A 56,203-nucleotide genomic window follows, 5' to 3' on the forward strand; every position below is an offset into this window, starting at 1 on the left:
AGGGCCGAAGGGGCGAAGATGCGTGACCGCACCGCCGTTCGGGGTGTTGGCGGGTCGTCACCCCCGTCCGTTCCGGAGGCCGCCCCCATGCGCACCGCACTCCCCGCCACCCTGGCCCCGACCCTCGCAGCTTCCCCGGCGGCGGCAGTACGGGCATCGGCGGTCCCGCGCACGGTGAACCAGGGCTACAGCATCCCGGTGGGCGGCGTCACCGACCTCGGCGCGCTCCCCGTCCTCGGCAGCCTCGGCCTGGACTTCGCCCGCCCGCTCGACCAGTAGGCCGGCCCGCAGGCCGACGGCCCCCCGATTCCGGAAGACCACGGACCGGTGCCACCCGCCCGGGTTACTCTCGACCCGCGCGGTGCTCCGTCCGCGCTGCCGACCGAGGGGGAACACGTGATCGGGGACCTGCTGCCGGACGTCGTGGTGACCGAGGTGGCCTACGACGACCCGCCCGAGGCGCGGCTGGAGCCCGCCGAGGAGGAGGCGATCGCCCGGGCCGTGGACAAGCGCCGCTGTGAGTTCACCACCGTCCGCCACTGCGCCCGCACCGCCCTGGACCGCCTCGGCGTCCCGTACCGCCCGCTGGTCCCGGGCCTGCGCGGCGCGCCGAGCTGGCCGGACGGCGTGATCGGCAGCCTCACCCACTGCGACGGGTTCCGCGCCGCAGCCGTCGCCCGGACCGGCACCCTGGCCTCGGTCGGCATCGACGCCGAACCCGCGCTGCCGCTCCCGGAGGGCGTCCAGGAGGCCATCGCCCTGCCCGTCGAGCAGCAGCGGCTGGCCGAGCTCACCGCCGAACGCCCGGGCACGCCGTGGGACCGCATCCTGTTCAGCGCCAAGGAGTCCGTCTACAAGGCCTGGTTCCCGCTGACCGAGCTCTGGCTGGACTTCCAGGAGGCCGAACTCGACCTCTGCCCTGACGGCACCTTCTCCGCCCGCCTGCTGGTCCCCGGCCCGGTGGTCGGCGGCCGCCGCCTCGACGGCTTCGACGGCCGCTGGGCGGTGCGCGACGGGCTGCTCGCCACCGCGATCGCCGTCGAGCCGTAGCCGCTGGTCGTCGAGCCGTAGCCGCTCACCGTGGCGCCGTGGCCGTCCATCGCCCCGCTCACCGTGGCGCCGTGGCCGTCCATCGCCCCGACCGTTCGCGGCCGGGGCATATCCTCGTCCGCGTGACGGAGACCTATGTGATCGACGGCAACGAGATCGGCACCCTGGAGGACTTCTGGGACGTGGTCGGACGGACGATCGGCGTCGACGGCTACTTCGGCCGCAACCTGGACGCCTTCGCCGACTGCCTGAGCGGCGGCTACGGCACGCCCGACGACGGCGACTACGTCATCGAGTGGCGCAACCACGAGGTGTCCCGCCGCGAGCTCGGCCACCCGGAGACGGTCCGGCAGCTGGAGCGGCGGCTCGCCAAGGTCCACCCCACCAACCGCGAGCAGGTCGCGGCCGAACTGACCGCCGCCCGGGCGGGCGAGGGGCCGACGGTCTTCGACTGGCTGGTCGACATCATCGAGGAGCGGCACCCGGGCGGCCTCCGGCTGGCGTGACACCACCGATGGCTCACATCACGTCAGACAACCGGACGAACCGCCGCCCCGCCGCCAGCAGCCCCGGCACCGCCGCCGCCATCCCGGGGGCGGTCCCGCCGCCCGGGTGGTTCATGTGCCCGATGACGACCGCCCCGGGCGGTGCCGACTCCACCTCCTGCCGCACCTCGGAGGCGGGCAGGGTCGCCCCGCCGTCCCCGTTCACGCTGAAGCCCACTACGCGTTCGCCCAGGTCGGCGACCACCCGGGCGGCGACGTCGTCGTAGTGGGCAGTGCCGGAACGGAAGAACCTCGGCGGGTGTCCGAGCAGCCCGGTCAGCTTGTGGGCGTTGCCCGTCACCTCGTCGTACACCTCGCCGACCCCGCCGGTGCCGGCGATCCCGTACGCCGAGCGGCCGGCCACCGAGAGCGGGCGGTGGACGGTCCCGTGGTTGGCGATCTCGAACAGCCGGTCGGCGGCGAGCTGCTCGAAGACGTCCGGGTTGGCGTCGATCCAACGGGTGTTCAGGAACAGTGTGGCCGGGACCTTCCGCTCGCGAAGGAAGTCGATCAGATCGGCGTCGTAGCCGTTCCCGCCGGGTCCGCCGCAGGCGTCGAAGGTCAGCGCCACCGCACGCTCGCCCTTCGGCAGCTCGGTGACCACGCCGGAGACCTGTAGCCCCCACTCGCTCGGCGCCAGGGCCCCGTAGCGCTGGACCGTCTCGGCCCGGGTCGGCGCCAGGGCCCCCGTGGGCACGGTGGCGGAGGCCCTGGCCGGCGGGGCGGCCGACGGGGTGGCCGACGCACTCCCGGCCCCACCCGCCGCAGGACGCGCGGACACACCGGCCGAAGGCACGGCTGACGGGCTGCCCGACGAGCCGGCCGCCCCCGCAGCGGACACTCCCAGCGGGGCCGCCCCGCCGCCCTCCGCTCCCCGCCCCGCCCGGCACCCCGCCAGCGCGCCCCCGGCCACCACCGCCGCCAGCAGCATCCGCCGACTCAATGTCACACCAGCCTCCCGATCGCCCCATCGCCACTTGCCATACGAACCGACAACATGACTATGAACCGACGATTCGTCACTTCCCGCAACTCGCGCCCGCCCTCACCCCCCACCCCGGCCCGGGGCCCCTTCACCGACCCGACCCGTCCCGGTGGGCCCCGCCTCACCCCCGGTTCACCCCCGGGGGTAGGCGAGCCGGCGGACCCGCCGACCCCCAGCCCGGAGGCCCCGATGCCCGCCGACCCCGCTCACCCCGCCCGCCGCGCCCTGCTCCGCACCGGCCTCGCCACGGGCGCCGCCACCGCCCTCGGCCTCGCCACCGACGCCGCCACCGCCGGCTCCGCGTCAGCGGCCCCGGCCCAGGCCCCGGCCCCGGCCCGCGGCGACCGCACCCTCACCCTCACCGGTCACCTCCCCACCGGCGCCCCCGACTTCGTCCACCTCCCGATCGAAGTCCCCGACGGAGTCCGCGAGATCGCCGTCTCCTACGGCTACGACAAACCGCAGGTCCCCGCCGGCACCCCCGGAAACGCCTGCGACATCGGCATCTTCGACGAGCGCGGCACCGACCTCGGCGGGGACGGCTTCCGCGGCTGGTCCGGCGGCTTCCGCACCGAGTTCGCCCTCTCCCGGGGCGCCGCCACCCCCGGCTATCTCCCCGGTCCGATCAACCCCGGCACCTGGCACATCGTCCTCGGCCCCTACCAGGTCGCGCCGCAGGGTCTGGACTACCGTGTCCAGGTCACCCTCCGGTTCGGCGAGCCGGGGCCGGCGTTCACCCCGCACTACCCGTCGGAGAGGGCCCGCGGTCGCGGCCGGGCCTGGTACCGGGGCGACTGCCACCTGCACACCGTGCACTCCGACGGGCATCGCCTGCCCGAGGAGGTGGCCGCCGGTGCCCGTGCGGCCGGCCTGGACTTCATCGTCTCGACCGATCACAACACCAGCTCCTCGCACGCCGTCTGGGGCCCGCTGGCCGGCCCCGACCTGCTGGTCATCACCGGCGAGGAGGTCACCACCCGCAACGGCCACTGGCTGGCCCTGGGTCTGGAACCCGGCCGGTCCGTCGACTGGCGCTACCGCTGCCGCGACGAGGAGTACCCGCGCTTCGTCCGCCAGGTCCACCGCTCCGGCGGCCTGGTGGTCCCCGCGCACCCGTACTGCCCTTACGTCGCCTGCCAGTGGAAGTTCGGCTACGAGCAGGCCGACGCCGTCGAGGTGTGGAACGGGCCCTGGACGTACGACGACGAGTCGGCCGTCGACACCTGGGACGCCCGCCTCGCCGTCGCCCTGCGAAGCGGCGGCCCCGGCGGCGGCCCCGGCGGTGGCCACGGCGGCCGCTCCTGGCTGCCCGCCATGGGCAACAGCGACGCCCACAGCGACCCGCAGGTCATCGGTCTGCCCCACAACGTCGTCCTGGCCGAGGACCTCACCCGGGACGCGGTCCTCGACGGGCTGCGCGCCGGGCGCAGCTGGCTGGCCGAGTCCGCCGCCGTCAAGCTCGACCTCACCGCCACCGGGAACGGCCGTCAGGCGGGCATCGGCGAGGAGCTGACCGTCCCGGCGGACGCCCCGGTGGACGTCCGGCTCACCGTCTCCGGCGTGCCCGGCGGCACCGCCCGCCTGATCACCGACGAGGGGCAGATGCACCAGGAGTCACTGCCCGCCGACGGCTCCGGCACCGTGGTGTGGCGCACCACCGCCTCGCTCGCCGCGTACGTCCGCGCCGAGGTGCGCCACCCGAGGGCCGACGGGACGCCGGGCAAGGGCAACTCGATGGGCGGGGACCTCCCCTGGGGGCCGATGGCGGCCCTCACCAACCCGATCGTGCTGCGCGCCGAGGACCGCTGAGAGCCGCCGCCGACCTGCCCGCGGACCGGCCGTTCCTCCGCCACGGACCGGGAGGGGGGACGACTCGGAGCACCCGTTTGGACTAGGTTGATCCCCGAAACGCATCAGTCGTAGGGACGAGGCGGTCGGCTGTCCGCATCCGGGCCGACCGGCTCCTTCGCACTCCCACCGCCTCGCCCCGGCTACCGACCGAACCCGACCGACCCGTCCGTCCCCGGCCCGCGAAGGGATCAGCAGCTGTGAACCGTACGACCGTAGGTGGGCCGGAGCTCGGGGGCGGCCGGGGCGCCGGGGGCGTCCTCGTCCTCGTCGACCCCTCCGGGGCCGGGAACAGCCCGGTCGCGGGGCTGCTCGCCCAGGAGCTGCACCCGAGCGTCCACCTGCGGACGGACGACTTCCTCCAGGTCATCCGCAGCGGCCGGCTGGCGCCGCACCTCCCCGAGGCCGCCCGTCAGAACGCCACCGCCCAGGCCGCCGCCGCCCAGGCCGCCTTCGCCTACGCCACCGGCGGTTACCAGGTCGTCGTCGAGTGCCCCGAGGCCCCGGCCTCCCTCGACACCTTCCGCCGCGAGAGCCGCACCACCGGCGCCGCCCTCCACTACGTCGTCCTCACCACCGGCGCCCCCACCACCCCGTACGAACTCGACACCACCCCCCTCACCCCCGACTCCACCGCCAAGTCCGTCCTCACCGCGCTCACCGCCCGCACCCACCTCCTCGGCTGGTGAACGGACGCGGGCCTACGCCCCCACCACCCCGTCGATGCCCTCGCGCAGGAAGTCGGCGTGTCCGTTGTGCCGGGCGTACTCGTGGAGCAGGTGGAGCATCACCAGACGCAGCGACACCTCTGCCTCCCAGCGGGGCTGGTAGCCGGTGACGTCGAGCGAGGGGGCGGCGAGTTCGATGCGGCGGGAGTGCTCGACCTCGGCCTGCCAGGCGGCGAACGCCTCGGCGCGGGTGGCCCCGGTCGTGTCGTAGGCCACCTGGTAGTCGCCGTCCTCGGACCACACCAGCGGGATGTCCTCCGCGTCGATCACCCGGCGGAACCAGGTGCGCTCGACCTCGGCCATGTGCCGCACCAGCCCGAGCAGGCTCAGCGTGGACGGCGGGCTGGAACGTTCCCGCAGCTGTTCGTCGGTGAGGCCCTCGCACTTCATGGCGAGGGTCGCCCGGTGGAAGTCCAGGAAGCCGCGCAGCATCTCGCGCTCGCCGCCGGTCAACGGCGGTACGGGTCGGTTGTCGGTGTTCATGGGGTCGTCACTCCTCGCGGTCGGCGGTTCCCCGCGGACTGTAGCGAACGGAGCGCCCGCCCGACAGCGCGTTTCGGGGCCCCGGGACCCGGCAGCCCCTGTCCCGTCAACCGTCCCGTCAACCCCGAACCCGCCCTGTCACGTACCGTGTTCGGACCGCCACCGGTTTGGGTACGTACCTCGGCGCGCCCGACCGCCGGGCGCCCACCGAGCAGGAGACCCGACGCCCCATGGACCACAACCACATCCCCCCGACGGTACGCCGGACGTACGGCGCCGAAGATCTCTCCAAGGCGGCCAGCTTCGGCGGCGGATTTATCAACTTCGGTGACTGGCAGGGCATCGACCTCACCTCCCTCACCCCCGAGGACCGGGTGCGCAGCCAGGAGCAGCTGTACCGGCGGGTGCTGCGCGCCTTCCCGGAGCCGCGCGAGCGGCTGCGGCTGGCGGAGGTCGGCTGCGGGCGCGGGCTGGGTGCGGCCCTGGCGCTGCGGGAGTTCCGCTTCGCCTCGGTGACGGGCGTGGACATCCACCCGGACCAGGTCGAGCGCGCCCGCGCCGTCAACGCCCGCGCCCAGGCCACCTATCCGGACCGGCTCGCCTACACCATCGGCTCGGCCGACGAACTCCCGTTCCACGACGCCTCCCTGGACGGCGTCTACTCGGTCGAGGCCGCCCAGCACTTCCGCCGACTCTCCGGCTTCGCCCGCGAGTCCGCCCGCGTCCTGCGCCCCGGCGGCCGCCTGGTCGTCACCACCTTCTTCGCCACCCCCGGGGACGAGATCACCGAACGCCTCAAGCTCCTGCTCGCCAGCTTCGCCGACGGCCTCGACGTCCCCCACACCCTCAACGGCTTCACCACCGACCTCACCGGAACCGGCTTCACCGACGTCACCACCGAAACCATCGGCCCCGACGTCTGGCCGGGCCTCGACCGCTACCTCGCCGACACCGTCCCCACCGACCACTGGACCCGCAACTTCCTCCCCGCCTGGCGCCACGGCCTCCTCGACTACCACCTCGTCACCGCCACCCGAGCCGCCTGACACCGGCCATATTCCGCCACGGGCCTGTCCGCAATCACCTGGGACAGGCCCACACCGAACCAGGCACTTCACTGACCCACGCCCCTTGACCCCCAGCGGTCGAAAGGGTGTCCGACCAGTGTTCACCAGTCCGAATCCCGCAGGTCAGGGCCTACTTCGTCCACTACGCATGACGCCTGATGACACCTCATGACGCCCAGTCCGTGAGAAGCGCGTGAGAGGCGGCGATCGAGGGGAAGTTCGAGAGTGATCTGCCTCACACCCCTATGGTGGTCGAGCAGCGCCCCCGAAGTGACTCTTCGTTCCCCGTCCTGGCGCGACCGGCAGTCGACTCCAAGCCACGATGCGGCAATCATTACTGGTCAGTCGAAGTATCGCCAGCCCAGACCTACGAAACAGCGCACCATCCCGGGATTCCGTGGCCACGCAGCTCAATTTCGTTGATGGTGAGTCCGCGGGCGGTCTCCAAATACCCCAGCGATGCCGCGGCGAAAGGTGCTGTCGTCGGTCCACCGCTGTTGGAGTCACCGGCCACCCTTCTGGGCGGCGAACTCGCGAAGGCCAATGCTGCGCGATCAAGCGGGCCTACCCACCATCCGCCCACCGTGATCATCCTCGCGGTGTGTCTCCGGGCGCGTGTCCCGGCCAGTCGATCTTGCTGTGCTCCCCGCCCCGCACGCTCTGCCGACACGCCCGCTGTCCCGGCAACTCTGGACTGGCCATCACCACTTGGTTCGAGGAGGAGTCCCATGGCGCAGCGTCCCAGGCGTGGTCGGGTGTATCGCCGGTGTGGGTGCAAGGACGGGAGCAGTGGGAAGCAGTTGGGTTCATGGTGTCCGCGGCTGGCCGCCGATGCCGGTCACGGCCGGTGGTCGTACGCGGTGGATCTGGCGTCGGAGGACGGCAAGCGGAGAACTCGGCGGCGGGGCGGGTTCGCCAGCCGGGTGGAGGCGGCCCCGGAGATGGCGCGGGTGCTGGATGCCGAGTCTTCATCACCCGTGCGGGACTGCAGATCTTCGCCGATCACCCCCGGCTGTACTGGTGCGCATCCACCCTGAGCTCGTCACCGGGTTCCTCCTCATCGACGGGCTCACCGCTGGCGACGCCGCGGCATGATGTCATCGGTCGCCGAGGACCTGCGAGGACTTGCTCACCCTCGGGCCCGGGATGCCGCACTGCTGGAGCCGCCGCGCGGGCGGAAGGCCACCCCGGCGTGCGCGAGCAGCCGGTGCACCGTCCCATAGGACTTGCTGTAGGCCTCGCCGATCTCGCGCAGGGAGGCGCCGGCCGCGTACATCATCCGCATGTCGCGCGTCAGTTCCTCGCGGTCCTGCTCGGTCTCGTCGCTTTCGGGCATGGCGGTGACGTTCCCCTTTCTCACGGTCGCCGGTCGGACCGGCCAAGTATCAGCTGACGCTGTACGGCGCCGTCGCTACTCGGGTTGGGCAGTGAGGCGGAAGCCGGTGACGAGTTCAGGACGGATCCGCACGACGTAGTGCATGGCGGAGTCCACCCAGGGAGTGACCAACTGCTCGTAGCGCTGTGCCTCGGCCGGATCGGTGACCAGTTGGGCGTAGCCGGTGGCGACGACGCTCCAGCCGAGGCGGGTGTCGGGGTCGATGGCGTCGGCCTCTTACGCGACGACCGGGCCGGGGGCGTCCGATCCGGTCGTGGGTACGGATGATGATCGTGCCGTCGACGACCACGTGGTTGACCGGACGGATGGCCGGCAGGGCGCCCTTGGTGAAGACGACCCGGCCCAGCGGGACGGCGGCAAGCAGGCGCAGGCACTCCGCCCTCTCCAGCGCGGCCATGTGCCGAGCCGGGGCCTGCCGGCGGGCCATGATGAGTCGGCGGACGGCTTCGTCGTTCACGACCGGCCCGCGATCAGGCCGAGGTGTCCGTCGTAGCGGCGGTACAGCACGCGGCCGCGCCCGGTGTCCGGGTCGGCGTAGAACAGGACCGGCAGGTCGGCGGCCTCCAGTCGCGCCACGGCCTGCTCGACGCTCAGCCGACGGGCGCCGTGAGGGCTGAGCGTCAGCGGGACGGCGCAGCGGCTCGGCGGAGCGGCGGCTGTGGTGCGGGCGAGCCGGTAGCCGGTCGGCCCGGTGCGGTAGACGACGGCGTCGGTCTCGGTGGCCGGGTCGATGAACAGGTGGATGTCGTAGTCCATCGCGTCCAGGGTCCGTACTGCGGCCTCCGGTGAACACCACACCAGCGACGGGGACTTGACGCGGGCGATCTGCCGGGCCCTGGACGACGCGACCGCGCCGGCGAGCTCGGCGGGCGGGCCGGGCTGGGGCCATGGCTGGGGTTTCCAGGTGCCGGTCACCGCCGCGATACGCCGGCGCAGCTGCTCGCCGATCCGGTCCACCGCCTCGGCGAAGCCCTGCGCCGTCTCCTGGACACGGACCCGCCGGCCGTCCACCTCGGCGTTCACCTGCGCCAGCACGCCCGATCCGGTGGCCGACAGCCTGACCTTCAGCGCCTCGACCAGCGCGTTGGCCCCCTGGGCGGCCGCCGCGATCCTGGCCCGTCCCTCGGCCAGCACCTCACGCGGAACCCTTCCGACCGCCGCCACCGCGACCTCCGCGCTCACGTCCGATTTCCTCCTGCTCAAGTCTGCGGGCCCCTTGCCCGGCTGCAGCGCAACAACGGTGCACGCGGATGCTTTCCGCGACCAGGGCCCAACGGCCCCATTGCCGGGTGACGGCGGCGCGCTTGCTGTTGACGCCGGGCTCCCGACGGGGTACGGCGGGTGGAGTCCCTCAGCAGAAGATCGTCTCCGCCGCGTCGTCGTCGCGGACCGCGTCCACTGAGCCGGGGGCGCCTGCCAGGGGGGCACCGGTCTCCGGCTCACGGGCGCTACTGCCGCTCCAGGTGCCTTCTTCCGGGCAGATAGCAGCAGCTCTCTCGCGGCCTCGGCGGCCGGTGACGGCGTCGTCCATCGGTGACCTCGCGGTGTGCCTCGGTGGGACGTGGGAGAGCGCGTTTCCTTGCGACCGGCGGGGCCGCCCCGGCGTCGGTTCCAGGGCGGCCTCCCGGCGGCAGCACGCTTCCGGTGAGCTGTCGCATAATGACCTTAGCAGTTGCTAATATTGTCAATTGCATGCAAGGTCAGGAGGAGGAATGCGTATCTCACCGCAGTGCCGCACGGCGGCGCCGTCCGCTCCGTACCCGGTACGGGCAGTGGTGGTGTGTCGCCTTGTGCCGGGTGGGCGCGGCCCGTGCGGGTGCTGCGGGCGCTCTTCTCTCCTGGCCGCCCCTGCTGGTCGCGAGGGGTGCATGCCCGCTCGCCGCCGCCCCTGGAGTTGTGCCCGGGGGTGGCGGTGAGCATGCAGTGGGAGTTCGCGACGCAGCGCGACATGGGCGTGATGACACTGACCGGGTTCCTCGGCCAGGACGCGACGCACCGTTTCCAGGGGGCGTTCGACTGGGCCGTCGCCCGTTGCTCCGGTCCGCTGGTGGTCGACATGGCGGCGCTGAGGGGCTGGAACTGCTCGGGCGAGGACGCGATCCTCGACGCCACCGGCCGCCTGCCGGCCGACCGCGGCCCGCTGGCGGTATGCGGCCTCGGGGAACGCGGCGCCCATGTCCTGACGACGGCCGCCGCCCTGTCCGTAATCCGGCTGTTCCCGGACCTCGAAACGGCCCTCCCAGCCCTCGCGGCGTCCTGACCGGCCCGAGCAGACGAGTCGATCATCTGGTTGCTAAAGTCAACCCTTGAAAGATGCTGTGCCTGATGGAGACGGTGACGACGTGAACGCCGGAACGCCCACCCCGCCTCCCGTGATGGGCGCGCCGCTGTACCAGTTGAAGGCGGAGTTCTTCAAGACGCTGGGGCATCCCGCGCGGATCCGCGTCCTGGAACTGCTGAGCGAGCGTGAGTACGCCGTTGCCGAGATGCTGCCCGAGGTCGGCATCGAGGCCTCGCACCTGTCCCAGCAGCTCGCCGTCCTGCGCCGTTCCAACCTGGTCGCCACCCGCCGGGAAGGCTCCACCGTCTACTACCGCCTCACCAATCCCCAGGTGGCGGAGCTCCTGCGGGTCGCGCGCACCATCCTCGGCAACCTCATCAGCGGCCAGGCCGAACTCCTCGACGGTCTGCGCGCCGAGCCCGAGCGTCCTGCCCGAGACTGAATCGGCCGCGCCTACTGAGTGCCTGGCCTCAGACGACCAGTTCCGCGTCGATGCGCCGGACGTGGTGGCGGGCCATGGCGAGGTTCGCCCGGGCGCGGTCGAGGACCAGGTAGAGGAACAGGTCGTTCCCGCCGGGCGAGGTGAGCGGGCGCACCAGGTGGTACTGGTGGGTGAGCGTGGTCAGGCTGTCCTCCAGCGCCTCCCCGTGCAGCCCGAGTGCTTCCGCCGCCCGCTGATGTGCGCGGACGACGTCGGTGGTGCCGGCCGCAGCGAGTTGCAGGTCCAGGCCCGCGGAATCCCCGACCATACCGAGCGCCATCCCGCTCGTGGAGTCGACCAGGGCCGCACCGAGCGCCCCGTCGATCGCCATCGCATCCTTGAGCGCGCCGTCGATCCCTGCCATCCGGAAGTCCTCCCGACCGTTTCGCGTCGCGGCCGACCCTTCGCGCCGGCCGCGCACCGAGCGTAGGCAGCAGGCAACGTCTCAACAGCCCGATGACCGCTACTGATCACAAGAGATCATCACTGTCGGAATCCATCACATGCGAAACAGGCGATTTGAAAAATTCTTCATATTCATACATGCTGGCATGCTGTTGGATCGACATGAGGTGCGTCCGGTGTCGTGCCGGCGACCGGGGAGGGTGGTCGTGACCACGGTGTTCGACGAGGAGCTGCGCGAGCAGCTGGCCCAGGCCCGCCAGGCCCTGAACCAAGCCCGCGAGCGCGGGGACGACGACGGCGCCCAGGCATATGCCGGGCGCGTCGCGGGTCTGCTGCGGATCGCGGCCGACTACGGCATCGACGTCCCGCGCACCGCCGAGGAAGAAGAGCAAGGAAAGAGCTGAGACATGGCCGTCCCGCTGTACCAGGCGAAGGCGGAGTTCTTCCGCACCTTGGGCCACCCGGTGCGCATTCGGGTTCTGGAACTGTTGCAGGACGGCCCGCTGCCGGTCCGCGACCTGCTCGCCGCTCTGGACATCGAGGCGTCCAGCCTCTCGCAGCAGCTCGCGGTGCTGCGCCGCACCAACCTAGTCACCGCCACCCGGGACGGAAACACGGTGGTCTACGCGCTCAGCACACCGGACGTCGCCGGGCTGCTGCGGGCGGCCCGCCGCCTCCTCGGCGAGATGATCACCGACCAGCACCAGCTCCTCGGCGAACTGACCGCGACCACCACCGCCGTCAAGGAGGTCCGGGCATGAGTGCCGCCCACGCCGTCCTCGACCGAGTGCGGTCCGTCCTGCCCAACCGGCAGACCCTCGCCACCATGGGCCGCTCGCCCCGCAAGGACCTGCTCGCCGGTCTCACCGTGGCGATCGTCGCCCTGCCGCTCGCCCTCGGCTTCGGCATCTCCTCCGGCGCGGGCGCCGAGGCGGGCCTCGCGACCGCCGTCGTCGCCGGTGCGCTCGCCGCCGTCTTCGGCGGCTCCAACCTCCAGGTCTCCGGGCCGACCGGCGCCATGACCGTCGTCCTGGTCCCCATCGTCGCCCGCTACGGCACCGGCGGTGTGCTGACCGTCGGGCTGCTGGCCGGGATCGTGCTGGTCGCGCTGGCGCTGCTGCGGGCCGGGCGCTGGATGGCCTACGTCCCGGTGCCGGTGGTCGAGGGCTTCACCCTCGGCATCGCCGGCGTGATCGCCCTCCAGCAGGTGCCCGGCGCGCTCGGGGTCCACAAGCCCGCGGGCGACAATCCGGCCGTCGTCGCCGCCAAGGCCGTGCACGACTTCGCCGCCGCACCGCACTGGGCGGCGCTCGCGCTCGCCCTGGCCGTCGCCGCCGTGATGCTGATCGGCGTGCGGCTGAAGCCGTCCCTGCCGTTCTCCCTCATCGCCGTGGTCGCCGCCACCCTGGTCGCCAAGCTGGCCGACCTGCCGGTGGCCACCATCGGCCACCTGCCCGCCGGACTGCCCATGCCTTCGCTGGGCTTCCTGGACCTCTCCGCCGTCCCCGCCCTGCTCCCCTCCGCCCTTGCCGTGGCGGCGCTGGCCGCCCTGGAGTCGCTGATGTCGGCGACCGCCGCGGACGCCATGAGCGTCTCGGAGCGCCACGACAGCGACCGCGAACTCTTCGGCCAGGGCCTGGCCAACCTGGCCGCCCCGTTGTTCGGCGGCGTCGCCGCGACCGGCGCGATCGCCCGGACCGCCGTCAACGTGCGCTCCGGCGCCGCCTCCCGGCTCGCCGCCCTCGTCCACGCGGCCGTCCTCGCGGTGATCGTCTTCGCCGCCGCGCCGCTGGTCGCCGGCATCCCGCTGGCTGCCCTGGCCGGGGTGCTGATCGCCACCGCCGTCCGGATGGTCCAGGTCGGCTCACTGCGGGCGCTGGCCCGCAGCGGACGCGGCGAGGCCGCCGTACTGGCCCTCACCGCCGCCGCCACCCTCGCCTTCGACCTGGTCACCGCCGTCATCGCCGGCCTGCTCGTCTCCGGCGTCCTGGCGCTCACCGCCGTCGCCAGGGCGGCCAGGGTCGAACAGGTCCCGCTGCACGCCGACCTGCCCCCGGCCGACCACCACGACGAAGAACAGAAGCTGCTCGCCGAGCACATCGTCGCCTACCGCATCGACGGCCCGCTGCTGTTCGCCGCCGCCCACCGCTTCCTCCTCGAACTCACCGAATCCACCGAGGTCGAGGTCGCGATCCTGCGGATGTCCCGGGTCAGCGCCATCGACTCCAGCGGCGCCACCGTCCTCGGCGACGCCATCACCAAGCTCCAGCGACGCGGCACCCTGGTGCTCGTCTCCGGCATCCGCGACGAACACCACCGCACCCTCGACGCCCTCGGCACACTCGACCGGCTCCGCGCGGACGGCCACGTCTTCGCCACCACCCCCGACGCCATCGCCTACGCCCGCAACCACCTGCACGCTCAGACCGAGTCCGCCGGTCTCCCCCTCGCCGCAGGAGCAGCCCGTTGATCCGAGCCGAGGCGCCATGGTGATCCGCCGGTGGCGTGACCGGGGGCGCCGCGATGACCGCGTCCCGCCCCCGGCCGCCGCATCCGGTCGGGACCGGAAGTACCGGATGAGCCTGGCCAGCACCTGGCTAGCCGCCAAAGTGAGCCGCCGCATCACGGTGACCGTCCTCACCGGCTGGGGCGTACGGCCGAGGACCACCGTCCACGACGCCGCCGTCCTCGCCGTCACCGAACTGGTCACCAACACCGTCCGGCACGCCCGGTCGCGCTCGCCGTTCTTCGAACTGCTGTTGGCCGTCACCTGACCGTCCAGCCCGACCCCGACGGCGGCAAGACCGTCTTCGTCCGCCTCCCGCTCACCTCACCCACCACGACTCCGGAATAACACCGCCCTTGCGCTTCACCATTACCTCCTACGACGACCACGGCACTCCCGCCGCCGCGCAGACCGTCGACCTCACCACCCTCAAGACCCTCCTCGCCGAAGCCGCCACCACCGGCCGACGCCTCCACATCCGCCCCCAGCCCCGAGAAGACGGCCACTCCGCACCCGCCCAGGAGCCCCGATGAGCGACAGCACCAGCGATGAGAAGAGCCGCCGCAAGGCCATGCTCATCCGCGCCTCGGTCTACATCCTCGGCACCCACCTGTTCGCCGGCTTCGTCATCCTGCTCTTCGCCCTCGGCAACCGCCACTGAGCCCTTCCGTGCCCGCTGACCACGGAAAACGCCCCACCACGACTGGATATCCTGAACACATGAGCGACAACCTCCCCCCGTGCCCGCAGTGCTCCAGCGAGTACACCTATGAGATGAACGCCCTCATGGTCTGCCCGGAGTGCGGCCACGAATGGGTGCCCGCCGAGGGCTCCGTCGCGTCGGCCGGCGCCGGCGAGCGGGTCATCAAGGACGCGGTCGGCAACGTGCTGAACGACGGCGACACCGTGACCGTCATCAAGGCCCTCAAGGTCAAGGGCAGCGTCTCCGGCATCAAGGCGGGCACCAAGGTCCGCAACATCCGCCTGGTCGACGGCGTCGACGGCCACGACATCGACTGCCGCATCGAGGGCTTCGGCGCCATGCAGCTCAAGTCCAGCGTGGTCAAGAAGGCCTGACCCCGGCCCTGACCGACCTCCAACGGGAACCGGAAGCGAACCGCCGGCTCACCACCACGGTGAGCCGGCCGCAGCACGACACCCATCCAAGTCCTTGCCCCCGGCCACCGCTCAGCTCACGCCCCTGCCATCCGGGCTCGCAACGCCGTCCTTCGGGTCCGCCACCCCGTTCTCGCGAGCCGGCCCAGCGCGTTGGTCAGCTCGTCGAAGGCTCCTCGGCCGCGAAGAAGTCCTGCCCGGCACACGCCTCACGCCTCGACATGCGCCGAACCGACCGACTCGGCGGCCTCCTCCACGAGTACCAGCATGCGGCCTGAGCAGGGGGATGAGGTTTTCGGCAAGCGCAGGGCCATCAGTTGGTGCGATCACCTCGCACCCACCCCACCCACAAACCTCCAGGTCAGAGCGCCGAGCGCGACCACCCTGCGACCACGCACCCTCCGGAAACAAGTGAGAGCGGGCACCTGGTTTCCCAAGTACCCGCTCTCACGAGCGACTTCACAGTCGGGACGACAGGATCTGAACCTGCGACCCCTTGACCCTCAGCAGGGCCTATCTCGTCCACCCCGCATGACGCCTGATGTCGCCTCATGACGCCCAATCCGTGAGAGGCGCGTGAGAGGCGCCCGACGACCGCGAGCGCCAGGGTGTTTTGGCTCACTGCCTCTTTGGGAGGTTTCGTTCCGCCCCGCCCAGGGCGCCGGCTCTGACAATCTCCCTTGGGATCACTACGTTCTATTGCCGAGTCGCCTCCGGAACGCGAACCTGCTCGAATCGCCCCTTGTTTCCGGTCACTTTCTGTGACCGAGAGTTATGGGTGCGTTTTCGGCTCCACCCTCGGACGCGGCCTTCCTCACGGACTGGTACGAGAGGTAGCCGTGCCGTCGGCGCCATGGACCTGCCCCTGGCTGATACCGATGCCGACGAGACAGGGAGCAGCACGCAGCCGAGGTGGAGCCGGCGCTTCGGTGATCCAGGCGAAGGTGTCGTCGTCGAACCCGAGGGTCGACCGGGTGCTGAGGGCTTCGCCATTGGCGCGGACGGGCGTGAGTTCGTGGTGCTCGCTGCACAGGCAGCCGGTGCTGCGCGGCGGAATGATGAGCCCGCGTTCCTTGGTCTCCTCGGCCGTGGTCGAGCCGTTTCGGCGGCTTTCGTACCCCAGCTCGATGGAGGCGGTGGCGGTGACACTGGCACCCATGCCGAACGGTTTGGCGGACGCCTCCACGCCGACCGACGCGCCCACGGGTGATGCCCGTAGCCACGGGCGTCCGGAACCCTTGGATCCGTATCACCCCGGGGTCGGTCAGCGGCCGCCTGATCTGCGGCCGCTGACCTCGATCGGCTGCCAGTACGGTCGGCTCTTGCATAGCTGGTCGGTCATCGCATCCCGGCATCCCACCTGGTGCGCGGGGCCGGTGGACCGGCACGACGCACCCCGGCGCCGGGACCCGGTGTCCGCCGAACGCTGGCATCGGGTTCCGGGCGCACGGGGGTGCGTACCCGGTCAGCGGACCGGGTGCAGGGCGGCGTTGTCGTCCGTGCGGTAGTCGAGGCGGCTGGTCATGTCGATGACACCATCCACGCTCCGGCACAGCCGTTCGACCACCGACACCAGAGCGCGGTGCTCGACCGTGCCGCTCAGGGTGACCCGGCCCTCGCTGACCCGGACGTTGACTGAGCCCGGGGCGAGTCCCAGGGTGCGGTCGAGGATCTCGTGGGTGATCTCCTCGTTGATGGCCCGGTCCTGGCGGAGGAAGACGCGCAGCAGGTCGCTTCGGCTGACGATGCCGACCAGGCGTCCGGCCTCGTCGACGACGGGCAGGCGCTTGAGGTGGTCGCGCTGCATCAGGCGGGCGGCCTCGACCACGGTCCACTCGGGCCGGGCACACACCGCCGGACTGGTCATGAGGCCTTCGGCTGTGACGGCGTGGCTGCGGGTGTGCTCGTCGGGCGACAGGTGTGGGGTGAGCAGCAGGCCGGCGGGGTCCTCCTGGGCGGCCTCGTTGAGCAGCAGGTCGGCCTCGGAGACCAGGCCGATCGGCCGTTCCTCGTGGTCCAGGACGGGCACGGAGGTGATGTCGTGTTCGGCGAGCAGGCGGGCGATCTCCTTGAAGCCGGTGTCGGGCCGGACGTGCACGACGGCCCGGGTCATCAGTTCTCCCACGATGCGGTGTCGCATGGTCGGCTCCTCGCTTGTCTGGTGCCGGCGGCCCCAGGGCCGCGCGGTCGGGTGTGGTGGGTCGGGTGTGGCGTTCGGCTCGGGTCCTGGACGGGCGGTGTCGCGCTGTTGGGTTTTCAGGCCGTCGCGTGGCGGACCACGACGACGGGGCACGGGGCGTGCTGCACGCAGTGGCCGCTTACGGAGCCCAGCAGTGCGCCGACGAAGCCGCCGTGGCCTCGGCTGCCGACGACCAGGAGGTCAGCACCCTGGGCCGCTTCCAGCAGGCTGGACACGGTGACGCCCTGCACGACGCGGGGCTGGATCTCGACCGGGCATGCCGGGCCGGTCGCCTGCACGATGGCGTCGTCGAGGACCTTGCGGGTGATGGTGGCAAGGTCCTCGACGGCCTCGAACGGCACGGTCCAGCCGGTGGAGACCGGGTGCTGCCAGGCGGTGACGGCTTCGATGACGGCGCCGCGGGTGCGGGCCTGGTCAACGGCCCAGCGCAGCGCGTCGATCGAGGACTGCGATCCGTCCACGCCGACGACGATCCGCCGGTGGGGGTCATTCTGCTCGGTCATGGTTCTTCTCCCTTTCGCTGTGGTCGTCTCCACCATCGGGCGGCCGGCATGCGATGGCGAAGGGCCGAGGGGGCCGCCGTGCCGGGACCTTCAGCCCCGGTGCGAGACGACTGCCGCACCTGGGACCGACGGGCCCGCCGGGCAGGGCCCATGAGTCCCTGTCACCGCACGGCGCGGTGCGATGCAGTTGGCGAGACGAAGCCTCCCTGGAGGCGGCCGCGACGCAGGGAGGCACGCATGGAGCGCGAGGGGCCGGCCATCGAGTTGGCCGGACTGAGTAAGTACTACGGCCGCAAGGCGGGTGTGGACCACCTCGACCTCACCGTGCGGCGAGGCGAGATCTTCGGGTTCCTGGGCCCCAACGGCGCTGGGAAGACCACCACTATCCGGTGCCTGGTGGGCCTGCTGCGGCCGAGCGCCGGACGGATCCGGCTGCTGGGCCTGGACCCGACAGCGGACCACCGGCGCCTGGCACCGCGCCTGGGCTACCTGCCGGGAGAGCTTCGCCTGTACCCGGAGCTGACCGGCACTCAGTCGCTACAGCTGCTCGGCGATCTCCAGGGCGCCGCGACACCCCGGCGTGCGGAGCTGTGCGAGCGTCTCGGACTGACGGGTGCCGACCTGGGCCGGCCGGTGCGGGAGTACTCGCGCGGCATGAAGCAGAAGCTGGGCCTGGTCCAGGCGCTCCAGCACGATCCCGAGCTGGTGGTGCTGGACGAGCCCACCGAAGGTCTGGATCCGCTGGTCCAGGAGGTCTTCTTCGCACTGCTGGAGGAGGCCGCGCATGCGGGCCGTACGGTCCTGCTGTCGAGCCACGTGCTGCCCGAGGTGCAGCGGGCCTGCGGCCGGGTGGCACTGGTGCGGGCAGGACGGCTGGTCGCGGTGCGGGCCGTTTCCACCTTGCGGCAGGAGCGCGCCAGGCGGGTGCGGCTGGCCCTGGCAGACGGCCAGGGTCCCCGGGGCCTGGGGCCGGCGGAGCGGTGGTCACCGCGCTGGAACGGAGACGAGGTCCAGTTGCTCGTCCCGCCGGCGGAGTTGGTTACGGGACTGCGAGAGCTCCTGGCCGCGCTGCCGGTGGCGGACCTGTCGGTGGAGGAGGCCGGGCTGGACGAGGCGTTCCTCGACCTGTACCAGCAGGACGTCGAAGCAGCGGAGGTACGGTCGTGAGGTCCCGGTTCCCCTTGTTCTGGCTGGCTCTGCACCGGCGCCGCAGGATGCTGGCATTCCTGGCAGCGGGCACGGTCGTCTTCGAGGCACTGATCGTGGTCGTCATCCGGGCGGTGCCACCGACCCAGCTGTTCGTCGGGACAGGCCCGACCGGCCCCGACGCGTTGAAGGCGTTCTCCGGATCGACCGGTGACGTCTCCATCGCCAGCTACCCCGGCCTGCTCGGAGCCGGTCTGGTGCACCCGTTCTGGATCGCGATGCAGCTTACGGCGATCGGCTCGCTCGCTGCAGCTGCCGTCGCGGCCGACGTCGAGTCCGGCACCGTGGAACTGCTGATGGTCCGCCCGGTCTCCCGGCTGCGACTGCTCGCCGAACGGGCCGCCGCCGTGGTCACGGCCTCACTGGCACTCAACGCCGCCGCCACACTGGCGGTCGCCGGCGGCGTGGCCCTCACCCCCGTCCTCCAGCACGCGGTCCCCCTGCGCGGCGTGCTCGCGGCCGGCCTGGAGGGGTGTGCGTTCACGCTCTGCCTGTCCGGTCCGGCCCTGGCCGTCTCGGCTGCGGCTCGCCACCGGGCCCAGGTGATCGGCGCCACCATCGCGTTCGGCGCCGTCGGCTTCGCCGTCAACTTCATCGCCATGGCCTGGCACCCGGCTGTTCCCCTGCGGTACCTGAGCCCGTTCCACTACTACACGCCCGGTGACGCACTCGCCCACGGGACGATCGCCTGGGGCCCGTTCGCCGTCCTGGTGACCGTCGGGTTCGCCGGGATCGCCGCCGCGCTCCCGCTGCTGCTGCGCCGGGACCTGGCTCCCTGAGCACCAACCCGCCCGCAGCCCGCCCGGTCACCGGCCTCGCCTAGGACACCCGGAATCCGCGCCGAGCACTCCAAGGCCATGACGCCGGGACCGTTGTTCCCCCACCAGTGACCAATGGCCCAAGGCCCGGGCGGGCGGCCCAGAGCAGGCTGGCACCAACACCTCGAACGGCGGACCCGATCAGCGCAGCGCCACTCCCTGACCGGCCGGTCATACACGAACACCTGTTTTCCCACAGCAGAGTTGAGGAGTATTCCGATGGCACAGGCCTACCTGGTCGGCAGTGGCATAGCCGCCCTGTCCGCTGCGGCGTTCCTGATCCGCGACGGCGGCTTCGCCGGCAGCGACATCCACCTCTTCGAGGAGCAGGAGGAGGTCGGCGGCAGCCTGGATGCGAGCGGCACCCCGGACGCGGGCTACACGATGCGCGGCGGGCGGATGTTCGAGGCCCAGTTCCGCTGCACCTACGACCTGCTGTCCGGCATCCCGTCGTTGGACGACCCGTCGGTCTCCGCCACCCAGGACGTCTACGACTCCCACCATGAGTCCCCGTGGGACGACGCCACCCGGCTGGTGGGCGCGGGAGGAGCGATCCGCGACGGCCACGCCATGGGCTTCTCCGAGCACCACCGGGTTCAGCTGGTCAAGTGCCTGGCCACACCGGAGCGGATGCTGGACGGCAAGCGGATCACCGACTGCTTCGGCGAGGACTTCTTCACCACCGACTTCTGGTACATGTGGTGCACCACCTTCGCCTTCGAGCCCTGGCACAGCGCGATCGAGTTCCGCCGCTACCTGCTGCGCTTCGTGCACCTGTTCCCCGAGTTCGAGACGATGTCCGGGATCTACCGCACCCGGTACAACCAGTACGACTCGATCGTCCGCCCGCTGACCGCCTGGCTGCTGGAGCGCGGCGTGCGGATCCACACCGGCCGTCGGGTGACCGACCTGTCCTTCCGGGCGGGCACGGGCACGAGCGTCGAGCGCATCCACTTCGCGGGTGCCCACGCCGACCTTCCGGTCACCCCGGACGACCTGGTGTTCGTCACCAACGGCTCGATGACCGCCGATTCCACCCTTGGCTCGCACACGGCCCCGCCGGAAGGCCCGCACACCTCGCGCAGCCCCTCCTCCTTCCTGCTCTGGCACCGCATCGCCCGCGGCCGCGAGGACTTCGGCCGCCCGGAGGTGTTCGACCGCAGCATCGCCGACTCCACCTGGGAGTCCTTCACCGTCACTGCCAAGGACCCGGCTTTCCTGGACTGGATGGAGAAGTTCACCGGCCGTGCCACCGGCCGCGGCGGCCTACTCACCCTCACCGATTCCCCCTGGCTGCTCACCGTCGTGGTCAACCGGCAGCCGGTCTACCAGCAGCAGCCCGAGGGCGTGTCCGTCTGGTGGGGCTACGGCCTCTTCCCCGACAAGCCTGGAACGTACGTCCAGAAGCCCATGCGGGAGTGCAGCGGGGAGGAGATCCTCCAGGAGGTCCTGCACCACCTGGCCGTGGACGCCACCACCGCGGAGCGCGTCGCCGAGGGATCCACCGTCATCCCCTGCCTGATGCCCTACATCACCAGCCAGTTCCTGGTCCGCAGCCACGGCGACCGCCCGCAGGTCGTACCGAAGGGCTCCACCAACCTCGCGTTCATCGGCCAGTTCGCCGAGGTCCCGGACGACGTCGTCTTCACCGTCGAGTACTCCGTGCGCACCGCCTGGACCGCAGTGGCGCAGCTCCTCGGCCTCGACCGGCAGCCCCCGGCCGTCCACAAGGGGCACCACGACCCGCACGTCCTGGCCCAGGCCCTGCACACCATGCACCGCAAGTGACGGTGGGAGGGCCGGGCCCGTGGCCCGGCCCTCCCACCGGCCGCCCGCGGCCGCGCGCCTACCGCAGCACACACCCGCGCATCACCAACTCGCCGTTCCGGCAGCAGAACCAGCAGAGGAGCCCGTCATGGCCGTCCACCACGCCCACACCCCCAGGATGCCCCGCCGTATCACGGCCAGGCTCCACCGCCCCAGCGCGCAGCCGGCCGACCGAGCCGCCGCCGGCACGGTGACCGCCACCACGGCCATGGCCCTGGCCGCCGCCCGGGTCAGCCTCGGCTTCGTGTTCCTGTGGGCCTTCCTCGACAAGGCCTTCGGCCTCGGCTACGCCACCAAGAGCGCCGCCGCCTGGGTCAAGGGCGGCTCGCCCACCAAGGGCTTCCTCAGCCACGTCTCGGCCGGCCCACTGCAGTCCGCCTTCCACCAGTGGGCCGGGCAGGCCTGGGCCGACTGGCTGTTCATGCTCGGCCTGCTCGGCATCGGCCTCGCTCTCATCGGTGGCATCGGCCTGCGGATCGCCGCGGTGAGCGGGACCGTGCTGCTGGCCCTGATGTGGGCCGCCGAGTGGCCGCCCGCCCGCCACCTCGCGAACGGCTCCGCCAGCGGCTCCAGCAATCCCTTCGCCGACTACCACCTCCTCTACGCCCTGCTGCTGATCGTGCTGGCCGCCACCGCCGCCGGCGACAGCTGGGGGCTGGGCCGCCGCTGGGCCGCCCTCCCGGTCGTCCGTGACCACCCCTGGCTGCGCTGACCCCCGCCGCACCCGCAGTGGCCGACCGCGACACGATCGCGGCCGGCCACTGCGCTCTTGCGCCGCACCGGTCCCGACCACTGCCCCGCAGCCGTGACCCCAGTCCCGGAACAGCCGGGGTAGCGCGTCACGGATATCCCTCGGCGGCGGCCGAATCACGCGCGTCCGGAGTCCGGAGCCACGTCGCCGCTCCATCAGTGGCACGCGGAGCGAGCACGACGAAGCTCCCCGGTCGGTCGACGAGCTGTGAGGCTCGTCCGTACCGGGAAGCAGGTGGGACAGGCGTGATCAGACGGCGTTCAACCCGTGGGCGGCGAACACCGCGCGAGCCGCGGCCACCTGGTCGCGGGTCGGCGTCGGCGCGTCGGCGAGGGTGAACTCCAGGCCCAGCGCGCGCCATTTGGCGGTGCCGAGCTTGTGGAAGGGCAGCACGTCGACCCGGGCGACGTTGCCGAGGGTGGCGGCGAAGGCGGCGACGCCCTCGATGTTCTCGGGAAGGTCGGTGAGCCCCGGGACGAGAACGAAGCGGACCCAGACCTCCGTGCCGAGGCCGGCCAGGCGTCGGGCGAAGTCCAGGGTGGGAGCGAGTCTCTGCCCGGTCAGGTGCCGGTGGAGCGCGCGGTCCCAGGACTTGATGTCGAGCAGGACGAGGTCGGTGTCGGCGAGCAGCGCGTTGGTGGCGCGGGAGCCGAGGAAGCCGGAGGTGTCCAGGGCGGTGTGCAGGCCGAGTTCGTGCTTGAAGCGGTGCAGCAGCTCGCCGGTGAGATTCGGCTGGAGCAGCGGCTCGCCGCCGCTGATCGTCGCTCCGCCACCGGAGGCGCGGATGAACTCGGTGTATTTGGCGGCCTCCTGGACGATCTCGTCGGCGGTGGTGCGCCGCCCGTCGCGCAGGTGCCATGTGTCGGGGTTGTGGCAGTAGAGGCAGCGCAGCGGGCAGCCGGCGAGGAAGGCGACGAAGCGCGTCCCTGGGCCGTCGACGCCGGTCGACAGGTCCCAGGAGTGCAGCATGCCGGTCACCGGGCATGAGGCCTCCCCGCCCGCGGGCGGGCACGGAGGGGGTGCGGCTTCGCCGGCCGGGGCAGCGACGGTTTCGGTCATTGCGGATTCTCCGTGCACGAAGGCGCGGTGCCGACGCCCGTGGTCGGGGAGGGCGTCGGCACCGCGTGCGGGTGGGCGCTGCTACAGGGCGTCGTGGAAGGTGCGGCTGACCACGTCGAGCTGCTGTTCCCGGGTGAGGCGGACGAAGTTGACCGCGTAGCCGCTGACCCGGATGGTCAGCTGGGGGTACTTCTCCGGGTGGTCCATGGCGTCCAGCAGGGTGTCCCGGTCGAGGACGTTGACGTTCATGTGGAAGCCGTGGCAGGTGGTGTAGCCGTCCAGCACGCCGACCAGGTTGCGGATCCTCTCCTCGGGGGTGCGGCCGAGCGCGTCCGGGGTGACGGTGTTGGTGAGCGAGATGCCGTCCTCGGCGTGCTCGTAGGGGAGCTTGGCGACGGACAACGCGCTGGCCACGTAGCCGTGGGCGTCACGCCCGTTCATCGGGTTGGCGCCGGGGGAGAAGGGCTCGCCGGCCCGGCGTCCGTCCGGGGTGTTGCCGGTCTTCTTGCCGTAGACCACGTTGGAGGTGATGGTCAGGACGGACTGGGTGTGTTCGGCGCCCCGATAGGTGGGGTGCTTGCGCACCTTCGCCATGAAGTCCTCGACCAGCCGGACCGCGATCTCGTCCGCCCGGTCGTCGTTGTTGCCGTACGCCGGGTAGTCGCCCTCGACCAGGTAGTCGGTGACCAGCCCCGTCCTGTCCCGCACCGGCATGACCTCGGCGTACTTGATCGCGGACAGCGAGTCGGCGGCGACCGCGAGGCCGGCGATGCCGCAGGCCATGGTGCGCCGGACGTCCCGGTCGTGCAGGGCCATCTCGAGGCGCTCGTAGGCGTACTTGTCGTGCATGTAGTGGATGACGTTCAGCGCGTGAACGTAGGTCTCGGCGAGCCATTCCAGCTGCTCGTCGAAGCGGGCGAGCACCTCCTCGTAGTCGAGCGCGTCCCCGCCGACGGGCGTGGTGGCCGGGCCGACCTGTTCGCCGGTCAGCTCGTCCCGGCCGCCGTTGACCGCGTAGAGCAGGGTCTTGGCGAGGTTGACCCGGGCGCCGAAGAACTGCATTTGCCGGCCGACCTCCATGGCGGAGACGCAGCAGGCGATCGCGGTGTCGTCGCCGAAGCGGGGACGCATCAGCTCGTCCGACTCGTACTGCACCGAGGAGGTGTCGACGGACACCCGGGCGCAGAACTCCTTGAACCCCTGCGGGAGCTGAGGGGACCAGAGGACGGTCATGTTCGGTTCGGGGGCCGGGCCGAGGTTGTAGAGGGTCTGGAGGTAGCGGAAGGAGGTGCGGGTGACGAGGGTGCGGCCGTCCGTGCCCATGCCGCCGATGGACTCGGTGACCCAGGTCGGGTCGCCGGAGAACAGTTCGTCGTACTCGGGGGTGCGCAGAAAGCGGACGACCCGCAGCTTGATGACGAAGTCGTCAATGAGCTCCTGGGCCTGCCTTTCCGTCAGTCGGCCCGCGTCGAGGTCGCGCTGGAGGTAGACGTCGAGGAAGGTGGAGGTGCGGCCGAGCGACATGGCGGCGCCGTTCTGCTCCTTGACCGCCGCCAGGTAGGCGAAGTACAGCCACTGGATCGCCTCGCGGGCGGTGGCGGCCGGCCCGGAGATGTCGTAGCCGTAGCCGTCGGCCATCTGCTTGAGCTCGCCCAGCGCCCGGACCTGCTCGGCGAGTTCCTCCCGCTCACGGATGGTCTCCTCCAGCCGCGCCGGGTCGGTCGGGGCAGGGTCCAGTTCGGCCTTCTCGGCGAGCTTGGCCTCGACCAGCCGGTCCACGCCGTAGAGGGCGACCCGGCGGTAGTCGCCGATGATCCGGCCGCGTCCGTAGGCGTCCGGCAGGCCGGTGATCACGCCGGCCCTCCGGGCGGCGAGGATCTCGGGCGTGTAGGCGTCGAAGACGCCGTCGTTGTGGGTCTTGCGGTACTCGGTGAAGACCTTCTCCAGAACCGGGTCGACCGGGTAGCCGTATGTCTTCAGGGCTCTGGCGACCATCCGCCAGCCGCCGTTGGGCATGATCGCGCGCTTGAGCGGGGCGTCGGTCTGCAGGCCGACGATCAGCTCCCGCTCGCGGTCGATGTATCCGGGCGCGTGCGCGGTGATGCTCGACGGGACGTCGTACGCGATGTCGAGGACCCCCTTGGCGCGCTCCTCGGGGAAGCGGTCGGTGATCCGCCGCCAGACCGCGAGGGTGCGCTCGGTGGGGCCGGCCAGGAAGGCGGCGTCGCCCTCGTACGGGGTGTAGTTGTGCTGGACGAAGTCGCGGACGTCGATCGCGTCCCGCCACAGTCCGCCCTTGAAGCCGGCCCAGGCGCCCGTGGTGTTTTCCTGCTGCGAGGTGGTCATGTCGGTGTCCTCTCTCAGGCCTGGTCGCCGTAGTAGGCCCGGCGCATCAGCTGCTGCATGTCGGCGGTCATCGGCATGCGGGGGTTGGCGGGGGCGCACTGGTCCTCGTAGGCGTTCATCGCCTGCTGCGGCAGGGCCGCCAGGAAAGCCTCCTCGTCCACGCCGACGGCCTTGAAGGAGCGCGGGATGCCGACCTTGTCGCGCAGTTCCTCCACGGCGGAGGCGAGGGACTCGACGCCCTGTTCGGCCGTGGCGGCCGGCAGGCCGAGCATCCGGGCGATCTGCTGGTAGCGCTCCGGGGCGGTGTAGTACTGGTACTTGGGCCAGCCGGTGACCTTGGCCGGGGCGGTGCCGTTCCAGCGGATCACGTGCGGCAGCAGGAGGGCGTTGGTGCGGCCGTGGGCGACGTGGAAGGTGGCGCCGAGGGTGTGGGCCATGGCGTGGACGGCGCCGAGGAAGGCGGAGCCGAAGGCCATCCCGGCGATCGTGCCGGCGTTGTGCATCTTCTCCCGGGCGACGGGGTCGTCCGCGCCCACGGTGACGGCCCGTTCCAGGTGGTCGAAGATCAGCCGGATGCCCTGGAGGGCGAGGCCGTCGGTGAAGTCGTTTGCGTAGACGGACACGTAGGTCTCGATGCAGTGGGTCAGGGCGTCGAAGCCGGTGTCCGCGGTGACGTCCTTCGGCAGCCCGGTGGTCAGCGCGGGGTCCACGATCGCCACGCTCGGGGTGAGCGCATAGTCGGCGAGCGGGTACTTCTGGCCGGTGGAGGTGTCGGTGATCACCGCGAAGGGCGTGACCTCGCTCCCGGTGCCCGAGGTCGTCGGAATGCACACCAGCTTCGCCTTCTCACCGAGGTCGGGGAAGGTGAATGCGCGCTTGCGGATGTCGAAGAACTTCTCCTTCAGGTCGGCGAACTCCACCTCGGGGTGCTCGTACATCAGCCACATCACCTTGGCCGCGTCCATCGGCGAGCCGCCGCCCAGCGCAATGATCGTGTCCGGCTCGAACTCCCGCATCAGCGCGGCACCTCGGCGCACCGTGTCGATGCTCGGGTTGGGCTCGACGTAGTCGACCGCCCGCACCTCGACCGGCTCCCGGCGCCGGTCCAGGACGCCGCGGATCCGCTCCAGGTGCCCGATCCGGACCATCGTGTGGTCGGTGACGACGACGATCCGGTGCGCGTTCGGCATGCTCGCCAGGTATTTGACGGAGTTGCGCTCGAAGTAGATCTTCGGCGGGACCTTGAACCACTGCATGTTGGTGTTGCGCCGCCCGATCCGCTTGATGTTGACGAGGTTGAGCGCCGAGACGTTCCCGGACACCGAGTTGTGCCCGTAGCTGCCGCAGCCGAGGGTCAGCGAGGGGGTGAAGGCGTTGTAGACGTCGCCGATGCCGCCCTGCGAGCTGGGCGCGTTCCAGATGATCCGGCAGGCCTTCACCGCGTGCCCGAACTCCTCGGTGAACGCCGCGTCCTCGGTGTGGACCGCGGCCGAGTGGCCGAGACCGTCGAACTCCACCATCGCGGCAGCCAGTTCGACGCCCTCACGGCGGGAGTGCGCGGTGAGAACGGCGAGCACCGGGCACAGCTTCTCCCGGGTCAGCGGCTCGGCCGGCCCGACCCGCTCGCAGTCGGCCAGGATCACCGAGGTGTCCGCGGGCACCTCGAAGCCCGCCTCTGCCGCGATCTCGGCGGCGGAGCGGCCCACCACCGCGGCGTTCAGCCGCCCGCCCGCGCAGGCCGTCCCGTCGCCGACCCCGAACAGGTACCGCTCCAGCAGCGCCTTCTCCTCGGCGCTCGCGTGGTGCGCCTTCAGCTTCCGGAACTCCGCGAGCGCCGCGTCGCGGATGTCCGCGTCCAGGATCACCGCCTGTTCGGAGGCGCAGATCATCCCGTTGTCGAAGGACTTGGACAGGACCACGTCGTTGACCGCCCGCCTCAGGTCCGCGCTGCGCTCGATGTACACGGGGACATTGCCCGCGCCCACGCCGAGCGCGGGCTTCCCGCACGAGTACGCGGCCCGGACCATCGCGTTGCCGCCGGTGGCGAGGATCGTGGCCACACCGGGGTGGCGCATCAGCGCCTCGGTGGCCGCCATCGACGGCTCCTCGATCCACTGGATGCAGTGCTCCGGCGCGCCGGCCGCCACCGCCGCGCCCCGGACGATCCGGGCCGCTTCGGCGGAGCAGCGCTGGGCCGAGGGGTGGAAGGAGAAGACGATCGGGTTGCGGGTCTTGAGGGCCAGCAGACACTTGAAGATCGTGGTCGAGGTCGGGTTGGTCACCGGGGTGATGCCCGCGACCACCCCGACCGGCTCGGCGATCTCCACGATGCCGTCGATCTCGTCCCGGCTCACCACCCCGACCGTCTTCGTCCGGGCCATCACATGGGTGACGTTCTCGCAGGCGAAGACGTTCTTCACCGCCTTGTCCTCGAACACACCGCGACCGGTCTCCTCCACCGCGAGCACCGCCAGCGCGGTGTGCCGCTCCAGCGCCGCGAGCGAGGCCTTCCTGACGATGTGGTCGACCTGTTCCTGGGTGAACGGCGCGTACGCGGCCAGCGCTTCGAGCGCGTTGCGTACCAGACGGTCGACAGCAGTGTCCGCGGTCGGCGCCGCGACCTGGGTCTGGACCGGGACGGAGGGGGCTTTCGCCTCGGTCTGTGTCTGGCGGGGCATGGGCTGGACCACCTTTCGGTTTCCGGGGAAGCTGGCGCCCGCAGATGTCCGGTCGGGCTGTCCACCCACAGCCTCCCCCGGCTGGTGCGGGCCGGGCCCTGGCCATTGGGGGTAGTCCTGCGGGCCGAAGGTCCTCTCGTTCGCCCGCGTGGTCCCCTGCGGACACGCCAACGGCCGTGGGGGGGGCCGCGGTCGGGGCGCCCCCCCGCCCGGGGCGGGGGCGGGGTCGGTCGGGGGGCACGCCCCCGACCCGGCGGTGGGCGAGGGGGTGGGCGGCGGTGGCCTTGGGGGTGTGGCGGGGGGCCGTAGGGGCCGCGGGCGCGCGGGGGGGGCCCCCCGCCCCCCCCCCCCCCGCGGGGGGGGGGGGGGGGGGGGCCCCCCCCCACGGCCGTGCGCGGGGCCGGTCTCAGTCGTGCGGCACGACCGCGACCGGGCTGTGCGCGTGGTGGAGGACGGCGTGGGTGACGGGGCCCAGCCAGGGCGCGGCCGGGTGGAGCCGGGGCCGGCGGCGCCCCACCACCGTCAGGCGGGCGCTCCGGGAGGCCTCCACCAGCGCCCGCCCGGCCGGCCAGGCGCTCAGCTCGGCCTGGACCCGGACCTCCGGGTGCTTCTCGCGCCAGGGAGCCAGGGCGTCCTGAAGCCGCATCAGCTCTGCGGCCTCCAACGCCTCCCTGATCTCCCACTGCTCCACTACCGCCTCGGTCGAGTACGGCCCGGCGGGGACCGTCAGGCTCCGCAGCACGCGCAGCGTCGCGCCCTGTGCCGCGGCCTGTTCGAAGGCGAAGGCGACGACCTCCGGGCAGGCCCCGTCACCGTCCAGCCCGAGCACCACGTCGCCGGCGCCGCCGCCCCGGCCGTCCACCCCGGCGCGGAGCAGCACGACCGGGCAGTTCGCGAGGCCAGCCACCCGCAGCGAGACGGCGCCGACCAGCAGCCCGGCGAACCCTCCCAGGCCGCGCGAGCCGAGCACCAGCAGGCCGTTGCGGCCCCCGGCGGCGGCGAGCGCGTAGGCCGGACTCCCGGGTACCTGTTCGCAGGTCAGCTCCAGCCCGGGCAGCACGCTCGCGATGCGGTCCCGGGTGGCGAGCACCGACGGCGGCAACGGCTCGGCGACGCCGTCGGCCTCCCCGGGCGCGGGCGAGCTCGTGCCCCCGACGTGGAGCAGCCGCAGCGGCCGACCACTGCGCTGCGCCTCCTGGGCGGCCCACTCGGCTGCGGCCGTGCTCGGCTCCGATCCGTCGACTCCGACCACTACGGCGTACGGCATGATGACGGTCCCTCCCTCGTTCGACGGTCGCGGCGCGGATGCCGACGACCCCGGTGCGCGATCCACGATCGCGGTCGCCGTCCGCCGGTCCCAGGGGCCGTAAAGCCCCGGGGACGGCCCGAAGGTCCCGGTCAGGTCTCCGGGACGACGGCGACCGGGCAGGCGGCGTGGTGCAGGACGGCGTGGGCGACCGGGCCGAGCGAGCCGGCCCGGGCCGTGGCCCGCCTGCCGAGCACCAGCAGTCGGGCCTTGGCCGACGCCTCCACCAGTGCCAGGCCCGCGGCCGCCCACGCGGTGTGGGCTGCGACCTCGGCCTCGGGATGGGCGGCCCGCCACGGTTCGAGGGCTCGGGCGAGGAGTTCGTCCTCGTCGTCCGGTGCCCCGGCGGCCGAGGCGTGGAGGACGTGCAGCGGCAGTCCGTGGCGGCGTGCGGCGGCGAAGGCGAACTCCAGGGCCGCCTCGGCGGGTCGGCGGGCGTCCAGCCCGACCACGATCTGCTCGCGCGGTTCCGGGCCCGGCGGGTCCACTGGGAGCACCACGGTCGGGCAGCCGGCCCGGGCGGCCAGGTGCAGGGCGGTGGCCCCGACCCGCAGTCCCGGGAAGCCGCCGGCGCCACGCGCGGCGACGACGAGCAGGTCGGCGTCCTCCCCGGCGGCCAGCAGCGCCGTCGGGGCGACGTCGTGGACCTCGTCGGTGCGGGTCTCCAACTGCGGGTAGCGCACGGCCAGGACGTGCCGGACCTCGTGCAGCAGGGCGCCCGGATCGGAGCGCCGCCCGGCGGACCAGCTCGGCAGCAGATGGGGCATCAGGGGCAGGGCGTGAAGGACGCGCAGCGGGCAGCCGCGCAGCAGTGCCTCGCGGGCGGCCCAGTCGGCGGCGGCCAGGCTGGTGTCGGAACCGTCGACTCCGACGGTGACGGGTAGGTCCATGGTGCTGTTCTCCTGACGTTCGGCCCCCCTGGTTTCGGGTCAGCCCTGCCAGGTCCAGTCGATGACCTCGGGTAGATCGGTGCCGTGCTCACGGATCCAGTCGTGGTGACGGGTGCGCTGGTCGGCCATCTGCTGCCGCACCGCGGCGGCCCGGACGGCCAGCCCGGGGACGCGGTCGATGACGTCCATGACCAGGCGGTAGCGGTCCAGGTCGTTGCGGACCACCATGTCGAACGGTGTGGTGGTGGTGCCGGACTCCTTGTAGCCGCGCACGTGCAGGTGCGGGTGGACGGTCCGGCGGTAGGCGAGGCGGTGGATCAGCCACGGGTAGCCGTGGTAGGCGAAGATCACCGGCCGGTCGCAGGTGAACAGGGCGTCGAACTCGGCGTCCGGCATCCCGTGCGGGTGCTCCTCCGCGGGCATCAGCCGGGCCAGGTCGACCACGTTGACCACCCGGACGCGGAGGTCGGACAGGTGCCGGCGGAGCAGGTCGGCGGCGGCCAGGACCTCCTGGGTGGGGACGTCGCCGGCGCAAGCGAGGACGACGTCGGGTTCTCGGGTGCCGTCCTCGGTGCCGGCCCATTCCCAGATGCCAGCGCCGCGGGCGCAGTGGGCCCGGGCCTCGTCGAGGGTGAGCCAGTCGAAGCAGGGCTGCTTGCCGGCGACCACGACGTTGACGTAGTCGCGGCTGCGCAGCACGTGGTCGGCGGTGGCGAGCAGGGTGTTGGCGTCCGGCGGGAAGTAGACCCGCACGGCTTCGGGGCTCTTGTTGAGGACGTGGTCGACGAAGCCCGGGTCCTGGTGCGAGAAGCCGTTGTGGTCCTGACGCCAGACGTGGGAGGTGAGCAGGTAGTTGAGCGAGGCGATCGGTGCGCGCCAGGGCAGGGCGCGGGTGGTGCGCAGCCACTTGATGTGCTGGTTGACCATGGAGTCGACGATGTGGACGAAGGCCTCGTAGCAGGAGAAGAGGCCGTGTCGGCCGGTGAGGAGGTAGCCCTCCAGCCAGCCCTGGCAGGTGTGTTCGGAGAGGATCTCCATCACCCGGCCGTCGTGGGCGAGGTGTTCGTCGACGGGCAGGGTGTCGGCCTGCCACGCCTTGCCGGTCACCCGGTAGACGGCCTGGAGGCGGTTGGAGGCGGTCTCGTCCGGGCCGACCAGGCGGAAGTCGCGGCGCTCGGCGGTGTCCGCCATCAGCTGTGCGAGCAGTTCGCCGAGTACCCGGGTGGGCTCGTGCAGCGTCGCACCGGGCTTGTCGACGGGCACGGCGTAGCGCTCCAGGGACGGCATGGGCAGGTCGCGCAGCAGCAGGCCGCCGTTGGCGTGCGGGTTGGCGCCGAGGCGGCGGGGGCCTTCGGGGACGCGGTCGAGGACCTGCGCCGCTGGACGGCCGTGGTCGTCGAAGAGTTCCTCGGGCCGGTAGGAGCGCAGCCAGTCCTCCAGCTGCCGCAGGTGCGCGGGGTTGTCGCGGACCTGGTCGAGCGGCACCTGGTGGGCGCGCCAGGTGCCCTCGACCGGCAGGCCGTCGACCTCCGCGGGGCCGGTCCAGCCTTTGGGCGTGCGCAGCACGATCAGCGGCCAGTGCGGTCGGCGGGTACCGCCTTCGGCGCGGGCCTCGTGCTGGATGGCGGCGATCCGGTCGAGGGCGGTGTCCATGGCCTCGGCCATGGCGCGGTGGACCGTGAGCGGGTCGTCGCCGCCGACGTACAGCGGGTCGTGGCCGTAGCCGCGGAACAGGGCGTCGAGTTCGGCCTCGGGCAGGCGGGCGAGCACCGTCGGGTTGGCGATCTTGTAGCCGTTGAGGTGGAGGATCGGCAGCACCGCACCGTCGTGAACGGGGTCGAGGAACTTGTTGCCGTGCCAGGAGGCCGCCAGCGGACCGGTCTCGGCCTCACCGTCGCCGATCACGCAGGCGACCAGCAGGCCGGGGTTGTCGAAGGCGGCACCGTAGGCGTGCGAGAGCGCGTAGCCGAGTTCGCCGCCCTCGTGGACGGAGCCGGGTGTCTCGGGTGCGACGTGGCTGGGCACGCCACCGGGGAAGGAGAACTGGCGGAACAGCCGGGCCATGCCGGCCCCGTCGCGGGTGACGTCGGGGTAGGTGTCGGTGTAGCTGCCGTCGAGCCAGGAGTTCGCGAGGACGGCGGGCCCGCCGTGCCCGGGGCCCCAGACGCAGACGGCGTCGACATCCCGGTCCTTGATCACGCGGTTGAGGTGGGTGTGCACCAGGTTGAGGCCGGGCGAAGTGCCCCAGTGCCCCAGCAACCGGGGTTTGATGTGCTCCGGGCGCAACGGCTCGCGCAGCAACGGGTTCGCCATCAGATAGATCTGCCCCGCCGCGAGGTAGTTGGCGGCCCGCCAGTGGGCGTCGAGCGCCCGGATCTCCTCCTCGGAGGGTCCACCGGGAACCGAACTTGGGGTGACGGACATGGCTGCGCACTCCTCGGGTCTGTCGCCTTCACCGACCGCCGACGGTCGGCCGACCTTCATCCTTCCCGCCCCGGCCGAGGTCCGCGCAGGGCCGAACAGGCCCCGTTCCGCGGGATACCGGGGGCCGGTGGTCCCTGCTGTCCACGGCCTCACCCGAACAGCCCCGCACCGCAGTCCGCCCTCGGGACGTACGGCCCCGAAGTGGGGACCGGCGGCCCTGCGTCCAGGTGCGTCGCATGCCACAAGCTGGCGGCACCTGCGCAGCCCGTGCAGGCGCGCCGCACGGCGCGGACGCATGGACAAGTGGGGCAGATCATGATCGACAGCGGGCGCGGGACGAAGGCCTACCTGGTCGGCGGCGGCATAGCGGCACTGGCCGCCGCAACCTTCCTGATCCGCGACGGCGAGTTCCCCGGCGAGAACATCCACGTCCTGGAGCAGCTCCCGCTGGCCGGCGGCTCGCTCGACGGCCGCGGATCCCCGGAACGGGCGTACGTCACCCGGGGCGGGCGGATGCTGGAGGACGAGGCGTACACCTGCCTGTGGAACCTCCTGGAGACGATCCCCACCCTCGACGACGAGAACGTCACGGTGCGGGACGAGATCATCCGGTTCAACCGGGACTGCCCCACCCGTGCCAGGGCCCGACTGATCGACCGGGACCACCACGTCCTCGACGCCGCGCGCCTGGGTCTCGACGCCCAGGACCGGATCGAGCTCGCCCGGCTGCTCGTCCTACCGGAGTCGGCGATCGGCGACCGCCGGATCGACCAGTTCTTCTCCGAGCACTTCTTCGCCACCAACTTCTGGGCGATGTGGCGCACCACCTTCGCCTTCCAGAACTGGCACAGTGCGATCGAGCTCAAGCGCTACTTCCTGCGCTTCCTCCAGGAGTTCCCGCGCATCCACACCCTGGCGGGCGTGCGCCGCACCCGCCTCAACCAGTACGACTCCGTCGTCCGGCCGCTCACCCGGTGGCTGCGGGAGCGCGGTGTGCGCTTCGAGCACGGCGTCACCGTCACCGACGTCGACTTCACCGAGCAGGACGGCATCCGCCGCGCGAAGCGCCTCCACGTGCTCCGCGACGGCCACCGGGAGAGCGTCGAACTCGCCGAGCTCGACCTGGCGTTCATCACGCTCGGCTCGATGACCGCCGATGCCGCCTACGGCGACGACGACACCGCACCGGAGCTGATCCGGGACAAGCGGGACGGCAGCTGGACTCTGTGGGAGACCATCTCCCGCAAGGCACCGGACTTCGGGCAGCCGGCGGTCTTCAACGGCAACGTCGGCGAAGCCGCCTGGGAGTCCTTCACTTTGACCATGCGAAGCCCCGCGCTGCTCAAGCGCATCGAGGAGTTCAGCGGCAACGCCCCGGGCACCGGCGCGCTGATGACCTTCAAGGACTCGCCCTGGCTGATGTCGATCGTCGTGCCCCGTCCGCCGCACTTCGAGGGCCAGCCCGAGGACGTCTTCACCCTCTGGGGCTACGGCCTGTTCGTCGACACGCCCGGCGAGTACACCGGCAAGGCGATGGCCGAGTCCACCGGGCAGCAGATCCTCACCGAACTCCTCGGCCAGCTCGGCTTCGACGACATCGCCGACGAGGTCCGCGCCACCACCACCGTCACCACCGTGATGATGCCCTACATCACCAGCCAGTTCGCCCGCCGCTCGGCCCACGACCGGCCCCGGGTGATCCCGCACGGTGCCCGGAACTTCGCCTTCCTCGGCCAGTTCGTGGAGATCCCCGAAGACGTGGTCTTCACCGTCGAGTACTCGGTGCGCGGCGCCATGCACGCCGTCTACCGGCTGCTCGGCCTCGACAAGCCGATCCCGCCCGTCCACCACGCCCTCTCCGATCCGAAGACGGCGTTCCGCGCGCTGAAGACCGCCTTCGGCTGAGCGCGCGACAGCTCCCCGAGCCGAATGGCCGAGGGCGCGCACCCGAGATGTCTCGGGTGCGCGCCCTCGGCCATTCGGGACCTTGGGCCTCACCCGCGGACCCGGCCGGCCCTGGGGATGCAGGATCGCCATCGGCGAGGCTGGTCCCCGACCTCGGGCGGCTGTGCCCGGGCAGTCCCGAGCAACGGAAAGCAGGGCCCTCCCATGAGCAAGTACATCCTGGCCGGTATCGACGGTTCGGCCGAGAGCACCGCGGCAGCGCAGTGGGCGGCCGACGAAGCGGTGCGCCGCGGCCACGCCCTGCGCCTCGTCCACGCCTGGACCTGGGAGGACGACGTCCACGCCGATCCCGGCCAACCGGCCGAAGTGCGCGCCCTGACCGAGCGCATGCTCGCCAACGCCGCGCAGCAGGTGCGCTCGGCCCACCCAGGGCTGGAGGTGCACACCAGCCTTCTGCCCGGGCACGAGCCGACCGCGTCCCTCCTCGCTGCCGCGGCCGAATCCGAACTGCTCGCCGTCGGTTCACTGGGCCTGGGCGGCTTCGAGGGGCTGCTGGTGGGATCGGTCGGCCTGAACGCCGCGGCACGATGCGACGTGCCCGTCGTCCTGGTCCGGGCCGCCCAGACACAGCAGGCCGACGCCCGCGACGCCGCCGAGGTGGTCGTCGGCATCGACACCCGTGCCCCGGCGAACGAGGTCATCGACTTCGCCTTCCAGGAGGCCGCGACCCGCGGCACCGTGCTGCGCGCCGTTCACGGCTGGACTCCTCCGCCGGTCTGGGGCTACGCGGGCTGGGTGGCACCGCAGATCGAGACCGAGCAGTTCCGCACCATCGAGGACGAGTTGCTCAGCCAGGTACTCAGCGTGTGGCGGGACAAGTACCCGCACGTCGCGGTGATCGAGGACAGCCGGATCGGCAGCAGCGCCGGCGCGGTGGTGGACACATCCCGCAACTCCGCACTCGTCGTGGTCGGCCGCCACCGGCGCCGCCACCACCTCGGCCTGCGCCTCGGCCCGACCGCGCACGCGGTGATCCACCACGCACAGGCCCCGGTCGCCGTCGTCCCGCACGACTGAAACGCCGCACGTGCCCTACCGGACAGGGCGCGGAACGATGACGCCCCGATGCCGCGTCCACCCCGGGGTGGACGCGGCATCGGGCTTCCGGCCTGCGCTTGACCCGCGTCGGCGCCGTCTGCACTCCGCGAAGTGGGTGGAGTGGAGTCCGGCGGGCACCGGTGCGAGTGAACGGCCGGCAGGCCGGGGTCCCCCGGAGGCGACGGTGTGGATCCGCACTCAGCGGTGCGCGCGGGACCGCTTCACGTCCGGACCACCGCGGAATGCCACGGCCCGCCACCGTTGCTTCGGTGGCGGGCCATTCGCGATCACGTCCGGGGCGGCCCCGGGGCGGCCCCACCCGCTCCCGGTGACCTTCCCGGGCCCGGCTGGTCCCCCAGCCGCCGGGCCGGCTACTGCGCGGGGGTGATGACGCCGTAGTGGCCGTCGTACCGGTGGTACAGGACGTTGCCGCGCCCGGTCTCGCTGTTGGTGAAGAAGACGAACGGCAGGCCGCTGAGGTCGAGCCGCGAGACGGCGTCGGCGACGGTCAGTTCGAGCACGGCCTGGGTACTCACCGCGATTCCCGGCTCGGCTTCGGGCACCGCTCCGGCCGAGACGATCCGGTACGCCCCCGTCGCCCCGTCGTGGTGGACGACGCTGTCGCAGCCCGTCGCCGCGTCGGTGTACAGGTGGAAGTCGTAGTCCATCGCCTCCAGTTCGAACACCGCCGCCCACGTGGTCTGCCGCGCGAGGCTGTAGGTCTTGTGCCGCTCGATGCGGCGTTCCTCGGCGCCCAGCACCCGGCGCTGCGGCCGGTGTTCCCGCCCGGTGGCGGACCGCTCGGCGTGGTGGCGGTGGTGGCGGTGGGTCCGGACGCGGGCGATCCTGGCGTTCAGCCGGTCCTGGAGCAGGTCGAGGGCCTCCTGCATCGTGGTGGCGGCGACGTGGGCCCGTACGGGCCGCCCGTTGAGATCGAGCGTGGCCTGCGCGATCGACGGCTTGGCGACCGCATGGTTGGGCTCCTGGGTGAGCTTCACCCGGACGGCGAGAACCGGCTCGTCGAGGCGTTCGAGCACCGCGAGCAGCTTGGTCCGGGCGTATTCGGGTGCGGCCAGGGAGACTTCGCCGCGGGTCGCGACCTGGACCTCGGTGGCGGGGCGGGTCTGCAGACGGGTCATCACGGTTTCCTTTCCGGGTGGCTTTCAGACTGCCGCGCGCTGGTGCGCCGGACCGAGGGCCGCAGGTCCCGCCGGCGACGCCTTGGGTCCCTGACCTGCGGTCCCCGGCAGTGAGCGGACGGTGGTGCCGGTGGTTCCGAGGAGCGTGCCCAGCGCGTTGTCCAGCGGGCCGATGGCGGCGATTCGGCCGGTCCGCTCGGCGAATTCGGCGGCGGCGTCGGCCTTGGGTCGCATCGAGCCCTCGGGCAGGGCCAGTTCGCGCAGCTGCTCGGGGGTCGCGGTGACCAGCGGGCCGGGGTGGGCCGCGCCGTAGTGGGTGAACACGTGGGTGACGTCGGTGAGGATCAGCAGCGCGTCGGCGTCGAGCTGTCGGGCGAGCAGGGCGGCGGTGAGGTCCTTGTCGACGACCGCTTCGACGCCGCGTACCCGGTCGGTGTTCGGATCGCGGGTGACCGGGACGCCTCCGCCGCCGGCGGCGATGACCACGGCGCCGGTGGCCAGCAGGGCGCGGACGGCGGGGACCTCGACGATCGCCTTCGGCTGCGGGGAGGGGACCACGCGGCGCATGCGCGTGCCGTCCCGCGCGGTGGTCCAGCCGCGCTCGATCTCCATCATCCTGGCCTGGTGATCGGTGAGTTGCCCGCCGATGAACTTGGCCGGCCGTTGGAAGGCGGGATCGTGGGGGTCGACCTCGGTGTGGGTCACCAGTGCGGTGACGGCGCGGCCCGGCAGGCGGCCCATGAGCTCGCGGGCGAGCAGGGTGCCGATCATGCCCTGGGTCTGGGCGCCGAGGACGTCCAGCGGGTACGGCGCGGTGAGCGCCGGGTCGGCCTCGCTCTCCTGGGCGAGCAGGCCGATCTGCGGCCCGTTGCCGTGGGTGATCACCAACTCGTGTCCGGCGGTGACGAGTTCGGCGAGCGAGCGGGCGGCGTCGTGTACGTGGTGCTGCTGGACGGCGGCGTCGGGGTGCTCGCCCCGCTGGAGCAGGGCGTTCCCGCCGAGGGCGGCGACGATGCGCATGGTCACTTCCTCCCGAGGGTGGCGACGAGGATCGCCTTGATGGTGTGCATGCGGTTCTCGGCCTGGTCGAAGACCAGCGAGGCCGGCGACTCGAAGACCTCGTCGGTGACTTCGAGGCCGTCGAGCCCGTGCTCGGCGGCGAGTTCGGCGCCGAGGTCGGTGCGGCGGTCGTGCAGGGCGGGCAGGCAGTGCAGGAAGGCGGTGTCCGGGTTGCCGGTCGCGGCCATTGTCTTCGCGTTGACCTGGTAGGGCAGCAGGCGGGCGATGCGCTCGGGCCACTGGGCGTGGTCCTCGCCCATGGACACCCACACGTCGGTGTAGAGGAAGTCCGCGCCGCGCACGGCCTCCTCGACCTCGTCGGAGAGGGTGATCCGGGCGCCGCTGTCCTGGGCGAGCCGCCGGCACTCGGAGACGAGAAGCGGGTCGGGCCACAGCTCGCGCGGGGCGGCGATCCGCACGTCCATGCCGAGCAGACTCCCCATCATGAGAAGGGAGTTGGCGGTGTTGTTGCGGGCGTCACCGAGGTAGCAGAAGGAGATCTCCTCCACCGGCTTCCCGCTGTGCTCGCGCATGGTGAAGACGTCGCACAGGCTCTGCGTGGGGTGGCAGGCGTCGGTCAGGCCGTTGTAGACGGGGACGCCGGCGTGGCGGGCGAGTTCGGTGACGGCGTCCTGGTCGAAGCCGCGGTACTCGATGCCGTCGTACATCCGGCCGAGGACCCGGGCGGTGTCGGTGACGGTCTCCTTGTGGCCGATGTGCGAGCCGTCCGGGCCCAGGTAGGTGGTCATGGCGCCCTGGTCGGCCGCCGCGACCTCGAAGGCGCAGCGGGTGCGGGTGGAGTTCTTCTCGAAGATCAGGGCGATCCTGCGGCCGGTCAGCCGAGGCGTCTCGGTGCCCGCCCGTCGGGCGGCCTTCAGCTCGGTGGCGAGGTCGAGGAGGTGGTGGATCTCGGCGGCGGTGAAGTCGAGTTCGCGCAGGTAGTGGCGGCCGCGCAGGTCGATGGTCATTGCTGTTTGCTCCTCGGGTCGGCGGGGTGGGGTGGGTCAGTTGGCGGGGTCGCGCTGGATCGGGCAGCTCATGCAGCGCGGGCCGCCCCGACCGCGGCCGAGCTCGGAACCGGCGATGGTGACGATCTCGACGCCCTGCTTGCGCAGGTGGGTGTTGGTGGTGGTGTTGCGCTCGTAGCCGACGACCACACCGGGGGCGAGGGCGAGGAAGTTGCTGCCGTCGTCCCACTGTTCGCGCTCGGCCGCGCGGGCGTCCTGCTCGGCGGACAGGAAGCGGACCTTGTCCAGGTCGAGGGCTTCGGCGAGCGAGACGGCGAAGTCGGTGTCGGTCCGTACGTCGAAGCCGGCCGGGCGCTCGGGGGCGGGGGTGAGGGTCCACGAGCGGAGCTGGTCGGCAAGGCCCGGGTAGAGCGTGAAGGTGTCCCGGTCGATCATCGTCATGACGGTGTCCAGGTGCATGAACGCCCGGCTCTCCGGCAGCCGGACGGCGATCAGCCGGTGCGCGGTGTTGGTCAGGAACAGCTGCTGGGCGAGGGTTTCGACGGCTGCGGCGGTGGTGCGCTCGCCCATGCCGACCATGACGACGCCCGGCGCGATGACGTGGACGTCTCCGCCCTCGATGCTGAGCCCCGGCGCGGTGGTGGTGCCGTCCAGCAGCGGGGGCGCGGTCTCGGCGAACAGCGGGTGGAAGCGGTAGATCGCGGCGGTGTGCAGGGTCTCCCGCCGCCGGGCCGGCTTCGCCATCGGATTGAGGCTGTAACGGGCACCGATCCAGCAGGAGTTGTCGCGCGGGAAGAGGTGGTTGGGCAGCGGCGGAAGGGCGAAGTCCTGCTCGCCAAGGGTGTTCCACACCAGGCTGTGCGGCTTGCGCAGCGGCAGGTCGTCCTTGAGGACACCACCGATCAAGTACTCGGCCAGCGTCGCGCCGTCGAGCTGTTCGCACAGCTCGCGCACCGGCTCGACCAGGGCAGGGCCGACGATGGCCGGGGTGACCACCTGCCCCAGCAGCCAGGACCGGGCCGGCGGCAGGTCGAGGGTCTCGGCGAGCAGGTCGGCGTAGTGGTGCACGCGCACACCATGGTCGCGCAGCACCTGGGCGAAGGCGTCGTGCTCCTCGCGGGCGCGCTTGGCCCACAGGATGTCGTCGAAGAGCAAGTCGTCGACGTTGCGCGGGGTCAGCCGGGACAGCTCCAGGCCCGGACGGTGCAGGATCACCTGACGCAGGCGGCCCGCTTCGGAATCGACACGCAGGGTGGACATCGTTGGTGCTCCTCGGGTTTCAGTGGTGGTGGCGCGGGGTCAGCGCTCGGCGGAGGATGGTCGGCAGGCCGACGGGCCCGGCGGTGCGGGCCGCCTTCAGCGGCGGCTCGTGGCGGGCCGGCCCGGTGCCGGCGGTCGGGGCGACGGCGCCGGTGGCAGCCGTCGTGGCGGGCCGGGCGTTCGGCCGCTTCAGCCAGATGTAGACCGGGATGCCGAGCAGGATGGTGAACAGGCCGTAGTAGACCGTCTGGTAGCCGCTGCCCTGGATCGACCAGTACGAGAAGGCCAATGCCAGGACGGTGACGGTGACGTCGCGGGCGAGGCGGCGGCGGTCCAGTTCTTCCCGGCCCTGGCGGACCAGCCAGTACAGCTGGGCGGCGGCCGAGACCAGGTACGGGATGACGGCGGTGAGCACGCTCAGCAGCACGATCTCGGTGAACACCCGGGTGAACCGGGTGTAGCTGATCACGGTGAGCAGCGAGGCGAGGACGGTCGCCGAGACGATGCCGAGGACGGGTACCTCGCCGCGGCCGCGGGTGCCGGCGAAGGCGGCCGGGAACAGCCCGTCGCGGGCGGCGGCCATCGGCATCTCCGCGCAGATCAGGGTCCAGCCGTTGAGCGCGCCGAGCCCGGACACGATCGCGGCGGCGGCGACCAGGTTTCCGGCCCAGGTACCGCCCGCGATGTTGTTCATGGCGTCCGTGAACGGTGCGGCCGAGGCGGCGAGTTGGCCGTGCGGGACGGTGCCGAACACGGCCAGGGTCCCGAGCAGGTAGATCCCCGCGCAGGCCAGGGTGCCGTACACGGTGGCCCTGGGCACGTTGCGCTTCGGGTCCCGCACCCGACCAGCCGCCACCGAGGCGGTTTCCAGGCCGATGTAGCTGAACAGCGCGATCGCCCCGGCCGCCGACACGGCGCCCAGCGCCGAGCCGCCGCTCGCGTTGAAGGCCCCGAAGTTGCCGGACTTCACGAACAGCAGGCCGGCCGTCGCCATGAACGCCAACGGCAGGAACTTCAGCACCGTGGTGACCACCTGGAACGCGCCGATGTTCCGCACGCCCGTCAGGTTGACGGCCGCGGGCAGCCAGAGCCCGGCCAGCGCGATGGCGATCGAAGTCCCGTTGTGGTGGCCCTTGTTCACGAACACCTCGACGTAGCCGACCCAGGCCACCACGATGGCCGCGTTCCCGGCCCACGCCGTGATCCAGTACGACCAGGCTGTCAGGAACCCGGCGAACTCGCCGAACGCCTCCCGGGCGTAGACGTACGGGCCACCGCTGCCCGGCACCCGCTCGGACAGCCGTCCGAAGGTCACCGCCAGAGCCAACGCCCCGACGGTCACCAGCACGAACGCCACCAGCGCGATCGGCCCGTACGGCGCGAGCGCCGACGGCAGGGCGAACACGCCGGTACCGATGATGCTGCCCACCACCAGCGCCGTCGCCGCCGGCAGCCCGAAGGACGTGCTCCGCCCCTGCGGGCCGTCCTCCGACGTACTCGCCGATGGTCTTCCGCTGTCGTGTACGGACATCAGGGGCTCCTTTGCCGGGTTGGATCATGCGGACGGGACCGGTCTCCGCCGTAGCCCGCCGCAGAAGATCCTCGAACCTGCGAGCAGCGCGTCCCATGGGCCAACGGTCCCGCTCCCCGCACCGGCGGTCCCTGCTTCACCTGCCCGATGGTCCCGAGGGCGCCGGGTCGCGCACCGGCGCGCGGCACATCGCCGGATCGCCCCTGGCGGGACCACCGGCCCATCACTGGGTTCCGTCGGTCCCTGGGCTCCGACGAGGCCCGGCGGCAGATTGGTGGGGCAGCCGGGTGGCAGTCGTTCCCGGCACCCTCATCTCGATCCCAAGGGGATAGCTGTGACGACACGGAAGGTCCTGGTCGGCCTCGACGGCTCACCGCAGAGCGAGACCGCCGCCTTGTGGGCGGCGGCGGAGGCCCACCGGCTCGGAGCGGCCCTGTGCCTTCTCCACGTCTGGCCCTGGCTGAGCGGCGAGGAAGTGGAGCATCCGAGGTCCGGCGACCTCAGGCCCGCCGCGCTCGACGCCCTCACCCGCGTCGCCGACCGGATCCGCCTCACCCACCCCGGCCTGACGGTGGAGACCGCGGTGAGGCCCGACGACCCGGTGGACGGACTGGTCGCCGAAGCACGGGAGCAGGAACTGCTGGTGCTCGGTTCCCGGGGTCTAGGGGGATTCGCCGGACTGCTCGTCGGCTCGGTCTCACTCGCCGTGGCCGCCCGCACGACCGTTCCGACGGTCCTCGTCCGCGAGACAGCGCCCCTCCCCCACCGGAACGCCGGAACCGCCGGTGAGGTCGTGGTCGGGCTCGACTCCCGCGAGCCCGCGGAGGCCGTCCTCGCATTCGCGTTCGCGGAGGCGGAGCGCCGCGGCGCCGCACTGCGCGCCGTCCACGGCTGGGAACCGCTCCCCGCCTGGGCCTACGGAAGCATGATGCCGCCCCCGATCGACATCCCCGGGCAGGAGTGCACGGAGTCCGCCCTGCTCTCACAGCACCTCACGGACCACCGCAGGAGGCATCCGAACGTGGCGGTCGTCGAGGACGTCCGGCTCGGCGGCGGGGCGAAGGCCCTCCTGGACGCCGCCGCCGGTGCCGAGTTGGTCGTCATCGGTCGACGCGAGCGCCGCCATCGCCTCGGCATGCTGCTCGGGCCCGTAGCCCACGCCGTGCTCCACCACTCCACCGCCCCGGTGGCAGTGGTCCCCCATCCGTGAGAACGGACCGCGCCCGCCACCGCCGTCCACCGAGACGTTGACGAAGGAGTACCGACATGACCACCGTTCCCGGGCCTGCCGGTCCGGTCCCGAGCTTCCGCAACCACCTGCGGCAGTCGTTCCGGCGGGACGGCAACCCGCTGGTCCGCCCGATCGACCGCTCACGCAGCCGGGCCCTGCTGTTGACCGCGCTCGGCATCGGGCTGGCCCTGCTCTGCAGCGCCGGTGCGGCGACGGCCGACTTCGCCTCGGTCCGACATCGGGACTCCGTGACGGCCACCCGCCTGCACGGTGTCCAGGCAGTCGCGCTCACCCCAGCACAACGTCGGATCGAAGCCGGCACCGGAAGGACGCGGTACGAGGCCGACGCCGCATGGACCTCCCCCGACGGCCACAACACCACCGGAACCGTCGCTGTCCCCGGCAACACCGTCGCTGGTTCGGCCGTCGGGGTCCAGGTCGACGACACCGGCCGGCCCGTCCCATCCCCTCCCGGGACGATCCATACCGCCGCCGAGGCGGCCGGCCTCGGGCTCCTCATCTTCGGCGGCCTCGCCGCTCTCCTCATCGCCGGCCTCAACATCCGTCTGATGGTCCTCGACCACCGGGCCGACCAGGTCTGGCAGCACTCCTGGGTGCTTTTCGAGCCCCTCTGGAGCGGCCGCACCCCACGCGACAACCGGGCAGGCTGACACCACCGGCCGCGTCCACGGACGAACCACACCGGCGAAGCCGACAGCTCGGCTCTCGGAAGGAGACGGCATCATGCCCGAACAGCTCGTCAGCAACGACGCCACCAGCCCCGCCCACCAGGTGCTCCCCGCCGCCGCATGCGCCGCCCCGTCCATCCACAGCACTCAGCCGTGACGGTTCCGGATCGATCCGCGGGTCCACACCGTCGAGGTGTTCTCACACCCCCTGCGAACGCTGCCGCACACCGACCCCCGCGGCAGAGCGCTGCACATGTCGGTCGGCGCCGCCCTGTTCAACCTCCGGGTCGCCGCAGCCCATCTGGGGCCGGGAACCGGTCGTCCGGCCGCTACCCGACCCGGACGTCCCTGACCTGCTGGCCGTCGTCCGTCTCGCCGGACGGCCCCGGCGGCCCTGACCCGACGACCGGACCTGTACCGGGCGATCTGGCGGCGCCGCAGCAGCCGCTTCCCGTTCACCGCCGAGCCGGTGCCCGTCGCCGTCCTCACCAAGATCTCCGAGGCCGCCCACCAGGATGGTGCGCAGCTCTGGCTGCCGGAACCCACCGGCCGACTTCGCCTGCTCGGGCTCACCGCCGAGGCAGAACAGCGCAACGGCCGGAACCGGGCGTGCCTGGCCGAAGGCCTGGACTGGATCGCCGGCCCTGGCAGCGACGCGGGCCTTCCACCTCGCGCCCTCGGCGTCCTGGACTCCGTCGGCCGGGTACCGATGCGGGACTTCTCACCACGGCTCACGGCGGACAGGCGGAGGGGGACGAGTACGAACGCGACCCGCACATCCTCATGCTCGCCACCCGGGACGACCAGCCCGCCGACTGGCTGCGCGCGGGCCAAGCCCTCCAGCACACCCTGCTCCTCCTCACCCCCACGGCCTGCGCGTCCCACTGCTTCACCAGGCCATGGAATGGCCCGATCTGCGCGACCGGGATGGCCCGGGCCCTGCCGCAGCGCGGAGCACCCCGGATGCTGCTGCGCGTCGGGCGGTCCTGCGGGCTTCCCCACTCCGCGCCGGCCGCCAGCCCTGGCGACCGGTCAGCCGGTGCCGGGGTTCGCCGCCGCGCCGGCCGCCGTGGCCTGACGGCCCGAGGGCACCCGCGTGGCGGGAGTCACGGCAACGCCGACGAGCCGTCCTGACGCCCCACATGTAATAGGGCCGTCCGGCCCTACCAACTCGACCCCACATCCCGCACACTGCGGTGAGATCTGTACGACCTGCCGCTGGGGCAGGCTGAACATGGAGCGGTGATGGCGGACGACACGGCGGGCGACGCGGGCAGCCCGGTGAAGGTGTTCCTCCTCGACGACCACGAGGTGGTCCGCCGGGGCGTGCACGACCTGCTGGACGCGGAGCCCGGCTTCACGGTGGTCGGCGAGGCCTCCACGGTGGCGCAGGCGCTCACCCGCGTTCCGGCGCTGCGCCCCGACGTCGCGGTCCTGGACATGCGCCTGCCCGACGGCGACGGCGTGACCGTCTGCCGCGAACTGCGGTCCCGGATGCCGGAGCTGGCCTGCCTGATCCTCACCTCCTTCGACGACGAGGAGGCCCTGCTCGACTCGATCATGGCCGGTGCCGCCGGCTACGTCCTCAAGCAGATCAGCGGCACCGACCTCGTCTCCGCGGTCCGCACGGTCGCCTCCGGACAGTCCATGCTCGACCCGGGCGCCGCCACCCGGCTGATGGCCCGGCTGCGCGGCGAGGCCGCGACCCAACAGCCGTCCGATGCCCCGCAGCTCACCGACCGCGAACGCGAGATCCTCGCCCTGGTCGGCGAGGGCCTGACCAACCGGCAGATCGGCCAGCGGCTCTACCTCGCCGAGAAGACCGTCAAGAACCACATCTCCCGTCTGCTCGCCAAGCTCGGTGTGGAGCGCCGGGTCCAGGCCGCGATCATCGCCACCGAGGTACTGACGGGCCAGGGCCACCCGGCGACCCGCCGGACCGTCTGAGCGGCACTCGCACCCGGGCCGAAAGCACCCGGTGCACGGGGACCATCCGGAGGCCTCCCGAGGGACCATCAGCCCCTCGCGGAAGGACATGCCCCCACCGAGCATGGATGCCATGACCGCCGAATTCACACCACTGGACGAGCTGGAATGCCTGAGACTTCTCGGCAGGACAGCCGTGGGCCGATTGGTCTATACCGTTGGTGCGCTGCCGGCCGTCATGCCGTTCCGTTACCGGATCGCGGCGGACGGCAGCGTCCTGCTCCACGCCCACACCGACTCCGAGATCACCCGAGCCGTCGCCGACGCGGTCGTCGCCTTCGAGGTGAGCGCACTCAGCGAGGCCGACGGCAGCGGTTGGAGCGTCACCGTCCTCGGGCGGGCGGACGTCACATCCGACATCCTGGAGGGCCGCCCCGTTCCTGCCGTCGTGCCCGCACCTGCAGAACCGGCCGCCGGCCACGTGACCATCCGCATCCGCCCGGAACTGGTGACCGGGCGTTCCCTGCCCGGTTCACCCCCCTGCGAGGCGTGACCGGCCCCGCGAGCACGGCCGGCCGGTCCTCACGCCAGCGGAGCGGACCAAGTCAGCCGCGTGCCTCCTTCGGTCGGACTGATCACCTCGAACGCGCCCCCGAGGCCTTCCGCCCGCTCGGCGAGATTGCGCAGGCCGCTGCGCCGTCCCTGCTCGGGGACGCCGACACCGTTGTCCTGCACCGTCAGCACGACCTGCTGCCCGGTGGCCTGCAGCACGACCTCCACGCGGTTCGCCTTCGCGTGCCGGGTGGCATTGCTCAGCGCCTCCCCCAGGACGGCCACGACGTGTTCCGCGACCTCCGCCGGGACATCGGTGTCCAGCAGGCCCTCCATGCTCAGCCGGGGTGGGAAGCCCAGGACGGCCTGCGCCTGTTCGACGGCCCGCATGGCCCTGGCCCGCAATCCCTGCCCGGCGTGATCCTCGCGCGCTCGGAGCCCGAAGATCGTCGATCGGATGATCTTGATGGTCTCGTCCAGGTCGGCGACCGCACGCAGCACCCGGTCCGAAGCACCCGGGTGTTCGATGAACCGGGCCGCGCTCTGCAAGGTCATCCCCGTGGCGAACAGCCGCTGGATGGCCAGGTCGTGCAGGTCGCGGGCGATCCGGTCGCGGTCCTCCAGCATCGCCAGTTGTTCGGCGTCGCGTCGGCGCTCCGCCAGCTCCAGGGCCAGCGCGGCCTGGTCGGCGAACCCGAGTAGCGGTCCGATCTCCCGCTCGGTGAACTCGGACTCGCCGGTCTCCCGGGCCAACAGCAGCACACCGTCGATCTGCCCCTCGGCCCGGCCCAGCGGCACCGCGACCGCCGGTCCGAGCCCCTCGAACCTCCGAGGGCCGACGGACAGCCGCGGATCGCTTGCCAGGTCGACCGTGGTCGCCGGCACCCCCGACGCGCAGGCCTCCCCCGACAGGGAGCCCTCCAGCGGCACCACCAGGCCCGCCCGACTGCTCGCGTCGCCGCCCAGCGCCAGCTCCACCCGCACCGTGTCCGTCCCGGCCACCGGTACGGACACGTCGGCCAGGTCGGCGCCGGTGATCTCCCGCGCCCGCTGCGCGATCAGTTCCAGCACCTCCGAGCGTGAACCTCCCGACAGCAGGCTCCGGGTGATCTCCGCACTCGCACTCAGCCAGCGCTGCTGACGCTGGGCCTCCTCGTACAGCCGGGCATTGTCGATCGCCACGCCGGCCGCGACCGCCAGGGTGGCGATCACGGACTCGTCGTCGGCGTCGAACTCCTCACCGTCCCGCTTGTCGGTCAGGTAGAGGTTCCCGAACACCTCGTCGCGCACCCGTACCGGAACGCCGAGGAAGGTCCGCATCACCGGGTGGTGCGCCGGGCAGCCGTATGAGGACGGGTGCTCCGACAGCTCCTCCAGTCGCAGCGGCTCGGGGTTGCGGATCAGCTCGCCGAGGATGCCCCGGCCCGTCGGGTACAGGCCGATCTTCGCGATCTCCTCCGGGGACAGCCCCACGGTCAGGAAGTCGGAGAGCGTCTCGCCGTCCGGCCCGATCACGCCGAGCGCCGCATACCGGGCGTCCACCAACACGGCCGCGGCTTCCACAATCCGCCGCAGCACCTGCGTCAGGTCCAGCTCGCGCCCGACCGACAGCACCGCCTCCAGCAGGCTGTGCACCCGGTCCCGGGTGCCCCGGGCCGCGTCGATCCGCGCCTGGAGTTCCTCCAGCAGCTCGTCCAACCGCAGCTGCGGTATCCGCGACGGCGCCCCGTCCCCACCCATGCGGGCCTCCCTTCGTCCTTGTCACCAGCCGGTCGATTGTTGCAGAAGCCGACCGCCGCCAGTCGGAGCAGGCAACGCCTCCGACCTGGCGAGAGCCCGAGTCGGCGCACGCGGCGGCGGGCGGCGGTACCGCTCGGCCGAGCGCCGCGGTCTTTTGGGCGGAGTCTCCCCGGTGACCGGATCCCTGCCCGTCGGCCGCCTCGCGGGTGCGCCACTACGCGTGCGCTGGAATGCTCCCTTGCCGACCGGCCTGGTACGGCAGGCCCTGCCCAGCTTGGCCCCGGACCACTCGGCCGCCGCCTACACCACCGCAGGTGCGGGCACGGCCATGGCGCTGATGGCACGAGGCCGCCCACGCGCACGCGGCCGGAACGCCGACATGGAGGTGACGGACAACACCGTCCGGGCCCTGGGCGGGACGACCCGCTGCGACCAGCCCGTGTCCCCGAAGGCAGCGCTGGTCATCGCGGTCGCCGGTCCGGCCACCAGTCCGGCCGTCGGAGTCCTCGCCCTCGGCACCGGCGTCCTCCTGCGACCGAATGCGCGCTGGACGTTGGTCACTGCGCTGCTCGCCTGGCTCGGGGGCGCAAATCTTGTGCTCGGTATCGTCAACCTGCTTCCCGCGGCCCCATGGACGGCGGGCAGATCCTGCAGGCCGCGCTGTGCTGGCGCGGCACCGACCGGGACGGGGCCGACCAGACGGCCGACCGGGCCGGCCGGGCCGTGGTCCTGTTGCTGGCCGCCTTCGGCACCGCGTTGCTCCTGGATGGAGCGGGCGATGGCCTGTGGCTCATGGCCGTCGGGCTCTTCCTCGCCGCGAGCGCCGCGGCCGAACGAGGCCGCTCGGTCCTCGAAAGCACGCTCCGGGGCGTACGCGTGGCCGACGCCATACCCTGGCAACCGTCCGCCTGGACGGCTGGTTCCGGTCCGGTCGCCCGAGGCCGTGCGAACGGGCACTGCCCGACACCGACCACGTCCCCTGGGACCACCGGCCCCAAGACCGGGGCCCATCGGTTCTGCCCCTCACCGCCCGGCAGTTGATTGACTCCTGTACGGCACGGCCCTCGGGCGCCGCTCGAAGGACCGGGCGCGAGGGCCGCGAGACGACGGGACTCCCAGGAGGTTGTGGTGGGCGCGGCAGCAGAAACGGTCGGGCACAGCATGGTCCGATCGGTCACCCGCGATCCGCGGGCCCGCACCACGGTGGTGCGACTGAGCGGCGAACTGGACGTGCTCACCGCGTCCGAGCTCGTCCCGGAACTGCTGGGACTGGCGAGTGACGGCGACCGGGAACTGGTGCTGGACCTGTCCGGCGTCAGCTTCTGCGACAGCGCGGGGGCAAGCGCCTTCCTGCAGGTGAACCGACGCCTGCCCACGGGCACCAGGCTGTTCCTGCGCGGCGTCGCCCGACAGCCCGCGAAGGTGCTGCGGCTGCTCGGCCTGTACCGGTCCGTGCCGTGCGAGTTCACGCAGCCAGCCCGGACCTGATCCCGTCCCCGCGGAACAGGTCATTGTGAGAAGTTGTGAGAGGCTCACACCGACACTGTCGAACCGTCAGAGGACGTTAAGTCCGTTTCTGGTAGATGCCTCGTCCGGGTTGGGTGAGGAAGCCCTGGCGGGTGAGGCGTCCAAGGCGGGAGCGGGTGACATTCAGGGAGGGGTCGTCGGTGGGCCAGCTGAGGAGTTCGTGCAGTTCGCGGACGCGGAAGGGCTGGTCGGGGTGGTGGTTGAAGGTGTCCAGGACCTGCTGGTAGGCGGTAGCCGGTTCGTCGGGCTGGGGGTCGGTGCCGTCTGGCGTGATCTCCTGGACGATCTTCCGGGCCGTGGCCGGCTCGGCCAGGCGCCCCTCGGTCTCGGCCAGGGCGGTGGTGAGGTGCTCGATCTGCCGCCGTAGGTCGTCGGCCCGGGCCATGGCCTGTTCATGCCGGACCTGGACGTCCTTCAGGAGGTCGGCGACGTTCACGCGGCCACCTCGTAGGCGTCGCGCCAGGCTGGGGCGGGGGTGGTGAGGCGGCGGGCGCGGCGGATCGGCGTCGACGAGATCTCCTACCGCAAGGGGCAGAAGTACATGACCGTCGTCGTCGACCACGACACCCGGCACGTGGTGTGGATGGCCGACGGCCACGGCAAGGACGTGCTCCGCTCCTTCTTCGACGCCCTGGGTGCCGAGCGCGCCCACCGGCTGACGCACATCAGCGCGGACGGCGCGGAGTGGATCGCCGACGTCGTCGCGGAGCGCGCCCCGAACGCGATCCGCGCCATGGATCCCTTCCACGTCGTGGCCTGGGCCACCGAGGCCCTGGACGAAGAGCGCCGCGCCAGCTGGAACCGGGCCCGGCGCGAGGCCGCCGACCCCGAGCTGGCCAGGCGGCTCAAGCACTCCCGACACGCACTGTGGAAGAACCCTGAGGACCTTACCGAGCGCCAGAGCGCGAAGCTCGCCTGGATCGGCGCCAACGACCCCCGCCTGGACCGCGCCTACCTGCTCAAGGAAGGACTGCGCACCGTCTACCGCATCGCGAAGACCGAAGGGCTCGTGGCCGCCGTGACCGCCCTGGACCGCTGGCTCACCTGGGCCCAGCGCTGCCGCATCCCCACCTTCCTGGACCTGCGGCGGAAGATCAGGCGGCACTACGACGCCATCATCGCCGCCATCGCCGAGCAGTTGAGCAACGGCCTGATCGAGGCCACCAACACCAAGACCCGTCTGATCATCCGCCGCGGCTTCGCCTTCCGCACCGCCGACGCCGTCATCGCCCTCGTCATGCTCTGCCTCGGCGGCAACCGACCCACCCTGCCACCCCGCCAACCCGCATGATCACACCCACAGGTGCGTCAGAAGAGCCGTATTTCATCGGTGCAGCCATGGCAGAGTCCCTTCTTACGACCTATCAGGTCATGTCCGGCAATCTTCCGCACCTCGTGGGAACCTCACCCTCGCGGATACGTCCATCGCGTGCGCACCTTCTCGGTTGGACAGCCGCCCAACGTGCCGACTGCGGACCCGGCCGGGGACCGTCCCTTCCGCCGTAGCCCGGGCGGCGGCGAAATGCAGCGGAACGACGGCCAATCGGATACCGGCCGCTTGACGGGCCCGTGCGGCTGGCTGGCGTTTCGCCGGCTGGAGGGACACTCGCCGGATCGAAGGCCCAACGGGCCGCCGCCGAGGACCTTCGGCCCTCGGTCCGGCGTCGCCCGTCCGGTTCGCTATGACTGCCGGACGGGATCCGCGTTCGATGCCCCGGCCCCGCCAACCAGCGGCGCTCACGCGATCCGCCGCCGTGCCTGAAGAGGAGTACCTCTTGCTTTCCGCCGAATCAGCCCGGGTGGTCCGCGCCACCCTGCCCGCCGTCGGTGCGGCCCTCGATGAGATCACCACTCGGTTCTACGCCACCATGTTCGCCGAGCGCCCCGAGCTCCTGGACGGGATGTTCAACCGGGGGAACCAGGCCAGCGGCGCGCAGCGCCAGGCGCTCGCTGGCTCGATCGCGGCTTTCGCGAGCATGCTGCTGGAGCACCCCGGTATCCGCCCCGACGACCTGCTGGCCCGCATCGCGCACAAGCACGTCGCGGTCGGCGTCACCGACGACCAGTACACGATCGTGCACAAGTACCTCTTCGGTGCCATCGCGGAGGTGCTGGGTGAGGCGGTGACGCCGGAGGTGGCGGCGGCCTGGGACGAGGTCTACTGGCTGATGGCCGGCGCCCTGATCGCCCAGGAGGCCCGGCTCTACCAGGACGCCCAGGTCGAACCCGGGATGATCTGGCAGCAGTGGACGGTCGTGGAGCGCCGCGAGGAGACCCCGGACACGGTCTCCTTCCTGCTCCGACCCGCTGACGGCTCCGCCGCGCCGCCGGCCCGGGCGGGCCAGTACGTCAGCCTGCGCGTCCTGATGCCGGATGGCGTGCACCAGCTACGCCAGTACAGCCTCTCCGGTGCCTCCGGCGGCCGGCTGCGCCGGATCACCGTCAAGCGAGTCCACGGCGACGGCCCCGACGGCGAGGTCTCCACCCTGCTGCACCGCACCGTCCGGGCCGGCGACGAACTCACGCTCTCCGTCCCGGTCGGCGATGTCGTCCTCGACGACACGGACTCGCCGCTGCTGCTCGTCTCCGCCGGGATCGGCTGCACCCCGATGGTCGGCATGCTGGAACACCTGGCCGCCACCGACTCCGGCCGACCGGTCCTGGCCCTGCACGCCGACCGCTCGCCCGCCGATCACGCCCTGCGCGCCGACACCCACCGGCTGGTGGCCCAACTGCCGGACGCCCGCTCGGTGTTCTGGTACGAGGAGCCCTCGGCTGAGGAACCGCACGCCCGTGCCGGACTGATGGACCTGACCGGCATCGATCTGCCCGCGGATGCCACCGTGTACCTGTGCGGCGCGCTGCCCTTCATGCGGGCGGTCCGCGAGCAACTGCTGCGCGCCGGGATACCCGCCCGGCGCATCCGCTACGAGGTCTTCGGCCCCGATCTCTGGCTCGCCGACGCCACGGCCTGACCCACCGCGCCCGCCGATCGCCGCAGGCCCTCCCCTCGGATACCGGGTGAGGACCGGCGGCGATCGGCGCTTCGCCCAAGACCACATTGCGGACGGCAAGTCCGCAGCGCGAGCGGCAGGGTCAGGTCCGGCGAGGCCGCCCGTCGCGCCCGCAAGCGGGCCGAGGACCTGCTCGCCGCCGAGATCGCGGTGATCCATCTGGCGTCCCGTGGCGCACACGGCGTCCCACGCGTGCACGCGGAACTGCGGCGCCAGGGCCGGGCGATCAACCGGAAGAAGGTGGAGCGGATCATGCGCGAGCGCGGGATCACGGGCATCACCCGCCGCCGGCGCCGTTGCCTGACCCGCCAGGCCCGCAAGCCCGTGTTCGCCCCGGACCTGATCGGGCGCGACTTCACCGCACCCCGCCCCGGGATGCGGCTGGTCGGCGACATGACTTTCCTGCCGACCGAGGAGGGCTGGCTCTACCTGGCCACCTGCATCGACCTGGCCACCCGCGAAGTCGTCGGCTACGCGATGGCCGACCACCACCGCGCCGAGCTGCCGGTGGCCGCGCTGCGGATGGCCGCCGGCCGCGGCGGCCTGGAACGCGGCTGCATCTTTCACTCGGACCGCGGCAGCGAATACACGTCGAATGAATTCCGCAGTGAGATAGGCAAGTTGGACATGAGGCAGTCGATGGGACGAGTCGGCTCCTGTTACGATAACGCCGCCGCCGAGAGCTTCTTCGCCGTACTGAAGGAGGAGATCGGCACCCGGATCTGGCCGGACCGCGCCACCGCCCGCGCGGAGGTCTTCGCGTTCATCGAGACCTTCTACAACCGCAGGCGTCTACGCAGGCACCCCGAGTGGGGCTACCTCACGCCCATCGAGATCCGCCAGCGGCACCAGCAAGGTCACACCCTCGCGGCGTAAACAGACAGTGTCCGAGCGCAGGGTGGAACTTCAAACCCCTGAATCGGGTGGACCCGTACACCACTTCTCTGCACGCAACCTCCTGGCCCGCCCACCTGCTGCAGGCATTTTCTCGACAGCGGCGAAAATGAGATTTCGCGATATGCGGGCGGTGCCGTAGAGTCGGCGTCACCGACGCGGGGTGGAGCAGCTCGGTAGCTCGCTGGGCTCATAACCCAGAGGTCGCAGGTTCAAATCCTGTCCCCGCTACTGCGAAACAAGGCCGGGCCCGTCGCACTGTGTGCGTGGGGCCCGGCCTTCGTGGTACCGCGACCAGGCCGTTGCCCTCGAGGCTGACGACCCGGCCCAGGCCGTACTGGTCGCGGCCTCGTGTTCGCCGCGCACGGCGGGAGGTGGGGCGGATTGCGATGGGGGCGGGCTCGCCGGGTCGTCGGTCATGGCCCCTCGCTGGAGCAATTCCCGTCGAGTGTGGTCAGGCAGGTGACAGGGATGACGGTGGGCCAGGTGTACGACCTGTCGGAGACGACCGTGCCGTCGCTGGTGATGCGGCAGGTGGTGGTGCCGGTCCCCTTGATGTCTCCGCGGCCGGGATCGCCCCGGTCGCACAGGCGCCTCCTTCGATCGCGGGGCCGTTGCAGCCAGTCCCGTTGGCGGTCAGGTATACATACGGGTCCTTGCCGTCCACGGTGAGCGTAACCTTCCATGGTGATCTGGTCGTCACGTGATTGCCCTTCTCGCCGATCAGGGACATCCCCTGCGGTCCGGTGGCGTATCCGAAGTAGCTGATCGCCAGGGGTCGTCCGTAGTCGGAGGTTGCCTCCAGGACGACGGTGTGATGTTCACTCGTAGTGGGGGGCACACTCGGCTTCGCGTCATCGCCGCCGCCACCACCGCCGCCCCACGCGGTCAGCGCGCTCGCCACTGCAAGCAGAACCTGCCCCGTCGTCCCCCGTGTCCGCCGGCCGATCCCCCGGCCAGCGCAGGCTCCGGCATGGCTCATGGAGCCACTGTAGCGGCGCCCGTCATGACCGAGAGGGCAAGATTTCCGTTACCTCTGATTTCTCGAACTGCCCTTGCAGGTAAAGGTTTTTCGATATGTGCGGATGGATCCGGCCAGGGACTTTTCATCGCACGCGCGCTCTCCTGGGCATGGCGCGTTCGAATGGTTGGGCCACGGCGGTCGTGGGTCATCGGGGTGGGGTTCGCCGGACCAGCGCGCCCGATGCGGCGAGCCAGGAGACCATCCGACTCCTCGCATCGACGGCGGCGCGCTCTGCGGCCCCGGCGGCCTGGCCATTCGCGGCGACATCAGGCCGTTCCACGAGATTCCGGCACGCGGTGGTCAACTGCTGGTGGCCGGACAGCAGTTGTGACCACAACCGCTGTCCCGTCGGGTCGGGCACCGTGAAGTACTCGTCGGCCCGCCGGGTCGCCCCGGCGAGCCGCTCGCAGGTGTCGCCCACCTGGCGCAGCTCCGCTTCGACCTGGTCCTCGGAGGTGGCGTTCGCGGCGCCGCCCATTGCGGCGGCGAAGTCGCGCTGCGCTGCGTTGAGTTCATTGATGCGGTCCAGCCCTCCGACCGCCGCCCAGGCCTGGTTCTGGACCAGTGCGATCGCCGCCGAGGGAGCGCTCGTCGTCTGGTCCAGCATCGACTCCGCAGGCTGGGCGTTCCCGCTGTCCGAGCCGGGCAGCTGAGCGGCGGTCACCGCCGTGCCGACGGCCCCGGCCATCACGGCCGCGACAGCCGCGACGAACGCCACCCGAGCACCGTACCGCCGAGTCCGGCGGGGCGGCCCCACCGCGACGGGTGGCTCGGCGTCAGGCGGTATCGCGGCGGGGCGCAGCCCGGCCCGGGCGCGTCGCCACAGCAGGCCCACGCCCCGGCCCGCGAAGGCGGCCAGGCCCGCCACCAACGTCCCCAGGGTCAGCGTGTAGGCCGCCTCGATCTCCACCAGCGTCCACACCGCCCCCGGCCGCCACCCACAGGTGTTGGTCATGACGTTGAACGGGCCGAGGCAGCCGTCCGCACTCATCAGGAGGAAGGTGCCCACCATGCCGATCAGGCCGGCGACGCCGGCCGCGACGAGCCCGGCGAGCAGCCAGGCCGCCCTCGTCACGGCGGCGACGATCACGGCGGTCAGTGCCATCGCGGCACAGATCACCAGGATCGGCCACATCAGGTACGTGATCTGGAACGGGCCGGTCATACGGACGGCCGCCGGGCGCGGTGTGTGCATGTGGGCCTTCGCCGCGGCCAGGGCAGCCCAGCAGAGCAGCCCACCCGCCACGCCGGAGACCAGGAGCCGACCCGGACCGGGCAGCGCGGCGGCATTCGGCGGCACAGCCAGGGACGGGGGCGGGGGCGGGGGTGCATCCGAGCCGGACGGTACGTCCGTGTTCGGCTGTGTGTCGGCCGCCCCCGGCAGCACTTCGGCGAGCCACTTCGCGCGGCGGCCCGGCCTGTGCAGCGCCAACGCGAGCAACGGCAGAATCCAGAGCAGCACCTCGGCCCACCACAGGCTGTGGGCCTCGTTGTCGGTGCCGGGCAGGACGCCCACCACCGCTACAACCTCCAGCAACGGGCTGATGTGCGCCGGTGGCAACCCGGGCATACCGTACGAGCCTAGGAGTCCCGCTGTGGTGAACGGCCACCCGTCGGTCAGGACCTCGCCCTGTGCGTACCACCAGTACAGCACGCAGGCGAGGGCCAGCGAGGCGGCGGCCAGGCCCACAGCCATGACCGGGCGCAGCGAGCGTCCGCGCCAGGAGGCGATCCACCACTGGGCGTT

Annotated in this window: 52 protein-coding genes, 1 tRNA gene and 1 pseudogene (1 of these 54 running past the window's edge); 31 read left to right on the forward strand and 23 right to left on the reverse strand. The window is 71.9% G+C overall.

Translation table 11 applies throughout. The features are described 5' to 3' along the window. The first annotated feature begins 87 nt into the window (after nt 1-87). The 3 genes from ACH4J0_RS27485 (at nt 88) to ACH4J0_RS27495 (ending at nt 1,556) form a co-directional block, all read left to right on the forward strand. Entirely contained in the window at nt 88-279 is a 192-nt protein-coding gene (locus ACH4J0_RS27485; RefSeq protein ID WP_396243278.1) for a hypothetical protein, read from the forward strand. Nucleotides 280-396: 117 nt separating this feature from the next. Next, nucleotides 397-1,050, forward strand: coding sequence for a 4'-phosphopantetheinyl transferase (locus ACH4J0_RS27490; protein WP_396243279.1), 654 nt, complete (start codon nt 397-399; stop codon nt 1,048-1,050). Nucleotides 1,051-1,172: 122 nt separating this feature from the next. Further along, a complete protein-coding gene (locus ACH4J0_RS27495) occupies nt 1,173-1,556 on the forward strand; it encodes a barstar family protein (protein WP_396243280.1) in 384 nt (127 codons plus the stop codon). A gap of 13 nt (nt 1,557-1,569) precedes the next feature. Here the strand turns inward: ACH4J0_RS27495 and ACH4J0_RS27500 are convergent, their stop codons facing one another. Then, entirely contained in the window at nt 1,570-2,292 is a 723-nt protein-coding gene (locus ACH4J0_RS27500; RefSeq protein ID WP_396243281.1) for a polysaccharide deacetylase family protein, read from the reverse strand. A gap of 477 nt (nt 2,293-2,769) precedes the next feature. On the opposite strand from ACH4J0_RS27500, the gene ACH4J0_RS27505 reads away from it, so the two are divergent. After that, a complete protein-coding gene (locus tag ACH4J0_RS27505; RefSeq protein WP_396243282.1) occupies nt 2,770-4,389 on the forward strand; it encodes a CehA/McbA family metallohydrolase in 1,620 nt (539 codons plus the stop codon). Between the two features lie 239 nt (nt 4,390-4,628). After that, nucleotides 4,629-5,117: a hypothetical protein gene (locus ACH4J0_RS27510; protein WP_396243283.1), complete on the forward strand. Its 489-nt coding sequence runs from the start codon at nt 4,629-4,631 to the stop codon at nt 5,115-5,117. A gap of 12 nt (nt 5,118-5,129) precedes the next feature. On the opposite strand, the gene ACH4J0_RS27515 is transcribed toward ACH4J0_RS27510, so the two are convergent. After that, nucleotides 5,130-5,639 (reverse strand): DinB family protein, encoded by a 510-nt coding sequence (locus ACH4J0_RS27515; protein WP_396243284.1) that lies wholly within the window; start codon nt 5,637-5,639, stop codon nt 5,130-5,132. A 230-nt stretch (nt 5,640-5,869) separates the two neighbouring features. Here ACH4J0_RS27515 and ACH4J0_RS27520 point away from each other — a divergent pair, with 230 nt between their 5' ends. Then, entirely contained in the window at nt 5,870-6,685 is an 816-nt protein-coding gene (locus ACH4J0_RS27520; RefSeq protein WP_396243285.1) for a class I SAM-dependent methyltransferase, read from the forward strand. A gap of 1,150 nt (nt 6,686-7,835) precedes the next feature. On the opposite strand, the gene ACH4J0_RS27525 is transcribed toward ACH4J0_RS27520, so the two are convergent. The 3 genes and pseudogenes from ACH4J0_RS27525 to ACH4J0_RS27535 all read right to left on the reverse strand — a co-directional run bounded on the left by ACH4J0_RS27525 (nt 7,836) and on the right by ACH4J0_RS27535 (nt 9,284). Then, the gene (locus ACH4J0_RS27525) at nt 7,836-8,042 is read right to left on the reverse strand and encodes a helix-turn-helix domain-containing protein (RefSeq protein WP_396243286.1); all 207 of its coding nucleotides are present in this window, start codon (nt 8,040-8,042) and stop codon (nt 7,836-7,838) included. Between the two features lie 75 nt (nt 8,043-8,117). Then, nucleotides 8,118-8,529 (reverse strand): annotated as a pseudogene (locus ACH4J0_RS27530) (pyridoxamine 5'-phosphate oxidase family protein). 26 nt (nt 8,530-8,555) lie between these two features. Beyond that, nucleotides 8,556-9,284: a sigma 54 modulation/S30EA ribosomal C-terminal domain-containing protein gene (locus tag ACH4J0_RS27535; RefSeq protein WP_396243287.1), complete on the reverse strand. Its 729-nt coding sequence runs from the start codon at nt 9,282-9,284 to the stop codon at nt 8,556-8,558. 736 nt (nt 9,285-10,020) lie between these two features. Here ACH4J0_RS27535 and ACH4J0_RS27540 point away from each other — a divergent pair. Both ACH4J0_RS27540 and ACH4J0_RS27545 read left to right on the forward strand, forming a co-directional pair. Next, complete coding sequence (locus ACH4J0_RS27540) at nt 10,021-10,362, forward strand: STAS domain-containing protein (protein ID WP_396243339.1); 342 nt, start codon at nt 10,021-10,023, stop codon at nt 10,360-10,362. A gap of 115 nt (nt 10,363-10,477) precedes the next feature. Further along, complete coding sequence (locus tag ACH4J0_RS27545; protein ID WP_396243340.1) at nt 10,478-10,825, forward strand: ArsR/SmtB family transcription factor; 348 nt, start codon at nt 10,478-10,480, stop codon at nt 10,823-10,825. Nucleotides 10,826-10,853: 28 nt separating this feature from the next. On the opposite strand, the gene ACH4J0_RS27550 is transcribed toward ACH4J0_RS27545, so the two are convergent. Next, nucleotides 10,854-11,228: a hypothetical protein gene (locus ACH4J0_RS27550; RefSeq protein WP_396243288.1), complete on the reverse strand. Its 375-nt coding sequence runs from the start codon at nt 11,226-11,228 to the stop codon at nt 10,854-10,856. Between the two features lie 247 nt (nt 11,229-11,475). Between ACH4J0_RS27550 and ACH4J0_RS27555 the strand changes: the two genes are divergently transcribed. The 7 genes from ACH4J0_RS27555 (at nt 11,476) to ACH4J0_RS27585 (ending at nt 14,852) form a co-directional block, all read left to right on the forward strand. After that, nucleotides 11,476-11,673 (forward strand): hypothetical protein, encoded by a 198-nt coding sequence (locus tag ACH4J0_RS27555; protein WP_396243289.1) that lies wholly within the window; start codon nt 11,476-11,478, stop codon nt 11,671-11,673. A gap of 3 nt (nt 11,674-11,676) precedes the next feature. After that, nucleotides 11,677-12,030, forward strand: coding sequence for an ArsR/SmtB family transcription factor (locus ACH4J0_RS27560; protein ID WP_396243290.1), 354 nt, complete (start codon nt 11,677-11,679; stop codon nt 12,028-12,030). Then, nucleotides 12,027-13,739, forward strand: coding sequence for a SulP family inorganic anion transporter (locus tag ACH4J0_RS27565; protein WP_396243291.1), 1,713 nt, complete (start codon nt 12,027-12,029; stop codon nt 13,737-13,739). The genes ACH4J0_RS27560 and ACH4J0_RS27565 overlap by 4 nt, the downstream gene beginning before the upstream one ends. Nucleotides 13,740-13,845: 106 nt before the next feature. Further along, entirely contained in the window at nt 13,846-14,043 is a 198-nt protein-coding gene (locus ACH4J0_RS27570) for a hypothetical protein (protein ID WP_396243292.1), read from the forward strand. Between the two features lie 88 nt (nt 14,044-14,131). Further along, complete coding sequence (locus ACH4J0_RS27575) at nt 14,132-14,308, forward strand: hypothetical protein (RefSeq protein ID WP_188302057.1); 177 nt, start codon at nt 14,132-14,134, stop codon at nt 14,306-14,308. After that, nucleotides 14,305-14,436, forward strand: a complete 132-nt coding sequence (locus ACH4J0_RS27580) for a DUF6126 family protein (RefSeq protein WP_223241548.1) — start codon at nt 14,305-14,307, stop codon at nt 14,434-14,436. Before ACH4J0_RS27575 ends, ACH4J0_RS27580 begins: the two co-directional genes overlap by 4 nt. 59 nt (nt 14,437-14,495) lie before the next feature. After that, entirely contained in the window at nt 14,496-14,852 is a 357-nt protein-coding gene (locus ACH4J0_RS27585) for a zinc ribbon domain-containing protein YjdM (protein WP_396243293.1), read from the forward strand. A gap of 853 nt (nt 14,853-15,705) precedes the next feature. Here ACH4J0_RS27585 and ACH4J0_RS27590 read toward each other — a convergent pair. The 3 genes from ACH4J0_RS27590 to ACH4J0_RS27600 all read right to left on the reverse strand — a co-directional run bounded on the left by ACH4J0_RS27590 (nt 15,706) and on the right by ACH4J0_RS27600 (nt 17,594). Continuing rightward, nucleotides 15,706-16,095, reverse strand: coding sequence for a hypothetical protein (locus ACH4J0_RS27590; protein WP_396243294.1), 390 nt, complete (start codon nt 16,093-16,095; stop codon nt 15,706-15,708). A 261-nt stretch (nt 16,096-16,356) separates the two neighbouring features. Continuing rightward, a complete protein-coding gene (locus ACH4J0_RS27595; protein ID WP_396243295.1) occupies nt 16,357-17,031 on the reverse strand; it encodes a CBS domain-containing protein in 675 nt (224 codons plus the stop codon). 116 nt (nt 17,032-17,147) lie between these two features. Beyond that, entirely contained in the window at nt 17,148-17,594 is a 447-nt protein-coding gene (locus tag ACH4J0_RS27600; RefSeq protein WP_396243296.1) for a universal stress protein, read from the reverse strand. A gap of 237 nt (nt 17,595-17,831) precedes the next feature. On the opposite strand from ACH4J0_RS27600, the gene ACH4J0_RS27605 reads away from it, so the two are divergent. From ACH4J0_RS27605 to ACH4J0_RS27620, 4 genes are all read left to right on the forward strand, one after another. Beyond that, nucleotides 17,832-18,761, forward strand: coding sequence for an ABC transporter ATP-binding protein (locus ACH4J0_RS27605; protein WP_396243297.1), 930 nt, complete (start codon nt 17,832-17,834; stop codon nt 18,759-18,761). Then, nucleotides 18,758-19,579, forward strand: coding sequence for an ABC transporter permease subunit (locus ACH4J0_RS27610; protein ID WP_396243298.1), 822 nt, complete (start codon nt 18,758-18,760; stop codon nt 19,577-19,579). The genes ACH4J0_RS27605 and ACH4J0_RS27610 overlap by 4 nt, the downstream gene beginning before the upstream one ends. A gap of 258 nt (nt 19,580-19,837) precedes the next feature. After that, nucleotides 19,838-21,406 carry an oleate hydratase gene (locus tag ACH4J0_RS27615; protein ID WP_396243299.1) on the forward strand — a complete coding sequence of 523 codons (1,569 nt, stop codon included), beginning with the start codon at nt 19,838-19,840 and terminating at the stop codon, nt 21,404-21,406. A gap of 127 nt (nt 21,407-21,533) precedes the next feature. Beyond that, nucleotides 21,534-22,157, forward strand: a complete 624-nt coding sequence (locus ACH4J0_RS27620) for a hypothetical protein (protein WP_396243300.1) — start codon at nt 21,534-21,536, stop codon at nt 22,155-22,157. Nucleotides 22,158-22,445: 288 nt separating this feature from the next. Here ACH4J0_RS27620 and pflA read toward each other — a convergent pair whose 3' ends face one another. From pflA to ACH4J0_RS27650, 6 genes are all read right to left on the reverse strand, one after another. Beyond that, nucleotides 22,446-23,165 (reverse strand): pyruvate formate-lyase-activating protein, encoded by a 720-nt coding sequence (pflA, locus tag ACH4J0_RS27625; RefSeq protein ID WP_396243341.1) that lies wholly within the window; start codon nt 23,163-23,165, stop codon nt 22,446-22,448. A 171-nt stretch (nt 23,166-23,336) separates the two neighbouring features. Continuing rightward, on the reverse strand, nt 23,337-25,601 hold the full coding sequence (pflB, locus tag ACH4J0_RS27630; RefSeq protein ID WP_396243301.1) for a formate C-acetyltransferase: 2,265 nt from the start codon (nt 25,599-25,601) through the stop codon (nt 23,337-23,339). 14 nt (nt 25,602-25,615) lie between these two features. Then, on the reverse strand, nt 25,616-28,279 hold the full coding sequence (gene adhE / locus ACH4J0_RS27635) for a bifunctional acetaldehyde-CoA/alcohol dehydrogenase (protein ID WP_396243302.1): 2,664 nt from the start codon (nt 28,277-28,279) through the stop codon (nt 25,616-25,618). A gap of 406 nt (nt 28,280-28,685) precedes the next feature. Beyond that, a complete protein-coding gene (locus ACH4J0_RS27640; protein ID WP_396243303.1) occupies nt 28,686-29,546 on the reverse strand; it encodes a universal stress protein in 861 nt (286 codons plus the stop codon). 131 nt (nt 29,547-29,677) lie between these two features. Beyond that, complete coding sequence (locus tag ACH4J0_RS27645; RefSeq protein WP_396243304.1) at nt 29,678-30,475, reverse strand: universal stress protein; 798 nt, start codon at nt 30,473-30,475, stop codon at nt 29,678-29,680. A gap of 39 nt (nt 30,476-30,514) precedes the next feature. Next, nucleotides 30,515-32,899, reverse strand: coding sequence for a phosphoketolase (locus tag ACH4J0_RS27650; RefSeq protein WP_396243305.1), 2,385 nt, complete (start codon nt 32,897-32,899; stop codon nt 30,515-30,517). A 315-nt stretch (nt 32,900-33,214) separates the two neighbouring features. Here ACH4J0_RS27650 and ACH4J0_RS27655 point away from each other — a divergent pair, with 315 nt between their 5' ends. Together ACH4J0_RS27655 and ACH4J0_RS27660 are read left to right on the forward strand one after the other, a co-directional pair. Continuing rightward, entirely contained in the window at nt 33,215-34,804 is a 1,590-nt protein-coding gene (locus ACH4J0_RS27655) for an oleate hydratase (RefSeq protein WP_396243306.1), read from the forward strand. A gap of 204 nt (nt 34,805-35,008) precedes the next feature. Further along, nucleotides 35,009-35,881 (forward strand): universal stress protein, encoded by an 873-nt coding sequence (locus ACH4J0_RS27660; protein WP_396243307.1) that lies wholly within the window; start codon nt 35,009-35,011, stop codon nt 35,879-35,881. Between the two features lie 392 nt (nt 35,882-36,273). Here ACH4J0_RS27660 and ACH4J0_RS27665 read toward each other — a convergent pair whose 3' ends face one another. From ACH4J0_RS27665 to ACH4J0_RS27685, 5 genes are read right to left on the reverse strand one after another with little or no spacing between them, the layout of a single operon-like run. Continuing rightward, on the reverse strand, nt 36,274-37,041 hold the full coding sequence (locus ACH4J0_RS27665) for an HPF/RaiA family ribosome-associated protein (protein WP_396243308.1): 768 nt from the start codon (nt 37,039-37,041) through the stop codon (nt 36,274-36,276). A gap of 24 nt (nt 37,042-37,065) precedes the next feature. Beyond that, the gene (locus ACH4J0_RS27670) at nt 37,066-38,061 is read right to left on the reverse strand and encodes a carbamate kinase (protein ID WP_396243309.1); all 996 of its coding nucleotides are present in this window, start codon (nt 38,059-38,061) and stop codon (nt 37,066-37,068) included. A gap of 2 nt (nt 38,062-38,063) precedes the next feature. Further along, the gene (argF, locus tag ACH4J0_RS27675; RefSeq protein ID WP_396243310.1) at nt 38,064-39,068 is read right to left on the reverse strand and encodes an ornithine carbamoyltransferase; all 1,005 of its coding nucleotides are present in this window, start codon (nt 39,066-39,068) and stop codon (nt 38,064-38,066) included. 36 nt (nt 39,069-39,104) lie between these two features. Beyond that, the gene (locus tag ACH4J0_RS27680) at nt 39,105-40,328 is read right to left on the reverse strand and encodes an arginine deiminase (protein ID WP_396243311.1); all 1,224 of its coding nucleotides are present in this window, start codon (nt 40,326-40,328) and stop codon (nt 39,105-39,107) included. Nucleotides 40,329-40,347: 19 nt separating this feature from the next. Continuing rightward, a complete protein-coding gene (locus ACH4J0_RS27685; RefSeq protein ID WP_396243342.1) occupies nt 40,348-41,760 on the reverse strand; it encodes an amino acid permease in 1,413 nt (470 codons plus the stop codon). Nucleotides 41,761-42,193: 433 nt separating this feature from the next. Between ACH4J0_RS27685 and ACH4J0_RS27690 the strand changes: the two genes are divergently transcribed. From ACH4J0_RS27690 to ACH4J0_RS27705, 4 genes are all read left to right on the forward strand, one after another. Continuing rightward, the gene (locus ACH4J0_RS27690) at nt 42,194-43,069 is read left to right on the forward strand and encodes a universal stress protein (protein ID WP_396243312.1); all 876 of its coding nucleotides are present in this window, start codon (nt 42,194-42,196) and stop codon (nt 43,067-43,069) included. A gap of 56 nt (nt 43,070-43,125) precedes the next feature. After that, a complete protein-coding gene (locus ACH4J0_RS27695; protein WP_396243313.1) occupies nt 43,126-43,761 on the forward strand; it encodes a hypothetical protein in 636 nt (211 codons plus the stop codon). Nucleotides 43,762-45,024: 1,263 nt separating this feature from the next. Then, nucleotides 45,025-45,726 carry a response regulator gene (locus ACH4J0_RS27700; RefSeq protein ID WP_396243314.1) on the forward strand — a complete coding sequence of 234 codons (702 nt, stop codon included), beginning with the start codon at nt 45,025-45,027 and terminating at the stop codon, nt 45,724-45,726. 112 nt (nt 45,727-45,838) lie between these two features. Further along, nucleotides 45,839-46,258 (forward strand): pyridoxamine 5'-phosphate oxidase family protein, encoded by a 420-nt coding sequence (locus ACH4J0_RS27705; RefSeq protein ID WP_396243315.1) that lies wholly within the window; start codon nt 45,839-45,841, stop codon nt 46,256-46,258. A 29-nt stretch (nt 46,259-46,287) separates the two neighbouring features. Here the strand turns inward: ACH4J0_RS27705 and ACH4J0_RS27710 are convergent, their stop codons facing one another. Next, nucleotides 46,288-47,997 carry a GAF domain-containing protein gene (locus tag ACH4J0_RS27710; protein ID WP_396243316.1) on the reverse strand — a complete coding sequence of 570 codons (1,710 nt, stop codon included), beginning with the start codon at nt 47,995-47,997 and terminating at the stop codon, nt 46,288-46,290. Between the two features lie 630 nt (nt 47,998-48,627). Between ACH4J0_RS27710 and ACH4J0_RS27715 the strand changes: the two genes are divergently transcribed. Beyond that, nucleotides 48,628-49,038, forward strand: coding sequence for a hypothetical protein (locus tag ACH4J0_RS27715; protein ID WP_396243317.1), 411 nt, complete (start codon nt 48,628-48,630; stop codon nt 49,036-49,038). Between the two features lie 87 nt (nt 49,039-49,125). Next, nucleotides 49,126-49,485, forward strand: coding sequence for an STAS domain-containing protein (locus ACH4J0_RS27720; RefSeq protein ID WP_396243318.1), 360 nt, complete (start codon nt 49,126-49,128; stop codon nt 49,483-49,485). A gap of 76 nt (nt 49,486-49,561) precedes the next feature. Here ACH4J0_RS27720 and ACH4J0_RS27725 read toward each other — a convergent pair whose 3' ends face one another. Then, a complete protein-coding gene (locus ACH4J0_RS27725; protein WP_396243319.1) occupies nt 49,562-49,960 on the reverse strand; it encodes a hypothetical protein in 399 nt (132 codons plus the stop codon). Nucleotides 49,961-49,999: 39 nt separating this feature from the next. Between ACH4J0_RS27725 and ACH4J0_RS27730 the strand changes: the two genes are divergently transcribed. The 4 genes from ACH4J0_RS27730 (at nt 50,000) to ACH4J0_RS27745 (ending at nt 53,663) form a co-directional block, all read left to right on the forward strand. Then, a complete protein-coding gene (locus tag ACH4J0_RS27730) occupies nt 50,000-50,815 on the forward strand; it encodes an ISL3 family transposase (protein ID WP_396243320.1) in 816 nt (271 codons plus the stop codon). Nucleotides 50,816-51,299: 484 nt separating this feature from the next. Further along, nucleotides 51,300-52,499, forward strand: coding sequence for a globin domain-containing protein (locus tag ACH4J0_RS27735; RefSeq protein WP_396243321.1), 1,200 nt, complete (start codon nt 51,300-51,302; stop codon nt 52,497-52,499). 39 nt (nt 52,500-52,538) lie between these two features. Then, entirely contained in the window at nt 52,539-53,414 is an 876-nt protein-coding gene (locus ACH4J0_RS27740) for an IS3 family transposase (RefSeq protein ID WP_396243343.1), read from the forward strand. Nucleotides 53,415-53,589: 175 nt separating this feature from the next. Further along, nucleotides 53,590-53,663, forward strand: a tRNA-Met gene (locus ACH4J0_RS27745). A 938-nt stretch (nt 53,664-54,601) separates the two neighbouring features. On the opposite strand, the gene ACH4J0_RS27750 is transcribed toward ACH4J0_RS27745, so the two are convergent. After that, nucleotides 54,602-56,203, reverse strand: partial view of a M48 family metallopeptidase gene (locus tag ACH4J0_RS27750; RefSeq protein WP_396243322.1) — the 3' portion only. The gene runs 1,410 nt beyond the window's last position; 1,602 of the gene's 3,012 nt are visible here — the last part of the coding sequence; the start codon falls outside the window, past its right edge; the stop codon is at nt 54,602-54,604.

Origin of the sequence: Kitasatospora sp. NPDC017646, from assembly GCF_044329365.1 — a bacterium.
Lineage (GTDB): Bacteria > Actinomycetota > Actinomycetes > Streptomycetales > Streptomycetaceae > Kitasatospora.

What these genes read in the sequence shown, in the direction of transcription:
- ACH4J0_RS27485 (WP_396243278.1), top strand. Translation starts at nt 88, where the DNA reads ATGCGCACCGCACTCCCCGCCACCCTGGCCCCGACCCTCGCAGCTTCC.
- ACH4J0_RS27505 (WP_396243282.1), top strand. Translation starts at nt 2,770, where the DNA reads ATGCCCGCCGACCCCGCTCACCCCGCCCGCCGCGCCCTGCTCCGCACC.
- ACH4J0_RS27515 (WP_396243284.1), bottom strand. Translation starts at nt 5,639, where the DNA reads ATGAACACCGACAACCGACCCGTACCGCCGTTGACCGGCGGCGAGCGC.
- ACH4J0_RS27520 (WP_396243285.1), top strand. Translation starts at nt 5,870, where the DNA reads ATGGACCACAACCACATCCCCCCGACGGTACGCCGGACGTACGGCGCC.
- ACH4J0_RS27525 (WP_396243286.1), bottom strand. Translation starts at nt 8,042, where the DNA reads ATGCCCGAAAGCGACGAGACCGAGCAGGACCGCGAGGAACTGACGCGC.
- ACH4J0_RS27540 (WP_396243339.1), top strand. Translation starts at nt 10,021, where the DNA reads ATGCAGTGGGAGTTCGCGACGCAGCGCGACATGGGCGTGATGACACTG.
- ACH4J0_RS27545 (WP_396243340.1), top strand. Translation starts at nt 10,478, where the DNA reads ATGGGCGCGCCGCTGTACCAGTTGAAGGCGGAGTTCTTCAAGACGCTG.
- ACH4J0_RS27550 (WP_396243288.1), bottom strand. Translation starts at nt 11,228, where the DNA reads ATGGCAGGGATCGACGGCGCGCTCAAGGATGCGATGGCGATCGACGGG.
- ACH4J0_RS27560 (WP_396243290.1), top strand. Translation starts at nt 11,677, where the DNA reads ATGGCCGTCCCGCTGTACCAGGCGAAGGCGGAGTTCTTCCGCACCTTG.
- ACH4J0_RS27565 (WP_396243291.1), top strand. Translation starts at nt 12,027, where the DNA reads ATGAGTGCCGCCCACGCCGTCCTCGACCGAGTGCGGTCCGTCCTGCCC.
- ACH4J0_RS27570 (WP_396243292.1), top strand. Translation starts at nt 13,846, where the DNA reads ATGAGCCTGGCCAGCACCTGGCTAGCCGCCAAAGTGAGCCGCCGCATC.
- ACH4J0_RS27580 (WP_223241548.1), top strand. Translation starts at nt 14,305, where the DNA reads ATGAGCGACAGCACCAGCGATGAGAAGAGCCGCCGCAAGGCCATGCTC.
- ACH4J0_RS27585 (WP_396243293.1), top strand. Translation starts at nt 14,496, where the DNA reads ATGAGCGACAACCTCCCCCCGTGCCCGCAGTGCTCCAGCGAGTACACC.
- ACH4J0_RS27595 (WP_396243295.1), bottom strand. Translation starts at nt 17,031, where the DNA reads ATGCGACACCGCATCGTGGGAGAACTGATGACCCGGGCCGTCGTGCAC.
- ACH4J0_RS27600 (WP_396243296.1), bottom strand. Translation starts at nt 17,594, where the DNA reads ATGACCGAGCAGAATGACCCCCACCGGCGGATCGTCGTCGGCGTGGAC.
- ACH4J0_RS27605 (WP_396243297.1), top strand. Translation starts at nt 17,832, where the DNA reads ATGGAGCGCGAGGGGCCGGCCATCGAGTTGGCCGGACTGAGTAAGTAC.
- ACH4J0_RS27615 (WP_396243299.1), top strand. Translation starts at nt 19,838, where the DNA reads ATGGCACAGGCCTACCTGGTCGGCAGTGGCATAGCCGCCCTGTCCGCT.
- ACH4J0_RS27620 (WP_396243300.1), top strand. Translation starts at nt 21,534, where the DNA reads ATGGCCGTCCACCACGCCCACACCCCCAGGATGCCCCGCCGTATCACG.
- pflA (WP_396243341.1), bottom strand. Translation starts at nt 23,165, where the DNA reads ATGCTGCACTCCTGGGACCTGTCGACCGGCGTCGACGGCCCAGGGACG.
- pflB (WP_396243301.1), bottom strand. Translation starts at nt 25,601, where the DNA reads ATGACCACCTCGCAGCAGGAAAACACCACGGGCGCCTGGGCCGGCTTC.
- adhE (WP_396243302.1), bottom strand. Translation starts at nt 28,279, where the DNA reads ATGCCCCGCCAGACACAGACCGAGGCGAAAGCCCCCTCCGTCCCGGTC.
- ACH4J0_RS27640 (WP_396243303.1), bottom strand. Translation starts at nt 29,546, where the DNA reads ATGCCGTACGCCGTAGTGGTCGGAGTCGACGGATCGGAGCCGAGCACG.
- ACH4J0_RS27645 (WP_396243304.1), bottom strand. Translation starts at nt 30,475, where the DNA reads ATGGACCTACCCGTCACCGTCGGAGTCGACGGTTCCGACACCAGCCTG.
- ACH4J0_RS27650 (WP_396243305.1), bottom strand. Translation starts at nt 32,899, where the DNA reads ATGTCCGTCACCCCAAGTTCGGTTCCCGGTGGACCCTCCGAGGAGGAG.
- ACH4J0_RS27655 (WP_396243306.1), top strand. Translation starts at nt 33,215, where the DNA reads ATGATCGACAGCGGGCGCGGGACGAAGGCCTACCTGGTCGGCGGCGGC.
- ACH4J0_RS27660 (WP_396243307.1), top strand. Translation starts at nt 35,009, where the DNA reads ATGAGCAAGTACATCCTGGCCGGTATCGACGGTTCGGCCGAGAGCACC.
- ACH4J0_RS27665 (WP_396243308.1), bottom strand. Translation starts at nt 37,041, where the DNA reads ATGACCCGTCTGCAGACCCGCCCCGCCACCGAGGTCCAGGTCGCGACC.
- ACH4J0_RS27670 (WP_396243309.1), bottom strand. Translation starts at nt 38,061, where the DNA reads ATGCGCATCGTCGCCGCCCTCGGCGGGAACGCCCTGCTCCAGCGGGGC.
- argF (WP_396243310.1), bottom strand. Translation starts at nt 39,068, where the DNA reads ATGACCATCGACCTGCGCGGCCGCCACTACCTGCGCGAACTCGACTTC.
- ACH4J0_RS27680 (WP_396243311.1), bottom strand. Translation starts at nt 40,328, where the DNA reads ATGTCCACCCTGCGTGTCGATTCCGAAGCGGGCCGCCTGCGTCAGGTG.
- ACH4J0_RS27695 (WP_396243313.1), top strand. Translation starts at nt 43,126, where the DNA reads ATGACCACCGTTCCCGGGCCTGCCGGTCCGGTCCCGAGCTTCCGCAAC.
- ACH4J0_RS27700 (WP_396243314.1), top strand. Translation starts at nt 45,025, where the DNA reads ATGGCGGACGACACGGCGGGCGACGCGGGCAGCCCGGTGAAGGTGTTC.
- ACH4J0_RS27705 (WP_396243315.1), top strand. Translation starts at nt 45,839, where the DNA reads ATGACCGCCGAATTCACACCACTGGACGAGCTGGAATGCCTGAGACTT.
- ACH4J0_RS27710 (WP_396243316.1), bottom strand. Translation starts at nt 47,997, where the DNA reads ATGGGTGGGGACGGGGCGCCGTCGCGGATACCGCAGCTGCGGTTGGAC.
- ACH4J0_RS27715 (WP_396243317.1), top strand. Translation starts at nt 48,628, where the DNA reads ATGGACGGCGGGCAGATCCTGCAGGCCGCGCTGTGCTGGCGCGGCACC.